Genomic DNA, 57671 nt, shown 5'->3' on the forward strand with positions numbered 1-57671 from the left:
TGGTTGGGGGCGCGATAGTCGCCCTGTGATCAATATCAGTTGGTACGATGCCAAGGCTTATACTGCATGGCTATCTGAGCAAACGGGGGCGGAATATCGCCTACCCACAGAAATCGAATGGGAATATTCAGCTCGCGCGGGTTCAACTACCGCCTACTGGTATGGCAATGAAGTTAAGCCTGGTTACAGTGTTTGTGAAAGCTGTGGCAGCCAATGGGATGGTGTTTCAACCGCACCTGTCGGCTCTCAAGCCAGCAATCCGTTGGGCATATTCGACATGCACGGTAATGTCGCCGAATGGGTCGAGGATTGCTATCACGAGAATTATCAGGGTGCCCCCACTTCCAATCAGGTGTGGTTATCGGATCAATGCGATGGCCGTGTATTACGCGGCGGCTCTTGGTTTGATGTGCCCGCTGTAGGTCGAAGCGCTACGCGTTATAGGGCCGAGCCAACCTTACGCGCAAGCAACTGGGGCTTCCGTGTCGTACGTCTAGTATCACCGTAACTTTGTTATGCCTGCACAATAAATAAGCAGCATAAATACCCCCTATTATCCATTTAAATAGCTAACGGCACTCCAAAGTGCCGTTTTTTATATACAATGATTGCAGTGTTCAATTTGCCAGCGCCTCACTCTGCTTGCATGAGACTCATATGCAATCTGTGTAGTGGAGGCTTAAATAACATCGATTCACAAAATTGATGTCAAATGTAAGGGGAACAATGATGTTACAAGCGTACCGTAAACACGTCGAAGAGCGTGCCTCTCAGGGTATTCCAGCGACACCGTTAGATGCAGAGCAAACCGCTGCTCTTGTTGAACTGCTTAAAAACCCACCCTCCGGCGAAGAAGAATTTATTCTTGACCTACTAAAAAATCGCATCCCAGCAGGGGTAGACGAAGCGGCCTACGTTAAAGCTGGCTTCCTTGCTGCCATCACTAAAGGCGAAGTGTCTTCACCTCTGATTGACAAAAAACTTGCTACCGAACTACTCGGGACAATGCTGGGTGGTTACAACATCCAACCATTGATCGATTGTCTTGATGATGCCGAGGTTGCCCCTATCGCAGTGAAAGCACTGTCTCATACGCTGCTTATATTTGATGCCTTCCATGATATTGAAGAGAAATCAAAAGCCGGTAACGAGTTCGCTAAACAAATCATTCAGTCTTGGGCTGATGGCGAATGGTTTACGTCTAAGCCTAAGTTAGCTGATAAAATCACCGTTACCGTATTTAAAGTACCCGGAGAAACCAACACAGACGACCTATCGCCTGCGCCAGATGCCTGGTCTCGCCCGGACATCCCGCTGCACGCCAATGCCATGCTTAAGATGGCACGTGACGGCATTATACCGGATGTGGATGGCGAAGTTGGCCCTATTACTAAGATCAACGAACTCAAACAGAAAGGCTTCCCATTAGTGTATGTGGGCGACGTTGTCGGCACGGGCTCTAGCCGCAAGTCAGCAACCAACTCGGTACTTTGGCACATGGGGGAAGACATCCCATTTATCCCAAATAAACGTGCTGGCGGAGTCTGTATCGGCGGTAAAATCGCGCCAATCTTCTTCAACACCATGGAAGATGCAGGTGCCTTACCGATCGAGATGGATGTGGACGGCATTGAAATGGGCGATGTCATCGACATTTACCCTTACCAAGGCGTTATTAAAAAACACGGCAATGACGAGGTTATCACTAACTTCGCCCTAAAAACGCAAGTCGTCCTTGATGAAGTGCGTGCTGGTGGCCGCATTCCATTGATCATCGGTCGCGGCCTAACAAATAAAGCCCGCGAGTCCCTTGGTTTAGGTAACTCAGACCTATTCCTAAAAGCGGGCGACATAGCGGATTCTGGAAAAGGTTATACCCTAGCACAGAAAATGGTGGGCAAAGCTTGCGGTCTTGAAGGCGTTCGTCCTGGAGCCTACTGCGAGCCAAAAATGACCACCGTAGGTTCTCAAGATACCACCGGCCCAATGACCCGTGACGAACTGAAAGACCTTGCGTGCTTAGGCTTCAGTTCTGATTTAGTGATGCAGTCTTTCTGTCATACTGCGGCCTACCCTAAGCCAGTTGACGTTGTTACGCACCACACACTGCCGGATTTCATTATGAACCGAGGCGGTGTCTCACTACGCCCTGGTGACGGCATTATTCACTCTTGGCTAAACCGCATGCTGCTACCGGATACAGTCGGTACTGGCGGCGACTCTCACACACGCTTCCCATTGGGTATTTCTTTCCCTGCAGGTTCTGGTTTGGTGGCCTTCGCTGCGGCAACAGGTGTCATGCCATTGGATATGCCGGAATCGGTATTGGTGCGCTTTAAAGGGACTATGCAGCCTGGCATTACCTTACGTGACTTGGTGCACGCTATTCCGTATCAAGCCATCAAAGACGGACACTTAACGGTAGAGAAGAAGGGCAAGAAAAACGTCTTTTCTGGCCGCATTCTAGAAATCGAAGGTCTTGAACATCTTACCGCGGAACAAGCGTTTGAATTGTCTGATGCCTCCGCTGAACGTTCGGCTGCGGGTTGTACGATCAATTTATCGGAAGAGTCTGTCGCAGAATACCTAAAATCTAACATCGTTATGCTGCGCTGGATGATTGCAGAAGGTTACGGTGACCCTCGCACCTTAGAGCGTCGCGCCAAAGCCATGGAAGCTTGGTTAGCCAAGCCAAGCCTAATGCGTGCTGATGCAGATGCCGAATACGCGGCCATTATCGAAATCGATCTAGACAGCTTAAAAGAACCTGTGCTTTGTGCACCTAACGATCCAGATGACGCACGCCTGCTGTCAGAGGTTCAAGGCGCCAGCATTGATGAGGTCTTTATCGGTTCTTGTATGACCAACATCGGTCACTTCCGTGCTGCAGGTAAACTTCTAGAAGCCGCTGGCAAAGTGGTGCCTGGGCGCCTATGGATTGTTCCACCAACTAAGATGGATCAGCAACAACTTACTGCTGAAGGCTATTACAGCATTTTCGGTAAAGCAGGTGCACGGGTGGAGATGCCAGGATGTTCTTTGTGTATGGGTAATCAAGCCCGTGTGGCCGATAAAGCAACCGTTGTTTCGACCTCAACCCGCAACTTCCCTAACCGTCTAGGTAATGGTGCGGATGTTTATCTAGCCTCTGCTGAATTGGCGGCGGTCTCGTCTCTATTAGGAAGACTGCCTACGCCTGACGAGTACCTAGAGTACGCCAGCAAGATCGACAGCATGTCTGCTGAAGTTTATAACTACTTGAACTTCGATAAGATGGGGGAGTACGTGAAGAAAGCGTCTTCTGTGATCGCGACTGATGCGCCCGCGTAATGGCTTCAAATAGCTTTAAAAGCCGCTTAGGCAACTAAGCGGTTTTTTATTGCAGCACAGGCACAAAAAAGGGCGCTATCAGCGCCCTTCTCTATTTGTACCGATTTATCAATTAGATCGCATCACGACGCTCTAGTTCGTTAAATTCTTCCTGCTCTTCACGCTCTTCCAGAGATTCTACATCGCGTGCATCTGGATGATGTTTACGGCCTTCGTGTTTCGCTTTGTGTTTTAAAAGCTGCTTCTCCAACTTCTCAACCAGTGTATCCACCGCTGCGCCAAGCTGTTTGTCCGTAGTCACTGAAGCAAACAAGTCATGACCAGGGATATGCACTCGCGCTTCTAGGATTAACTCACTTTTGTTTTGGTGGTTTTCAGAATTAACAATCACTTTAATTGAAGTGATGTGACTGTTGATGTCAGCAAGCTGATCCATTCCCTCTTTAATCGTTGCCTGAACTTCTTCAGTAGTGTGAACATGGTGACCGCTGATATCTAATGTGTACATAATTTTTATTCCTTATTCCTATCCCCTTTGCTCAGGGACGTTTAGCGTTTCATTGTCACACTTAATAAACTAAGGCCGTCTGAAATGTTTTTCAACACCCTTTATGTAAAAAGGGTAAGAAATAATGACAAATAACAAGGCCGGCAAAATATCATTTAAGTTAAATAAATCAGTTAGTTAGAATTTTTTGACTGCTTTTTGATCAAAATTAATTTTTAATCACACCCTCTAAAAGTGACTATTAACCCCATTCATCAAGCCCTACAGGCACGTTTCACTCCAACTACAAAGAACATACAGAGGTCGGCTGGGAGTGTCAGTTTGATGACCTGACGCATAGCGATCAAAACTAAAGTACGACAAGCTAACTAACACAACTCATAAGCCTGCCTAAATTGCTTTTACATAAAGAAGATAACAATGATTCTCTTTAAGGTAGGGAAACGACAGCACAAAGATCTTTAGGGAAGTAATTTGGACAAACAAATATATGTCGTTTTTGTGTTTTATTTTTGGCGCTTTTAGATTAGCTTTAATTAATGTTTTTTTATAGACAAAAATAATATCTTATGAATTTTAATATTTTTTAAACAAAATTTTTGGTCGATTTCTGTACGCATGCTGTCGTTTTTTGAATATTTATTTACTAAAAGATTTCGGCCTATTTCTTTAGAGCACCAATCGCTAAAGATTTAAATTAAATCATTAATTTCAATGAGTTACGCAACAACCTCTAAGCAATTCGAAATATCTTATTAAGTAACCCCCCTCTTCAAAACGTAATTACGACATGCCAAACCTTCATCATAAAAATCACATTTAAATTAAAATTTCCTTAAATTGACGTTGTCGTGCACAATTTAGTCATGATATGTTGTTTACGAAATTGTTAACTACCTCAGTAAGAAATGAGGAAGTAACAAGAAGTCGCTGAATAGCAAATAAATGAAAGGAACAAATTTATGATCATGACTAAAAAATTTTTGACAGTAAGCGTACTAGCTGGCTTAGCTGGCCTATCTCAATCAGCTCTTGCATTCAACGTTGATGCTGGCGATGTACAAGCAAGTGTTTACGGTTACGCTCAACTAAATGCTGCTTACGACATTAACGAAAACATCGGCACATCTACACAAGCAGGTTCTTTTGCTGGTCTGACTGATTCTGACAACGTGGCTGAAGGTCACTTTGATGCTGATGCTCTACAATCACGCATTGGTATCTCTGCTCAACATAAAGATGGCGCAAAAGTAGTTGTTGAAGGTGACTTCCGTCCGGGCACTTTCCGTCTTCGCCACGCTTACGGCTCTTACGGCAACTGGCTTGTTGGTAAAACATGGTCTAACTACAACAGCTGGACTGGCTGGACACCAACTCTAGACTTCGACTCAACTGCAGGTAGCCCAGGTGTACAAGACCGTGTTGAACAGGTTCGTTACACTGACGGCGGCCTATCTTTCGCCCTAGAAAAAGACTACTGGCCAAACCTTAACAACGGTTCTGGTGACTGGAGCGCTGACACTAAAACAAGCCTACCAACATTCACAGCACGTTACGAAGGTTCTGCAGCGGATGGCGTGAACTTTGTTGTAGCTGGTTTGGGTCGTATGCTTTCACTTGATAACGGCACAACTGACGAAACAGCACTAGGCTTTGGTGCTTTCACTGGTGTTGATGTAAACCTAGGTGCAGTAACACTTCACGCAGTTGTTAACTACTCTGACGGTGCTAACTCTTACCTATACCGTTCTGGCCCTGACTTCACTGGTACAGACGCTTACCTAAACAACGGTGACCTAGAAACAATCTCTGCTTGGGGCGGCTCTATCGGTCTATCTACTAAGATCGGTGAAGGTGACTTCAACATCGTTTACGGTAAAGTGAAAATGGACCTAGACGACATGAACAACGATCTAGGCAACGTGGGTGGCAACAACGAGTCTAACTCTAACGCTTTTGTTAACTACATGTGGTACCCAGTTGACAACGTAATGATGGGCGTTGAAGTTGCTTACTTCAAGAGCGATTACTACAACGGCAGCGATGCTGACGCGACTCGCGTAATGTACTCAGCTCAATACAGCTTCTAATATTTAGTTCGATCTCAACGAATACCTCCTCCTCCCTCCCCTGGAGGGGGACATTCAAAATCGACCTTTCTTTGATATCGGGTACGTTGCTGTAGGCGTTACCCGATTTTTTTATGTCTTTATCTGCAAATAACTATCACATCACTAATGCCATTCTTTATCTTCTCGGCCTCTAATGATGCTTATTGGGACCAACCTTAAAAGCCTGCTAAAGCTATGTTTGAACATCTTTAAGACGCACCAAGACTCCCTAATATAACTTTGCCTGAAACGCTTTATTGCCCAACACCAAGTCTATTCAAGTAACCCATACACATGATTCACCATCATCGGTACTCAAATGCTTGATACAAAAAAGCCAGCTTCATACGAGGCTGGCTTTTAAGAAGCAATGATAGTGGCGCTTAGAAAGCGCTTAGAGCTTTCTTGAATGCAAGCAATCATCTTCAAGAATGCTATGCAGCTCTTGTTGCGGCTCGGCACCGTATTTAAAGGAATCAAATTTTAAGTAGGTATCGAATAGAAGCTTTGAGTAAGTCGACGAATCTTTCCCAACCTTAGAGTCGGCGGTACGCAAACAATTTATCATGGCTGTGGCATAGGGCTTGGTTGCTTCAAACATACGTAAATAGAAGTACACCCGATACACCATATCCATGATATAAATCTTGTAGCTAAACGACAGCTTATCGCATAACAAAATATCTCGAACGATTTTCGCCAGCGCCAACATGCTGCTTTTAGGGATATTGCCATTTTCACTGATCGGAGATGTCGACTCTAGCGCCACATTCTCTTGCTTGATTGGAATATGATCGACTGACTCAATCCAGTTACACAACACCGATACTATCTCTGAAATGACGTAATGATACTTGGTTGGCCATTTTGACTTATCGTCTACCAGCTTTTCATTAGGCGACAGATTCCTAATCATTCGATCCACAAAATAGGTGTAGTAATAAAGCCACATATTCCACTTCACATTTTGGTACAAGGCGCTGGACACCATCACATCGAAGAACCTGACACCGATAAAGAGTTCAGACTTCCACTTGCCTTCTTCGTGATAATCCCCCATTGGCTCATTGTAGGGATCGGCATATTTTTGAATGTAAAGTCGATCCAAATAAGCAATCACGCATTCGCCTACTGGCTTGTACACCGCATGCTCCCTCGCAACGGTGCAGTCTGCAAAAAGAAAGTGAACCAGCTTGTTTCTTGGTGGAAGCAGATAATTACAGCGGTTGGATAAGTTTTGATTGTTTCTTAGTTCACGATAGAGAATGCTATTTTTATTCTCCATCAAATGCTGAAAGAACAAATCGATAAACTCGTGATTCTCTTCAAAGCCTTCATTGATTAATCGAATGGCAAAATAAGGCCGCATCTCCGTGATGGAATGAACACTAACTTTGCTAGATAGCAGCTCATGGACGATTTCTTTAGAGGCTTCTGCCTGCCGTTCATAGCTTGGCAATATCGAACAAAGCAGACTAGCCAGCTTTTGATTCGAGGTTGTTGCAGGCTTTGAACGCCGCCTCTGCATTAAATCCTGCTCAGTGAACTGATTAAGGACAGCATTTAAATCGGTTTTAGGTTTGCTATAGGAGTCGAGCCGTTGTTTAAGATTGGATAGCAAGTAGTTAGCGTGATAAATGCGAGCCAGCTGGTTGATATTAGACTCGATCAAAGTAAACAGCTCATGGTATTTCCGTTCTCGTGACAACTCAAAAACGTATTCTTTGAAATCAAAAATGTTTGATCGAGAAAGTCTCTTAATTTTTAAACGTAGATATAGGACTAGAGCCCCTACCATCAGCACAACAAAAGACGCTTTGGATTCCGTTAACGCCCATTTTTCGAGGTTTAATTTAGGTATAAAAGCCAGCAATTCTAAGCTCTTATGATAATGTAAGTAGAGAATCAACATTCCCGAGAGCGTCAAAATAAGCCAGCCGAGCCTCCCGATTCTGATCAAGATTTCAAGCCGTCTAACCCTTGGTATTACTGCATAGACAGCCACAAACAACCCTGCCACTATCACCAAACTATTTAGATCCACGACTTACCTCTACTGGTAGACTTCGTATTACTAGATTTACCCTAGTTATCTATACATTAATAAAATTAAGAGCAGAACATTAATAGATTTTCCTTATCTTTAGTAATCCTTTATTACCAACTTTCAGCATACTAGATATTCATGCATTTACCATACAGAGCATCCCAGATGCCAACTTATAACGTACAGAATATGTGGATGTCCTACTATTAGCTCAAACCCAATTGCTGAGCTGGAACCTTATCCTCTGACTGCAAACAGTTAAACGTTAAAAAAAACTGGTCAAAACCGTAAGCCTGCTATTCTTAAGTCGTCAGACATTAAATTCTTGAGAGGCTAATATGACCATCGCAGAGGATTTCCATAACTATTACGAAAAGCTATTGTTTGAACACCTAGAAGCAAACGGACTATTGGATAGAGATCCTGACTATCTGGCAGATCTTTGTTGCATCACACTTAACCACTTGCCAACGAAATATGTGCGTCACGATGTCGATACGGCTTTTTTCCTAACTAGGGCAGAACGAGCCCGAATGGACATCAAGGTCAATAAAGCCCTACAGGACGCCATCGAATACCTAGATCAGGAAAATGCCAATAGTTAACGAGCACAACAACTAAAGCCTTGCAGCTTTGTAGGGCTTTAGCTAACGATTGGACTGTGTTATTAAGTGAATTTCGTATCTTCTGAAGTCAATGTGTAGGGATAGCATGAACGAAAATAAAGCAGCACTTACCGAAGTCGTGAACGTAGAAGAAAAAGATTGGTTTTTACAAGATCTAATTGAGATCGCCAACAGTGGCAAAATGAGCTTTGATATCACCCTTACTGTGGGCGGATTTCTGGTATCAGGCACCTTAATTGGCGGTAAAGAATACTTTGAGGGATTTGGCGAAGAGTTTTCTTTTGGTCTAAAAGGTGAAGCCGCTGAGAAAGTCAAAGCCGCCTTTGCCAAAAATGGTGAGGTCTACAACACCCCAGCTAGTAGCCCTTCTATGCTACCAAGCTATATTCATCTGAAAAACGCGCACTTCTTTCATACCTCTGGCTCACCTATTCCGGAGAATCGAGGCGTTTGGTGGCGCGGCCGTGTCTCTGAGGTATCAGGTTTCTCGTTAGGGGCTTTGATCGCTGACAATGACTAATTCAGTTATCATAGGGGAAGGCTCTCTTCCCCTCTTTAATGCGATCAAGTTACAAACTTAAGCAGGATGCTTAAGATCTGCTGTCTAAACGGCTTCAGCGTATTCAAAGCAGTCAGATTGAGAGCCCCCTAGATCATAAACCAACTGGCTCAAATCAGACTTAAGTGCATTTAAGATCTCATGCTTAGCCTGGTAAACACGCTCTGAGATAGACAAGCGCCAAGACATAGCCCCATTCCCTTGGTAATGAGCTGTGACACTCCATGGCAAGTTCAGTGCTGAATAGTCATCGCGATTTTGGCTTACTAATTGACTGAGCTGGCTGGCCCATAAAGGGTCGGCATCAAATGCAATAAATGGCAATGTCCAGTCAGGTTTAGACAGCGTTTTAGATGGGTCTTGGAACCCTAACACCACATCGTCGTAACCTACCACAGTCATTCGCTCAATTAAGCTCTCAAAGTGATTAAGAACTTGAGTCTGTAAATCGCTCATAACACCACCATCCAATAAATAACATTTACCCAACACTATAAGTGTGCATAACAATTGATGGGGTATTTTGCACCACTACGCGTATTCATAGTGCGTAAATACATTGATTATTAGTGTATTAAAATCTATCAAGTGAGCCCAACTGAAGACTGTATAAATAGACAAATATCGGCTCATCAGACATGGTCAAAGCGTCTCAGATAAGGAGTAGATTCCCCAAATTAAATCGTTTACACATCAAAAACCAACCCCAACAGAATGTCGCTAAAAGTAGTGGTAACTGTCGCTATCAGGATAGAGTTAAATACTTAACAAAGAACAAGATTTTTTATTAAATGTTTTTTTAATAAAAAAATTTGTCGCTTTTCACCAAGTCTGTCGTTTTTAATCCATTCATAAATCGCTGAAAAAAGCTTACTTTGCAATCTGTCCGATTGCAGGAAACACTTAAAAAATCATTAATATTCAGAATCTTAATAAAACATAATCTGTACTTATGGGAGCAAATTCGCACCCTAAGAATATAACGCCAATCACACTCCTCAAACCGCCTTAAACCTCATTATTTTAACCGCCTCCACCTTTTGGACACATTGTCGTGCATATTTTGCGCATGTTATGTTGTTTTACGAATTTGTTACATTACAAAAAAATAAAAAGTGAAAGCATTCAATAATTCATTAAAGACACATACACAAAAGGAACATAGGAATGATCAAAACCAAGAAGTTTTTGGCGCTAAGCGTTTTGTCTGGCATGGGTGCACTGGGATTATCCCAATCAGCTCTTGCATTCGATATCAACGCAGGTGATGTACAGGCCAGTGTATATGGCTTCGCTCAACTCAATACGGTTTACGATTTTAATGAAGACATCGGTGTTGCTACACAATCTGGTTCATTTGCAAAACTGACTGACTCCGACAATGTTGCCGAAGGTGTTTTCGATGCCGATCAGCAATCAGTGATTGGTATTACCGCAAACCACAAAGATGGTGTTAGTGTAAACGTTGAAGGCCATTTCCGTGGTGGCACCTTTAATATTCGTAAAGCCTACGGTACATATAAAAACTGGACGGTTGGTCGTACTTGGTCAAACTACAACAGCTGGACAGGCTGGACACCTACCGTCGACATCGACTCCTCTGCTGGTATTGCCGGTGTCCAAGATCGTATTGAGCAGGTCCGCTATACGGATGGCGGTTTATCTTTGGCACTGGAAAAAGATTACTTCCCAAATGTTAACGATGGCTCATCGGACTGGAGCGCAAACACCAAAACTAGCCTACCGGTTTTCACTGCACGCTACGAAGGCTCAGCAACGGATGATGTTAACTTTGTCGTTGCAGGTATGGGGCGCATGCTCTCACTTGATGATGGCATGACGAATGAAACGGCTATTGGCCTTGGTGCCTTTACTGGTGTGGATGTGAACATGGGCGTCGTAACACTGCATGCCGTTCTGAACTACTCTGATGGTGTAAATAGCTACCTATATCGCTCAGGTTCTGACTACACAGGTACGGATGCCTACCTACACAACGGTGACCTAGAAACCGTATCCGCCTGGGGCGGCTCAATCGGCCTATCTACTAAGATCGGTGAAGGCGACTTCAACATCGTTTACGGTAAAGTCAAAATGGACCTAGACGATATGAACAGCGACCTAGGCAATGTTGGTGGCAACCACGAGGCCAACTCTAACGCATTCGTGAACTACATCTGGTATCCAGTAGATAACGTCACTATGGGCGTTGAGCTTGGTTACTTCAAAAGCGATTACTACGATGGTAGCGATGCCGATGCAACACGCCTAATGTACACAGCTAAGTTCAGTTTCTAAAACAAAAGTCGTTTTTAGAATGAATACTTCCTTTCACTCCCCTAAAGGGAGATATTTTTAAAAATCGACTTTCTTTATAGACCGAGAATGCCGTCTCAAGCATTCTCGGTTTTTAGTTAGTATCAAGCCTTAATCTGCATATGTTCATCAAAATTCCATTTAATTAAATTAATCACTTTGTAGAGAGTCGTTTTAACGATTTGTATAAGCCAAAAAGCCGAAACTTGCGCAACATTTTAAGCGCCAAATTTTACACCTTCCTTACACATCCGGTGTATGCAGTTAGACTATAAACTGATAGAAATCAGCACAAATGACACACTGATTGAATAGCGCTACGAGAGCAGTAGAAAGCAGCCCTACCACAGCACGTAAGATATCCGTCAATTTGAAATATCTCCTCAATTTAGTCCCTTTCATGTATCGGTTCTCGCGTAAAATCCGCCAAATTTCTAGAGTTGATGAAATGTATCTAACTAAAAAAGAGTTCTTTGAAGCCATTCATATGGCTAGGCCATTACTGATCATTTTTATCTGTATTGCCCATATACCTGACATGAAAGGATACGCTTCTGCCTCAGACCAATGGTTCAATGTCGGCAGTTTGGTGCCGGTGTTTATTTTGGATTTCTTAGTGCGGGGAGCTGTGCCTATCTTGACCGCCGTGTCTGGCTATCTCGCCTATCACTCTTATCAGAAACGGACTTATGCAAAACTAGTCGGCGAAAAATCTATCCGTCTATTGTTGCCATTTGTCGTATGGAACTTTATTGCGATCTTTGTCTATTGGCTGGTGTTTTATCAATTTGGACATAGCATCGCTGGCATCTCGCGTATGGATAACGTTAATGCGTTTTTAACGTCGCTGTTGGGCTTACACTTGAATATGCCCATTAACGTTTCAACCTACTTTGTACGCGATCTATTTGTCATCATTTTGTTTATTCCATTAATCGACATTGTGACCCGCCATTGGAGCTTAACCGCTGTGACCTTGCTGTCGGTTGTGGCCGTACTATGGCAAGTACCTAGCATCGTGATCCATCTAGGCGAGTTCAAAGAAACGATTCTGTTTCGAGTGGACATGATTTTCTTTTTTACCTTAGGCTACTTTCTCTCTAGAAATAAAATACTGCCCAAGAATCCATCCGCTCAGTATGTTGTCTTATCGACAGGAATCATCGCAACCTTCGGTTTGCTAATCAGCATGTACTTGTCTTACTTTGAGCCATCAGCCGCTGTCTTCAACCGTTTAAGACTGTTTATGGGCTTGTTTTTTGTACTGATGATTCCGGCAATCTTCAAGCTATTATTATTGAGTAAAAAAATCAAAGTTGGCGCGCTTTTAAGCTTCTTATCACCTTACGCTTTCACGCTATTTCTATCTCATATCGTTGTCACCCAACTATTCCAGTATGTGTTCTGGCATATGCTTGGTTGGAAGGAAACAGAAAACGCACCTTTACTGCTGTTCTTAAGCTATATGATCAGCTATGTGGGCTTTCTGGTGCTCGCTGCGATCTTGATTCGCAATAGCTGGCTCTGGGCTCTGTCGATACCGACTAAGATTCAGCAAGTAGCTTTAAAAATCGGACAACCGAAGGCTTAAATCGGGACTCTTAAATCGAGACTTAGCGCGTATTCGATATTGATACAGTTACGCGCTAAGCCTTTTCCATGTTCTCACACGGGTATTATCGAGATTAACTTAAATCGGCAGCTCAGCTCTTGCGAGGCAAAACGGACAGAACCCGAACATAGAAGTCATGTAACTCATTCATATAATTTTGCAGGAACTGACGCGTTCTCTCATTGCTGACGTTGCCCTCTTCATCAATCAAGTTCTCCGTGTAATGTACATAGGCTTCAACATTGTTCATTAATGGCGAGTTGCAAAAGCACAGCACACTTCGTAATTGACTCTGCGCCACGGCAGTACCGATTGCCCCAGGCGATGTACCAATGACACCCGATGGCTTTTGAGCAAAAGCATTCTGCCCCCAAGGGCGGCTAGCCCAGTCAATGGCATTCTTTAAACCACCAGGGATGGAACGGTTGAATTCAGGCGTCACAAATAGAAGCGCATCGCAATCTGCGATGCTCTTTTTGAAGGCGCACGCGACCGGAGGAAAATCTGCATCATAATCCTGACTGTAAAGAGGCAGATCCTTGATCGGGATTTCGACCATCTCCATATCCGCTGGTGCTAGCAGCGTTAGCGCTTTAGCAAGCCGGCGATTGATTGAAGTGGATGACAAGCTTCCTACGAAATATCCCACTTTATAATTTGGCATTTGAAATCCCTCAAATTGTTTAAAAGATAACAGCCACTAAAGTGTAGGAGGCGACTCAGCACTCAGCAAACCAGTACTTTACATAGAAACACGATAAGCCGGATGCACTACGCAAATGAGCTGAGCATCACATAGTGTTTTTACTGTGACGGGCTTATCTGTTAGCCTCTTGCAAAACTATTTCAAATCAATCGTTAATACCTGTGACTCAAGGACTTAGCATGCAAAACACCGCTAGAAAATGGGTGTATCGCGTTGGCCGTCGCTTCGACAAACTTAAGCATCGTTATAAACGCTGGCGTGGCTACTCCCCCGTCATTGTCCAACCTTATATGACCTACGGCACGCCAGATGAGCTATGGATTGCAGGAAGGCTTTTAGAAGCCAAGGGCATAGAGGGTAAAATCGAAGACAGTAGCTGGAAAAAGCTGGTGCACATGATTCGTCGCTATCAAAGTGAGGAAATCCCTTTCACCGATATTAACCTGATTCTGGGAACTGAAGTGCGTTCGGTGACCACCGATGCCCATGGCTATTTTCACTACCGCTGGCGCACTCCTGCTAACCAACATATACATCAGCCTTGGACCAAACTCATTTTACAACCGAAGGATCCAAAGCTGCCAAAGGCGGAAAAGCACAGTGTTGCCGAGATATCTATGCCTGGCCATCATACTGAGTTTGGTGTGGTGAGTGACGTTGACGACACCATCATGCATACGGGGGCTACGAACCTCTTTCGCCATACTCAAACCGTACTGCTCAATAACGCCCATACCCGAGAACTCATGCCGGGGACATCTGAATTTTATAACGCCCTACATAAAGGCACGTCTGGCAAAGCCAATAACCCCTTCTTCTATGTCTCCAGTAGCCCTTGGAATATTTATGACTTAATCGCCGATTTTATTCATATCCATCATTTACCAAAGGGGCCGGTGCTATTAAAAGACTTTGGCTTGCGTGAAGATCGTTGGTTTAAGAGTGGTCACGAGCATTATAAAACGGGCCGTATTGAGGCCATTCTAAAGACTTACCCAGAGTTAAAGCTGGTTTTAATTGGCGACTCAGGACAGAAAGATGTTTACGCCTACTTAAAAGTTGCCAAAGACTTTCCCGATCGAATCTTAGCGGTTTACATTCGTGATCTAAAACCCGATGCACGTTCTGAGAAAATGATGTCTGCCGTCGCAGAGTTTAAACACTGCAAAGTGCCCTTTGCATTTATAAGAGATGCCGGAGACGCTGTCGAGCACGCTCAGTCAATTAACTTGGTGACCCATGACGCTGCTGAAAAAGTGAAGCATGATGCTGAATCAACACAATCTGATCACTAGGCTGAAGATGATGCAAGTGCTACAATATTTGTTGCAAATGAAACATGTGCAACGAGGTATGTATGTCAATTAGAAGCTTCAAACCAAGCGGCAAAGCAAGAGACGGGTTGATGGCAACCTTATCGTTATCGAGTGATCCAATCAGCGCTTCAATGCAGCTAGAAGAAGGCTTTGATGCTTCGTTCTTGGATAAACTCGTCAAAAACTCAAAGTTGGCGCAAGCCACTGTGGTCAAAGTGGTCGGTATCGACCGAGCAACCTTAAGCCGCCATAAAAAATCACATTCCAAATGGCAAGGGGCCACCGCCACCAAAGTCTATAATGGCGCGCGTGTTTTGGATGCCGCGTTGGACTTATTTAACCAAGATCCGCAAAAAGCTGAGCAATGGCTGAATACGCCGGCGATTGCTTTAGGCAACGTTTCCCCTTCTGACTATGCAAAGAATCCTTTAGGACAAGAAGCCGTGCTCGATCTTATCGGTCGCATTAAACATGGTGTAATGAGCTAATGAAGCTGTTTCGTTTATGCAGAACGGAATTTGCTAGCAATGCATTTGATGGTTACGGGGCGCGGACTTATGGCGGTCGATGGAACCCAAAGGGCACCAGCTGCGTTTATTTAGGCGAATCAAAATCTGTTTGCTTGCTTGAGACGGTCGTTCATTTGCATGATGCCAGCGCACTTGATCAATTTTCTATGCTTTCTATTGAAGTGCCCGACGATTTGATTCTGAAATTTCCAGAAGATGCTCTACCAAATAATTGGCAAGCTTACCCTGCCCCTCAAGCACTAGCTGATTTAGGTGCTGAGTGGCTAGACAGCCAAGCGAGTCTTATCTTATTAGTACCCAGCGTCATTTCTGGTGACTACTGCGCCCTATTAAATCCCAATCATCCCCGCTGCAAAGAATTCACTTCGATCGCGCAAAGAGAAACCTTTCGCATCGATCAACGTTTAGTACAAAAAGTCTAATCGTTCACAACTGGATATTTACACAGCCACAAACTTCCGCAGAAGTCGATTAGTATCCAGTTGTGGATGTAGCAATAACTAACGACTTCAGCTAAGTTAACCCACTTGCGTTTGCTGATCTAACAATTTGGACACGACCGGATCATTAACATCTGACCAGTCCAAATCCTTCAATGCACCAGTCTGCTTTAAAAACTCATAGGCCGCTGTTTGATCGTGCTGGCCGCCTAACTCTCTGCCAAACACATAATAGGCAATCATTTTAGCCACGACACGGAACGCTTCGGGCTCATCCAGTCGTAGCTTTAGTTCTTCTACCAACAAAGTAGATTGTTTCCAGCCATAGGCCTTCACAATAGCGTGGCAGGCCCCCTGCTTGATTGAGGCACCCTGCTCGACCGCTAACTCATGCATGACATAGCCCAGGTAACCAGCCGTCTTCCAGTTATTTAAAAAACCCAAAACATTGACCTAAATTAAATATGAATGTAGCTGCAATTCTATCGTATTTGACAAGCTTCACCTATTCACATACTCGGCGGCAAACAGCCTTTTTGCGTCAATTATCGAATAGTGTTCATATGGCAAGCTAACAACACAACAAGCTGTATATTTATACAGTTAAATGCAAACTTACCCAGCCACCTTTAATTTCCCGGTCAATAAACATAAAAAAGCCAGTTTCGATTGAAACTGGCTAGTGACCACTTTTAACTGTGGGACCTCAATTAACGTTACGTAAGCCCTTAAAACTCTTTGCCGATCTTACGATCAATGGAGTATGGCCCGCCTCCGAACACTGCAATCAATGCCGCACCCGCAGACCAAAACAGCGAATCGTACTCAGCTTTAGTCTGTACAAGATGTAAGAATTTCTCGCCGCCGTCTGCTAACAAGCGTGCTTGTCCCTGAGCTGTCAGGTATTGCATGTTTTCCTGAAGAAAAGCGAGCCCTTCAGGTGTCAAAAACGCATCACCAAAAGGGTTGACCATGTGATACCAAAGTGTGAACAGCAACATCACCGTATTGGCAGCAGCAATTGGGCGAGTTAAAACACCCAAAACAATCATACCACCACCGAAAAATTGCATAACCGCTAACACCGGTGAAAAAAACCAGCCAGCAGGCAAGCCAACCACATTCTCGATAAAACCAACTTGAGCCATCGGTTCAATAATTTTTGGCCAACCTTCGACTATTAACATACCCCCAATAATCACCCGAAAGAGCAACCAACCCATGGGTTGGGCAAAACAGCGATAAAACGGTTCCAAGAATGGAAGAAATAGTCGCGTGCGCGGTTCAGATGTCATTTCCTGCATAATACACTCCATATAAAGTTCGAGTTTAAAATCTCAAGCATCACTGCCTACATGTAAATACGGATCACATTTAGGCTCCCTAATCTGCAAAGGAACAATATCCCCACAATAAGTCAGTTGTTAGGCCCTCACTCAACACATTACAAAAAACACAAGGCTTAGCTGATTTGAATCAAATATAGGCTGGAGCCTTATATGTCTTTTAGAAAAGGCCTGAGTCATTCTTCTTCAAGTGGATAACCACAAAAAGTAAGCAATCACACAAGCTGTATATTTATACAGTTATGATCTAAACTCACTCAACCACCTCAAGGACAGAGGATTTGAGTATGCCTAAACCCAGAAAACAACTGATCAGCATTGCTGATACACCCTACTACCACTGCGTATCTCGCTGTGTACGTAGAGCGTTTTTGTGTGGCGAAGACCCTTTAACTGGGCAGAGCTATGAACATCGAAGGGATTGGTTTTGTAGTGGTCAATTAATTCCGGACAGTAAATTAGGTTGATTCTCTGCCTGAGCAGGTGGCATCCCATTGTTAAATTGATGCGGCCTGCGCCAGTTATAATAATGCATAAGATAAAAACTGAGATCTCGTCTTGCTTCACTTTGAGTCATGTATCCAGTTGCTGGTACCCACTCCGTCTTTAAGCTTCTGAAGACTCATGCTCTGTTTCATGCGATAGCGATATAATCGTTGTCTGAATTTACGGCTTGAATATTGGCTACCTTGGTCAGCAATAAAAAGGCAGCCAATTGGCTGCCTTTTCAGTTCTTATTCAGAACAACAAGATCACAGAGTTAGACGACGTACGTCGCTTAGCAATGCATTCAAGTAAGTCATGAAGCGACCAGCATCAGCGCCGTTCACAGCACGGTGGTCGTAAGACAAGCACAATGGCAACATTGTACGTGGCTCAAACTCTTTACCGTTCCAACGAGGCTCAACGTCCGCTTTAGATACACCAAGGATACCCACTTCTGGAGTGTTAACGATTGGTGTAAAGCCAGTACCACCCATAGCACCAAGGCTAGAGATAGTGAAACAGCCACCTTGCATATCTGCAGGTTTAAGCTGCTTAGCCAGCGCTTTCTTGATTAGCTCGCCTGCTTCGATTGCGATTTGTACAACCGATTTCTTATCTGCATCACGTAGCACAGGAACGACTAGGCCGACTGGAGAGTCAACCGCGATACCGATGTGAACGTATTTCTTCTGCACAACACTTTCGCCGTCAGCATGTAGAGATACGTTGAACGCTGGGTTCTTAACCAGTGCTTGCGCAACCGCTTTGATCATGAATGGAAGCGGTGTTAGTTTCACACCTTGTTTTTCCATTTCTGGTTTCAGCACTTTACGGAATTCTTCTAGATCCGTAATGTCCGCTTTGTCGAACTGAGTTACATGAGGAACATTCAACCAAGAACGCGTCATGTTGAATGACGTGATCTTCTGGATCTTGCTCATCTTAATCACTTCAACTTCGCCGAACTGGCTGAAATCGATCTCAGGTACGCGAGGAATACCCGCGCCTTCTGCAACCGCTGCACTTGCCGCTGGAGCAGATGCTGCTTTCTGCACTGCAGCTTTAACGTAAGCGTGTAGGTCTTCTTTCGTGATACGACCACGTGGGCCAGTCGCACGAACCAAAGACAGATCAACACCTAGTTCACGAGCCAGCAAACGCACTGCTGGGCCAGCATGGACTTTCTTGTTTGGCGTAGCAAGTACCGCACCTTGATCCACTGCCGGAGCAGCTGCTTTAGGTGCTTCTTGCTTCGCTGGTGCTGGAGCCGCTGCTTTAGGCGCTTCTTGTTGAACTGGCGTCGCTGCCGGAGCAGAACCTTCCACCTCAAGCTCGAGAATTAGTGCACCTTCAGAAACCTTATCACCTACCTTAACCGATACAGATTTCACCGTACCTGATTTTGGTGCAGGAATGTCCATAGAGGCTTTATCAGTTTCTAGAACGATGATGGAATCACCTTCAGACACTTTGTCGCCTACTGCAACAGACACTTCGATTACGTCAACATCTGTTGCGCCACCGATATCTGGAACGTTAACTATCTCAACGCCGCCTGCAACAGGAGCTGCTGCTGGCGCTGGAGCCGCTTGTGGTGCAGGCGCTGCGGTTTCTGCAACAGGTGCCGCTGCTTGAGCAGGTGCTGAACCTTCAGCCAACACAACAAGAATGGCATCGCCTTCTGAAACAGTATCGCCTACCTTGATCAGCAGCTTAGCAATTTTGCCGCTTACAGGAGACGGAATGTCCATAGAAGCTTTGTCAGTTTCAAGAACGATGATGGAATCACCTTCAGAAACTTCGTCGCCTTCTGCTACGCAGACTTCGATAACGTCAACACCTGTTGCGCCGCCGATATCTGGTACAGAAACCGTTTGCTCCGCTGCTGCAACAGGAGCCGCAGTTTTTTCTGCCGCTGGTGCCGCTGCCGGAGCAGGCGCTGCTTCCGCTTTAACTTCTTCTTTAGCCGGTACTTCAGCTGATGCTGCGCCTTCTACTTCGATAGTAAGAACTTCACTACCTTCAGAAACCGTATCACCCTCTTTTACAGAGATCGCTGTTACTTTACCTGCTACTGGAGACGGAACGTCCATAGACGCTTTATCTGTCTCTAATACGATAATTGATTGGTCAACTTCGATAATGTCGCCAACTTTGACGCTAACTTCGATTACATCGACGTCAGTCGCGCCACCAATATCCGGTACTCGAATGATTTCAGTACTCACGGAAATCTCCTTTGTCGTAAAGACGCATCAAACTTTTACAAACTGAGCCGACCTCAGGTCGACTCAGTCCCGATTAATCCGCTAATTAGCAGGTAACTGGGTTTGGCTTGTTAGGATCAAGACCAAATTTGCTGATTGCCTCAGCAACGACTTCAGCTTTCACTTTGCCGTCTTTTGCTAGAGCACTCAGTGCAGAAACCACTACCCAGTAACGGTTCACTTCGAAGAAGTGACGTAGTTTGGCACGGGTATCGCTTCGACCAAAGCCATCAGTACCTAGTACATTGTAGGTACTGTTAACGAATGGGCGAATTTGATCTGCGTAAAGTTTGATGTGGTCAGTAGAGGCAACCACTGGACCTTTATCACCTAGACACTGCTCTACGTAAGATAGACGTGGCTCATCAGTTGGGTGAAGCATGTTCCAACGCGCTGCATCTAGACCTTCACGACGCAATTCGTTGAAAGATGTTACGCTCCAAACATCAGCATTTACGCCGAACTCTTCGCTTAGGATTTCTGCGGCAGCTTCTACTTCACGTAGAATCACACCAGCACCTAGTAGCTGAACAGTTTGTTTGTTGCCTTTCTTCTCAACAGACTTGAACTTGTACATACCTTTCAGGATGCCTTCTTCGACACCTTCTGGCATATCAGGGTGTTCGTAGTTTTCGTTCATTACCGTTAGGTAGTAGAAAACACTCTCACGCTCTTGGTACATGCGACGTAGACCGTCTTGTACGATAACCGCTACTTCGTATGAGTACGTTGGATCGTAAGACACACAGTTCGGGATAGTGCCCGCAAGAATGTGCGAGTGACCATCTTCGTGCTGTAGACCTTCACCGTTTAGGGTAGTACGACCAGCCGTTGCACCTAGTAGGAAACCACGAGCTTGTGAGTCACCTGCCGCCCATGCCAAGTCACCAATACGTTGGAAACCAAACATTGAGTAGTAGATGTACACAGGGATCATTGGGAAGTTGTTGTTACTGTAAGAAGTCGCCAACGCCAACCAAGCAGACATAGCACCCGCTTCGTTGATACCTTCCTGAAGAATCTGACCGCTTTGAGATTCTTTGTAGAACATTACCTGCTGGTGGTCATGTGGCGTGTAACGCTGACCTTCAGATGAGTAAATGCCCAATTGACGGAACATACCTTCCATACCGAAAGTACGTGCTTCGTCGGCAACGATAGGCACAACGCGCTCACCGATACCTTTATGCTTAACCATGTTGTTCAAGCAGCGAACGAAGGCCATTGTCGAAGAAATTTCACGACCGGCTGTGCCTTTGATCTGAGCTTTAAAGTCTTCCAGTGTAGGAACGTCTAGCGCCTCACAGTCTTTACGACGTACTGGGAAGTCACCATGAAGCACTTCACGACGTGCGCGTAGGTACTTCATCTCTGGGCTGTCTTCAGCAGGACGGTAGTAAGGAAGATCTTTTAGTTCTTCATCGCTGATTGGGATACCGAACTTGTCACGGAATTGAGCCAAAGACTCTTCATCCAGTTTCTTAGTTTGGTGAGCAGTGTTTTGCGCTTCTGCTGCCTTGAACATACCGTAACCTTTAACGGTTTGAGCAAGGATAACAGTAGGTTGACCTTTATGAGAGGTCGCCGCTGCGTACGCTGCATAAACTTTGTAAGGGTCGTGACCACCACGGTTAAGGTTCATGATGTCATCGTCAGACATGTCCTTAACCATTTCTAGCAATTCAGGGTATTTGCCGAAGAAATGCTCACGAGTGTAGGCGCCGCCGTTTGCTTTGTAGTTTTGCAATTCGCCGTCACATACTTCGTCCATACGTTTTTGAAGCAGACCTTTCTCGTCTTTTTCAAACAATGGGTCCCAATGACGACCCCATAGACATTTCACTACATTCCAGCCTGCGCCGCGGAATACGCCTTCAAGCTCTTGAACGATTTTGCTGTTACCACGCACAGGGCCGTCAAGACGCTGTAGGTTACAGTTGATAACGAAGATTAGGTTATCTAGTTTCTCACGGCCCGCAAGCGCGATCGCACCTAGTGATTCTGGCTCGTCACACTCACCGTCACCTAGGAATGCCCATACTTTACGGTCACCTTGGTTAACAAGGCCGCGGCTATTTTGGTACTTCATTACGTGTGCTTGGTAGATCGCTTGCAGCGGACCAAGACCCATAGATACCGTTGGGAATTGCCAGTAATCAGGCATCAACCAAGGGTGTGGGTAAGAAGATAGACCTTTGCCATCTACTTCACGGCGGAAGTTATCTAGCTGTTCGTCAGTCAAACGACCTTCTACGTAAGAACGTGCGTAGATACCTGGTGCGATGTGACCTTGGAAGAAAACCATGTCGGCTTCTTGAGTTTCGCTAGCACCACGGAAGAAGTGGTTGAACGCGATATCGTACAAAGTTGCTGCAGAAGAGAAACTTGTAATGTGGCCACCCAAAGTAGAGTCTTCGCGGTTTGCCTTCATTACCATCGCCAATGCGTTCCAACGAATGATAGAACGAATGCGACGCTCCATGAACAAGTCACCTGGAAGTGGCTTCTCGTTTTGTGGCGCAATCGTATTACGGTATGGCGTAGTAATAGAAGCAGGCATTGGAGTGCCTGATTTAACAGCCTCTTTACTTAGGCGATCCAGAATATACTGGGCACGTTCAGGACCTTCTTCTCGAAGGACAGACTCGAGCGCATCGACCCACTCTTTGGTTTCAATTGGATCGATATCTTCGAGGATATGCTGCTCCGTCATAGTGTTTATAACCCCCGCTATTAGAACAGTTCTTCAAACCCTTAGGCGCATTTTGGTTGTTTCGCAAACCTAAGAGCAGTTTAAACAGACTGCACGAACTCACCTGTGATCTTGAGTTCAGCCGATACTTACATACAGTAAGACTAACCTATCTATGGTGCCTTATTGTATGTAGGCTTGATTGTGAACATGCTTTTTATTCTAGTTAGATGCCTGTCGCCATCATTACCGACCACCCGTTTATTTGGGTTAGTCTGTTTCCGTTTATAAGTTTGATTAACAAACTTTCGCCGCCCTAACTCTCTGCACACTGTTTTGCAGTGCAGAAAGCTAAAACCGACATTAACTGGTGCCACTTAAACAGCTTTAGAGACGTACAACGTCACTAATATTACTGCTTCCTTTACGCTGTTTGCATGCAATTTACTGCATTGCCGCGGCCGTTATTCCCGTGAGTTGGTACAAAAAACGCGGCCTAGATTACCATCTAATGCCTGCAAGGAATAGATACAGAGCGAAATATAGCGCTTTATAAACGCGCAAATCACGACCAAAGTGATTGTTTTTTGTGCAAAAAGAGACTTTCACCATACTTTAAACGCATGATTTTACTCGCCATCACGCTAATCATTTTCACTGCGAATATCAACCATAAAGATTATTTATTCTGATAAAGCACATGGTGTATTTAACAATTGCTACAAAACCTATTTCTCAACTGACTAACGCTTTGATACTGGTTACAATTGGCAACATATAAAAAAGCCTAATTAATTGGACAGACGTAATGACTACCCTTTCAGAGCAACTTCAAGCACATATTCAACAGCACGTTTCACTCGCCCTAGAAGAAGACATTGGCTCTGGCGACATCACCGCTCAATTGATTCCTGAAGAGAACACTCTTGAAGCCTTGGTGGTGAGTCGTGAACCTGCTGTACTTTGTGGTCAAGCCTGGGCCAATGAAGTGTTTCAGCAATTGGACCCAAGCGTTCAATTAGAGTGGCTAGCGAACGAAGGCGATGACTTACAACCAAACACCCCTTTCCTGAAATTGTCGGGGAATGCGCGCAGCATTCTTACTGGTGAGCGTACCGCACTAAACTACATTCAAATGTTGTCCTACACCGCAACGATTTCACGCCGCTATGCAAAATTAGTTGAAGGCCAAGCACTGACCATCCTAGATACTCGTAAAACGATCCCGAGTTTTCGTTTAGCACAGAAGTACGCAATTAAAGTAGGCGGTGCTTCTAACCATCGTGTTGGCCTATATGATGCATTTCTGATTAAAGAAAACCACATTATGGCGGCAGGCTCCATTGAGGCAGCGGTCAAACAAGCGCAAGTGGTCGCACCAGGTAAGCCCATTGAAGTGGAAACTGAAAACTTAGATGAAGTCGCACAAGCGGTGAATGCCGGCGCTGATATCATCATGCTGGATAACTTTACCCTAGAAGAAATGGCCTCAGCGGTGACGAAATACAAAGGCCAGGTGAAATTTGAGGCGTCAGGTAATATGACCGATGCTCACATTAAAGACGTTGCAACAACTGGCGTTGATTTTATTTCTGTTGGCGCACTGACCAAACACGTACAAGCGATCGATCTATCATTGCGTGTGATCAAGGAGTCCTAGGACTAATGGAACAAATCCTCGTTGTAAACTGTGGCAGCTCTTCATTGAAGTTTGCCATCATGGATGGCACTGACAATCCTCCTTTAATGGAAGGTATCGCCGAACGCTTAGGCTCTGAACACAGCATTATTACCTTTAAACACTTGGGTAAAAAAGTTGAACAGCCGTTACATGATCACGATCACCGCGGGGCTGTCAGCGCTATTAAACACTGGATCGATAAGCATATTGAGCTAAACATTAAGCTTGTAGGTATTGGTCATCGTGTCGTTCACGGCGGGGAAATGTTCAGCAAGTCAGTATTAATTGATCAAGACGTTCTACAGGGCATTGAAGAATGCTCGCAGTTCGCTCCGCTTCACAACCCTGCTCATGTAAAAGGCATCAAGGAATCGCAGGCTTTATTTGGGGATTTACCTCAAGTGGCGGTATTCGACACCGCCTTTCACCAAACCCTAGCGGCTGATCAATACCTTTACCCGATTCCCATGCGCTTGTATCGCGACCACCATTTTCGCAAGTATGGTTTTCACGGCACCAGCTACCGCTTTATTGAGCATAAACTCGCGTCACTAGATGCTGAGTTTGGTCAACAAAACACCTTGGTGGCCCATCTAGGTAATGGTGCCAGCGTCTGTGCCATTAAAGCGGGTAAATCGGTAGACACCAGTATGGGCATCACGCCTTTAGAAGGTTTGATGATGGGCACCCGTAGCGGCAGCTTAGACCCAAGTTTACTGGCGTTTATTAGTGATGCCGAAAACATCACCATGAAACAAGCGTTGGATATTCTGAACAAAGAAAGTGGACTAAAAGGCGTATCGGAAATTTCTAACGATTGCCGTTCAATTGAAGCCGCACAAGCGGCTGGCGACGATCGTGCAGAATTAGCACTGAATATGTTTGCTTCAAAAGCAGCTAAGCATCTCGCCTCGGTAGCCACTAACTTAGACAATGTCGATCACCTTGTTTTCACTGGCGGTATTGGTGAGAACTCCCCTGTTATACGCAGCAAGATTTGTGATCGTTTGCGCATGATGGGCATTAAATTGGATCAGCATGCGAACCAAATGTGTCCGCGTGGTGAAATTTCAAAGATTTCTAAGGCAACGTCTTCAGCAAATGTTTGGGTCATCCCAACCAATGAAGAGTTACTCATTGCACAGGACACGCTTGCTTTGATTCACAATTCATTCACTGAGCAGCGTCACTAAGGAAACCACTAAGCATATGTCAACAAATGTCTTAATGACTGTACCTACTGGCCCCGGCGTCGGCTTGACATCGGTTTCTGTAGGCTTGGTTCGAGCATTGGAACAACAAGGCTTAAAAGCCAGTTTTTTCAAACCCATTGCTCAACCTCACCCAGAAGATACTGGACCAGATCGTTCTACGGCGATGGTTGCTCAAGGCTCCACCTTACGCCCAGCCGACCCCATCCCATTACATGAAGCAGAACGCTACCTGTATAACGATGCCATTGATGAGTTGATGGAAGAAGTAGTCGGACGCTTCCAAGCCAGTATAGAACCTGACTCAACGGTGATTGTAGAAGGTCTAGCGCAAATTCCTGGCCATCCTTATGCGACGCGCTTGAACAAGGCCATTGCTCGCACCCTTGACGCCAATATTGTGCTAGTAACAGCACCGAATAAAATGCGTGTCACTGAGCTGGAGCATCATGTGGAAATTGCCGCTGGTTCCTACGGCGGTATCAAAGCGGATGATGTCATCGGCTGCATTCTAAATAAGACACAACCTGGCTCCTTAGGGATGAAATCCTACGGGGACTCGTTTGCGCAGCGCCCTATTTTCAAACGTAACTTCAGTTTGCTTGGCCAGATTCCTGTCTCCGAAGAGCTTACTTACCCACGCGTTAAAGATGTAGCGGATTTCATGAATGCTACCATCATCAATGCAGGGGAAATGGAACAGCGCCGCATCCAGTCTTACACCCTTTGTGCTCGTGGTGTAGAAAACATGCTGGAAGCCCTACGCCCAGGAGTATTGGTCTTTACTCCAGGGGATCGTACAGATGTGATCATGGCGACGGCGATTGCCGCGTTAAACGATACCAAAATCGCTGCGTTGGTTTTAACCGGTGGCTATCAGCCAAGTGATGCCCTAATGACGCTCTGCGGTAAGGCCATGGCCAAAGGCTTACCGATTCTTTCGGTTGAGTCTAATAGCTGGGACACAGCGATTAAAATGCAATCCTTCAACCAAGAGATTCCATTGGATGACAAAGAGCGCATTTTAACGGTAAAAGAGCACATCGCCCGTTGTATCGATCATGACTGGATCAACACCTTTGCCTTACATGATGAAGAGCGCAAGCTGTCTCCGCCGGCCTTCCGTTACCGCTTAATCGAACAGGCGCGCGCTCTGAACAAACGCATAGTCCTGCCTGAAGGCGAAGAAATTCGTACCATCCAAGCTGCATCTATTTGTGCTGAACGTGGCATCGCTCGTTGTACGCTTCTTGGTAATCCAGAAGAAATTCAACGCATCGCTCATAACAACGGCATTGACCTAAATTATGGCGTTGAGATCATTGATCCAGACACCATCCGTGATAAGTACGTTGCCCCTATGGTGGACATTCGTAAACACCGCGGTTTAACGGATATCGTTGCACGCGAGCAATTAGAAGATAACGTGGTATTGGGCACCATGATGCTGGAACAGCATGATGTGGATGGTCTAGTGTCTGGTGCCATGCACACCACCGCCAACACCATTCGTCCAGCGTTGCAGCTTATTAAAACGTCACCTGAATCCAGCTTAGTCTCGTCGGTATTCTTTATGTGCTTACCGGATCAGGTGCTGGTCTACGGTGACTGTGCCATTAACCCAGACCCAACTGCTGAACAATTGGCTGAAATTGCCATTGAAAGTGCCATGTCAGCCAAAGCTTTTGGTATCACGCCTCGTGTTGCTATGATCAGCTACAGCACCGGTGGTTCAGGCTCTGGCAATGACGTTGATAAAGTACGTGAAGCCACCCGCATCGCACAGCAACGTCGCCCTGATCTTTTAATCGACGGCCCACTGCAGTACGATGCCGCTATTATGGAAAAAGTAGCCATCCAGAAAGCTCCGGACAGTAAGGTAGCGGGTAAAGCCACGGTATTTATTTTCCCAGATCTAAATACTGGCAACACTACCTACAAAGCGGTTCAACGTAGCGCTGAAGTAGTGAGCATCGGTCCAATGCTTCAGGGCATTCGCAAACCGGTTAACGATTTGTCCCGTGGTGCACTGGTGGATGACATTGTTTACACCATCGCGATTACCGCTATTCAAGCGGGTCAATTGGATTAATCGAGTTTTATTGATCACAATCTAGACAAAAAACGGTCATTTGTTTAAATTTAACCAATTACAACAAATGGCCTTTTTTATGTCTGGAAGTATTCCCCACGCTATTGAAGCGCACCGCTTCAACAACGAACGCTTGTTCACTAGCGGGAATATTTACGCTCAAAATTCTTCCAGCAACCTTGAAACGACCAATCAAGCAACTTCAGCTCGTGCCACCTCCGATTACACCATCAGCCTTTCAGAAGACGCACAAAGCATTCTGGCACAAGAACAGCAAGCAGACGATTCAAGTAACATCGAAGAGCAATCAGAGCAATCTGAACTGGATGAAGACTCTCAAGATTCCGACAGCGATAATGAGCAAGGTCTAACCGAAGAAGAGCAAAGTGAAGTGGATGATTTAAAAGCACGGGACGAAGAAGTGCGCATCCATGAACAAGCGCATGCGGCGGCCGGTGGCCAACACGCTGGCTCACCTTCTTATAGCTATGAACAAGGACCTGACGGTAAGCGCTACATCACGGACGGTGAAGTGCAAATAGACGTCAGTACCATTCCGGGTGATCCACAAGCAACGATCGACAAGATGAAGCAAGTTTACCGCGCCGCAATGGCGCCGGTAGAGCCCTCTTCTGCAGATCGTTCAGTCGCCAATGAAGCACAACAGAATATTGCGGAAGCCATGTCAGAATTAGCACAGCAGATGTCAGGCAGTGATCAAGAAACCATTAGCAAACAGCAAACTACCAACTTAAATCGCTCTACCCTTGAGTCCGCTTATACTAGTGAGAACTCGAAACAGACTGCAGGCAATCAAATAGACTTGGTCGCCTAAGTAGATAAGGTTTACAGGACGTAAACCAGCCCAAATACCATCATCATTCATGGAGGAATATATGATGCTATTTCGTTACGCGCGCCAATCAGGTTTTACCTTAATCGAACTGATGGTAGTGATTGCCATCATCTCAATTCTGGCTTCATTTACGGCACCATCCTTTGAACGGCACATCGCCAAAGCCAATCTGGTGGATATTCAGCTGTATGGCAATACGCTAACCAGTGATATTGATGAATACATACTGACGCATTCGGAATTTCCTGACAGTACGACTTTTGCAGCGTTCAAAGCCGACCATTCAAACATCGACATGATTAAAGCCGTCACCTTAAGCAAAGTAGATAGCCTACAAGGAACGGTATCAATCAGCCTTAACGATGATATCGGCGTCGATGAAGATCAATACATTCGCTTCGCACGGGCGAATACCGGTCAATGGTCTTGTGATTCAACTCTAGACTCACGACTGCTACCTGAGCATTGCTCCCCTGTTGCCCAGCAACCATAGGAGAGCTCTATGAACCTTGATCAATTGCTACTTAAAACCATTGAACTTGGCGCCAGTGATCTACATCTTCATATTGAACAAGAGATGGTACAGGCTCGTTGGCGTGTGGCTGGTGAATTGACTCACCCTACCTCCTATGACAGCGGCCACACTTTGGCAAACCGGATAAAGATTATTGCCAAGCTTAATATTGCGGAAATGCGCCGCATTCAAGAGGGACAATTCGATTTTCATCATAACGGACAGTCTTTCTGTATCCGTGTAAGCATTATGTGCTCAGATAAGGGTGAAAAGTTCGCGCTGCGTATTTTGACGTCGTCGATTAAGAAACATCTTAATGATCTTGGCATCAATCCTATAGCGCTAGAAACGTTAAAGCAGATAATTAAGCAACCTAATGGGCTGATATTAGTGTGTGGTGCCACAGGGTCTGGTAAAACCACCACCTTATACTCCTGTCTTGAAGAGATAAATGATGGATCACGTGCGATTTTTACCATCGAAGACCCAGTTGAGATCCCCACTCCTTCGCTATATCAGTTTGAACCCAACCCTAACTTAGACATTTCCACCCACGATTTACTCAAAGCATTTATGCGCCAAGATCCCGATGTGATCATGGTGGGAGAAATTCGTGATGCAAGAACAGCGGATTTGGCCATTGCTGCTGCGCTGACAGGACATTTAGTGTTTGCAACCTTGCATACGAATAGCGCATTAAACGTTATCCATCGCTGCAAAAATTGGAACGTTGATTACTTTGCTTTTGCCAGCACCCTCAAACTCATCATCCATCAAAGCATGAACTACCAAGAGGGCAAACAGAGGCCAACGTTTACCACATTGAAACCACAATGGGGCGAAAGGCTCCCCAACAACTACGATGAATTAATTCAGAATTCTGAGCTGTGGCAACGGATCGATGAGGTGCTTAAATGAAGTGGTTTAAAATAACACCAAATTTGACATTACCGTTTTCAAGTAAAACACAAGCTTATCGTTACGCCATTGAACGACGCCTTCCAGTTAAGGCTATCCAACCCATTAAGCTAAAACCCTTGTCTCCCAGAGCCTGTTTAAAGCTATTTGAACTGATTCTGCATCACTTAGACACGGGCAGCACACTACAAGACGCCTTAATGAAACCCAACTCACTGCAATTTGGTGCAGACTTGAAACAACATATTTTGGCAATACAGAGCTTATTGGCAGAAGGCCATCATGTGGCCAAGGTGTTAACCGTGTTTATGCCCGATAACATTAAACAGTTGGCAGGCAGTATCCCCTTAGATGGAACTGAAGAAACCAAAGTCGCTGCGCTAAAAGTGGCCAAAGAAATTCTCTCATCACAGCAAACATTAAGTCGTCAGCTATTAAAAAGCCTAACCTACCCATTTCTCGTGATCCAATCCTCTTTATTACTGGCATTTATGAATACTTTCATTAGCAAACAACCAGTGCTTTCATTGCTCGCGGGCTGGTTAACCATCAGTCTCTTGCAAATATGCATTGCTATATGGATTCAACATGGTCACGCCTACCCTGCTATTTGTCGCATAATACGTAGCTTTAGAATTTACAACACACTGATTATTCTGATTGCTCTTCTGCAAAGCGGTGAGACGCTGCAAAAGGCTATACAAACATTAATACCCAGCTCTGCAAAGCAGGACAAGCTACACTTACATAGATGCTATTTGTTACTGCAAGCGGGGCAAACCATAGAGCAAGCGCTTCCTTCTCATTGGTTCAATCAACACATTAAAACGCAACTTGAGCAGATTCATATGACGGGGGACTTAGTTACGCCTTTAACCATCGCAGCCACCACTTGGCAAAAATGCAATGATCGAATACTTAGCTTCGTCTCCAAAGCCTTCCCAATCTTAGGTATAGTGATAGCGGCTGTATTCGTTACTCAAACATTAATGGCGCTTTACGCCCCTCTTATGGATGCCAACGCTCTTGGATTTTGACTTTGATTTAATTCTGTATGTGCTGCTTTTACTCTGCATTGGCAGCACTCTTTCAGCGATCACTTATCGTTGGCAATTACGCGCTGAGTACGAATGGCGTAAAGATGCTCACGAATTTCTAGAATTACCCTATTATGAGCCAGAGCCTTTAAAGTTCAGCCAAGGTCGTTCCCTTTGCAGTCGCTGTAAACACTCCCTAAGCCCATTGGAATTAATCCCATTGTTTAGCTATGTGTTTCAAAAAGGGCGTTGCCGTCATTGTCATAAGGCTATTTCACTTCGTTATCCAGTCATTGAACTAGCAACTGTCGGACTGCTTGTTCCGCTATATTGGTTGAACTTACACCTTCAAGAATGGGTTCTTCTTGGCGTTCTAATATCGTCTTTAATATGCGCAATGATCATCGATGCAGAGCGCTATTGGTTGCCTGATGAATGCAGTTTTGTCGTATTATGCTGTGCTACCTTATTGTTTCATACCTCTGAGCAACATCAGATCTTAGCGAATGTCAGCATAGGTTTATTCGCCTACTTCTTTATTTACTTTATGCGTTATGTCTTTCTAAAACTGAAGGATGTAGAAGTTATTGGCTTAGGCGATGCGAAACTACTCGCTGTTCTGGTCTACTGGCTTGGCGCCCCATCTTTCACTTCAATCATGTTACTGGCGTCTTTATTAGGTATTGTCGGTGCGCTACTAACCGGTAAAATTAAGGACAGTAAGATTCCCTTTGGTCCTTACCTCATTGTTGCAGCACTGAGTTATTTTTATTCAGGATATTTTCTTTGATGGAATCTATAACACATAACACCAAGTTGGTTGGTTTGACCGGCGGCATTGGCTCGGGAAAAAGTACCGCAGCAAAGTTATTTCACGCACTTGATATTCAGTACGTCGATGCAGACGATGTCGCCCGTGAGGTAGTTCAACCAGGTGAAGACTGTTTACAGCAAATCGTTAGCCATTTTGGACAGCAAGTGCTACTAACAAACGGCGAATTAAACCGTAGCGCATTACGAGAACTCGTATTTGCAGACCCAGAGCAGCGCAAGACACTTGAATCCATCACACACCCTGCCATTCGCCAACGCTTGGCAGAACACATCAGCAGAATGACTGGACCTTATGCTCTACTAGTGCACCCTTTATTGTTTGAAACGGGGCAAAACACTCTGTGCGATTACACTATTGCGGTAAGCGTGCCGAGGGAATTGCAAATTGAGCGGGTGACCCAACGCGATCACAATAGCCGCGAACAGGTTGAACGCATTTTAGACGCCCAATTAAGCAACGAAGAGCGTTGTAGTAAGGCAGATTTTATATTGGAAAACACTAGTAACAGTGCGGATTTGAGTGTTAAAGTCGTACAGATTCACAATAAATTACAAAGCTTACTATCCTAGAATCAATGGAAAATAAAACACTGATTGCCTGCCCTACTTGTGGCACAAAGACTCCTTGGTCTACCGAAAACAAAGATCGCCCATTTTGTAGCGCTCGTTGCAAACTGATTGACTTAGGTGAATGGGCAAACGAAAGCTATAGCATTCCACAACAAACCTCAGATGAGGATGAAATTTTCTCTGAAGACCTTGTTGCGAACCCTAATAAGTCGTTCCTTTAGTATAAGAGAGATGGAACCTGGATGAATAAGCCAAACTTTTCAGATAAAAAGGCATTACTGATAGAAGACATGGCTGAAGCTCGAATCATGCAAAAGAAAATGCTGAATGATTTTGGCTTTAAATCCATAGAAATTGCCATGAAAGCAGAAAGTGCTATTGAGCTACTGCGTTCTCATTCTTATGACGTCATCCTATCTGATTACAACTTAGGTAACGGCAAAGATGGGCAACAGCTTTTGGAAGAAGTACGACATTCTCATCTTATACCGAACACGTCTACTTACTTGATGGTTACCGCTGAAACCTCCACTGAAATGGTAATGGGAGCCATTGAATACGCGCCAGATGGCTACATCACCAAGCCTTTTTCGCAGGCGATGCTTGAACGCCGCTTGCTGAAGTTAATGGAAAATAAACAGCTGCTTATCAAAGTCAATAAAGCCCTTGATGCCAACGACTATGAAAAGGCCATCGCTGAAGCCAAGATTGTTTCCCAAGAGCAGCCCTCTTTATCAAGCCGTTGTCATCGAATTATCGGTGATGCTTTGATTAGCCTAGAGCGCTATGAAGAAGCGCTGGAAGTATTCATTGATAGCCGCAAAGACTCAAAAATGCCATGGGCAGTGTTCGGTGAGGCCAAGTGCTATTATTTCTTAAATAATATTGAGAAAGCTGAAACCAAATTTCGCCAATTAACGCTCGATAATAAGTTCTTTGTCAGTGCTTACGATTGGCTAGCTAAAACCCTAGTCAAGAAGGGAGAGCTTGATGCCGCCCAAGCCGTGCTCGTGGATGCTGTGAGCCGTTCACCCAAAAATATGCTAAGACAAATTGAACTTGGTAAATTGAGCATGGAAGTTCACGACAACCTTATGGCAGAAATGTCATTTCGTCGCGCGGTATTTTTGGCTAAACACTCTTGTTTTAATGAGGCCGAGGTGTATTTACAACATATGACCTCAATCGTTGCATTGGCTCGAGAAGGCGACATTCCATCACGACAAGTGGACAATTTCCAAAGCACACTGGGGAAAGTTCACCAAAGTTTCTTCCATTCACCAGAGGTACGTAGTGAAGCCTATTTATTAGAAATGGAGCTATACTCTGCTTTAGGTGACAAGAAAACTATGAATCAGATTGAAGAAGTTCTTAATCACGACATAGAATCAGGTCAAGCGGCACCACTATCCGCAACATCGCAAAGACGAATAGACCAGATCAAAAGCTTGAAGTAATCCTATGCAGAAAATTGAGTTAACCACTATTCTTGCCAGTGCTATCCACGAGAGCAAAAACCAACTAGGCTCCTTGCTTTATCAGTTAGAAACGCTGAAGCGACTTGAATTAGGCAATGAAGGTAAAAAGGCCCTTACCAAGATCGAAGAAGGTATGAAGCAACTCAATGATGAATGGGTTGAGTACCTGTATCTATACCGCTTAGCCTCCGATGGTTACGATGTGAACTATGACTCTCATTCTTTAGAAGAGTTTTTAGACGATCAAGTTTTCGCTTTGAAACCTTCTGCCATGGCTAAAAACCTAGACCTCAGTTACAGCTCAGACGAAATGCTTACCGCAGTGTTTGATGAGCGTTTAATGACCGCAGTGGTGAGTACGGCAGTTTATAATGCCCTACGCTTTGCCAAATCTAAGATCGAGATTAATGCTGCACTTGAGGACTCTTACTTAATCATCTCCGTAGAGGACGATGGTAAAGGCTTCAATGAAAGCAGTGAAAAAGAAGACGATATGCTGTTTACCACGAATACCGGTTTAGGTTTATATTTTGCGGAGCTTTCTGCTGAAGCTCACGCCGTTGACGACCGAAAAGGTGTCATCAAAAAGCTGAAGTCCGAATCTCTAGGCGGTGCCAAACTCGCGATTTACATACCGCAATAGAACAGCGTTAAAGAATATAAAGCCCCATCAAGCATGGCTTATGGGGCATTTTTATTACGGAATAAACAGGTCGATACGCCCCCCACCAGTGGTTTCATCATTCCCCAATCGCGTAAATCCAATTTTGCCTTGGTTTTTATGCTGCTGTGCAATTTTCTCGCAATATAGCCAACCGGCATTCTGACTGGAGACATTAGACACCGTTTCTCCCGATACCAGAGCATTAAAACTCTCTAATACGGAGTCAGGATACCCCTCACCATTGTCTATCACCGAGATCATCAATCCTTGATCCTGCTGACTAAGACTAATCTGAATTTGATCATGGGTATAACGGATCGCATTTAACAGCGTAATCTGCAAAATCGAGCTGATTAAACGAGGATCCATATACCAGCTTAGATCCTGCCCAGAGACCACCACATCAATTTGCTTGTTTTCTAGTAAGGCCTCAAAACCCGCTAAGGTATCTTCCAGCAATTCAAAAACATAAGAGTCCTGCATCTGTACCGTTAACGAATCGGTTTCAATTAAATACAAGCCATGCAGCTGATTGATCACATTCTGCATACGCACCATTTCGTACTGTGCATCTACGAGGTCGTATTTATCCTCATCCTTAAGGTGATGTGCCATTAATGTATCTAATTTATACAGCACCTGCCCCAGTGAATTGCGCATATCTTTGACCGACGCGCTGATAACACTTTTAAATAGCAGTTGAGTTTCCTTAGGCATACTACTGTGCTCCTAGAATGTAACGTTGTAGTGCTTCACTAGATATTCTTTCAACGAAATCAGTCGCTTATGTTGTTTGTGAACGGGAGAGACGTGACGTAGGCGCTTAAACGCATCCACACATTCCGTCACTAAGCGAGCCTCTTCCCCATTTGCTTCCATGAGTTTCAGACAGGTTTGCACCAAGTTAAGATTTAACCCTGGGTGCCTTGGGGAATAGTTCAGCGCTGTTTTAAATTGCTCAATCGCTTCTAAATACTCCTTCTTCGCATAGCTTGCCAGACCATCCTTATTCAGCGCTTTCGCTTGAGCTTTCGCCCCAGAGCTGACAGGCTCATCCAAGAAATCCGCTGCCTGCTGCTTCAAAAGAGCACTACTATTCTGGTCATTAACAAGAGAGGCTAAAATCGCTTCGGCCTGCTCATGTTCACCTGCGTTGTACAGCGTTTTACCGTACTCAACCACCAGATCAGGAGGCAAACCGCCCTCTAACTCAGAAGCAATCTCTTTAGCATTTTTAAGGGCTTGCTGGGCTTCTTTTGCTTGACCTTGCGCGGCATGAAAACGACTTTCCGCTAGGGTTTTACGCAAACGCACTGAATCATCATCCGCGTAACGTTTACCGACGATAGTTAACGCTTGGCTCGCTTCGTTAAGCAAGCGCTTGCGATCAGCACTGTTCTCAACAGAATCCGCAGACTCAGCAACAATATCCACTAATTGAATATAGTCATCAGGGTTTTCATGAATCGAATTAATGCCTAAACGGACGGTTTGCTGACTAGCCTTAAGGGCGGATTGTGTATCACCATTGGCCATACTCACCGTTGCCATTTGCTTTTGGCGCTTATGAATACGTGGGGAAATTTTAATAGCATCATCAAGAACCGCTTGCGCTTCTTCTAAGCGGCCAGTCTCTTCTAGACATTTCGCCAGCAAATCGTATGCACTGATGGTCTGAGGAAAAAGGCGCAAAAGTTTTTCTAGAATTGTGATGGCAGCGTCATTATTAGCTTGAGCCGCTTCTTTTTTAGCAAGGCCCAACAATGCCCAATCTAGATCACGAGCATTCAATTCCGCCTGACACAATTGCTCAACTTGATCGTATTGTCGTGTTGCTAGATAGGCATCTACCAGAGTGCGTTTACACCAAGGTGAGTAACGCCCTTCTTCCTGTATATGCGCTAAGCAGGCAGGAATTAATTCAGCATAATTTCCTTTAGCTAAGTACTCTTTCATTTTGGCAAGCGCTTGAGTCTGTAAGAATTGTCGTTCTAAGCGACGCGCTAGCACGGCCTGAGTAAAAGGTTTTGAAAGATATTCATCCGGCTGAGACTCCATAATCCCCATGACTACGTCACGGCTAGTCTCAGCGGAAACAATAATGAAAATATTGGTCGGCTTAAGCAGCTTTAGCTCACGTAATTCTTCCAGCACCTGCTGGCCATTCTTACCGCCAGTTAAACGAAAGTCACATAAAATGATGTCATAACGGCGCGCACGACAAGATTCCAATACGCCCTTACCACTAGAGGTTTGTTCAACGGTTTGAACACCTAACCCCTGTAGCATTTGGCGTATGGATACCCGTGAGTTTTCAAACTCATCCGCTACCAAGGCTGTTAAGCCAGCATAAATCGTAGAGTTCTGTGAGGCGTTTCTGTGAAAAAGTGCTTTATCCACTTAGCTTGACCTACGTTGATCGAATTAACTCGTTACTTTTAAATAGGACACTAGTTTTTTACCGGCTTCATCTATATGACGATATAACAAATCCAGCGCCTGTTCAGAATCCCCAGTCGTTAGATAATTAAGCAACTGTTCGTGTTCGTTTTGACTGATATCTCGATAATTTAAAGGGCCATATTGAAAACCCATATATCGACGCACCTGTTCATTGAGGATGGCCACCACGTTAAAGAGAGTGGCTCTGTTGGCTACTTTATACAAACTAGCATGCAAATCCCAGTTTAATTGACCGCGCTCAACCAAACTCAATGAAGGACTATTTAGCTTTAGGTTTATATCACGTGCTTTACCAATCACTTCATTAGTAATATTAGGTATAGCATATTCTAATAACTGACACTCTAAAAGTGCACGCATTTGATATAAGTCTTCTGCTTCGCACCAGTTTAATTCAGGTATCATCACACCTGCTTTACCATGTGCGACCAACCAGCCTTGATTTTTAAGCACGGCTATTGCATCGCGAATCGGTATTCTACTTACCCCGTAGCGCTCAGAGAGCTCTTGCTGCCTTAATGGGCAACCACGCGCCAACTGACCATTTAAAATATCCGCTTTCAATTGATCGAGTAATTCTGTCATTTTTTGATTCGCGAAATCATCAGTACTAATAAACCAAAACAAATGCCCCAAAATGCTGAAGCAACACCAAAGAATGACACCCCTGAAACCGTAGTCAGAAAGGTAATTAACGCAGGCTCACGGTAAGCATCAGAATCAAATGCCGCTTTCAAATTCGCGCCAATGGTTCCCAATAACGCGATACCTGCTAGGGCTGCAATCATTGCCGCCGGAAATACAGCAAACAAACCGACAACTGAAGCACCTGCTAAGCCAGCCACAGCGTAAAACACCCCTGCTGACATGCCTGCGATATAACGTTTACTTGGTTCTTTATGACATTCATCACCACTACAAATAGCTGCGGTGATCGCCGCCAGATTAAATGCAAAGCCGCCCAAAGGCGCTAATAGCACAGTGCTGATTCCGGTCCACGAAATAATATTCGATACTGGCGTTTGATAATGGCTAGCACGCATTACCGCCACACCTGGGATATTTTGCGAGGTCAGTGTGACAATAAATAATGGCACCCCCACCCCTAAAATCAGTGAGGTATTCCACTCTGGCATCACCCAATGTAATGAGCCAACAGAAAGTGGAATCGAAGAAAAATTCGCATGCGACTCTGATAAAACCATTAGCACGCCCGCTAGTAACACTAGAATGACGGCATAACGTGGCAAGATCAGTTTACTAAATAGGTAGGCTAATAGCATGGTTAGCACCACCCAAGGACTGGCTTCTAAAGAGGTAAAAATGGCCACGCCAAAATTAAACAGCACGCCGACCAGCATGGCACAAGCAATCGGCAGAGGAATCCAGCGCATCAGACGATCAAACAGTCCTGTCACGCCGAGCAATAACGCCAATGCGCCAGCAAACATAAATACTGCAATGGATTCTGCGTAACTCGCCCCATTCAGACTGGTCGCCAACAGGGCTGCTCCAGGAGTGGACCAAGCAGTGATAACAGGTGCTTTATACCACCAAGACAGAAAGAAACAGGTCGCCCCCATCCCCAATCCAAGTGCCATAATCCATGACACCTTCATAGCGTCATCGGCTCCAGCAGCATCAGCCGCTTGAAATACGATGGCCACTGAACTGGCAAAACCGATCAGCACCGCAACAAAACCCGCTACTACAGCACTTAAACTCATATCCGATAAGATTTTACTCATTGTCACTCTCCTTTAATGAGCAAATCCTAGCAGATTATAAAAATGTATACATTTTTATTTTTGTATCGTTTTAATGGGTTAGCATAAAACCCATTAACCCCAGCACAAATCCCATGACTGCTCCTAGAGGGGGGGCCCAATGCCTCTCAAGTTTGACCTGCGGAGCGATATCCTGAAATACGGCATATAAAATTCCGCCTGCCGCCACCAACATAATGCCAGATACAAAGGCCTCTAAATGCGCCAACCAATAATAAGCCACCAGACCTGCGACAGGCCCACTTAAGGCTAATAAGCTAAACAGCAACAGAATCTTTCGATCGGTCAGACGCCCTGACTCCTTTAGTTCACGAAATGCATTAAAGCCCTCTGGCAAGTTTTGCATGGCAATCAGACAAGCTAGCAACAAAGAGGAGCCCTTACCAAGGGCTAAAGACGCTCCTAGCGCGATTGATTCCGGAATAAAATCCGACAGCATGGCGATTAATTGCCCCGCCGCACTTTTATGCTTATACAGATAAATATCAATCAGCATAAACAACACGCCACCAAGCAAAAATAAAAAAGCGCTAGTGATGACTGAAAAAGGTTCAATGCCCTCAGGCACCAACACTAAAGCAATCGCAGACAGCAAGGCACCACCGCCAAAAGCAGTGATGCTGTGACGTAGCTCTTCATCCAACCAATTGGGACGGATTGAATCAATCGTTGCTAACCAGCCACCTAAAGGCATGGCTAAACCTGCCATTAAGGTCAGCACTAGGATGTAAATCCATTCCGGCAAAACTTACTCCTTGTATGAAATACAAACACCGCCCTAAGGCGGTGTTATTTATATTGAGTCTTGTTGTCGAGGAAAGCGAATTTGTACGATAAGACCAGACGGCCGATTGCTTAAAAAGGATAATTCAGCGCCATAATACTTAGTCAAGGTCGCGACAATTGACAACCCCAATCCAGCACCCGACTGGTCGCTACCTCGATAAAAGCGTTCGGTTAAGCGCTCCATTTCAGCTTCTTCAAGTCCTGATCCTGTATCCTTAAATTCAAACAGCACTCCGTCATCTTCCACTCGCCAATCAATAAATATTTCACCCTTTTCGGGTGTAAATTTGACCGCATTGGAGATTAGGTTCTGTAGAATCACTTCAAAATGGTTTTCTTCGATGGCAAGCATCAAACCGTCCTGATCCTCATTGATCTCCATGCTGATTTGTTTTTCCCAAACTACGGGAAATAAGTCCGCTACAATTCGACGGGTGGTTTTCATGACATCAATAGGAGCATGCTCAATCACTTGCAATTGGCTTTCAACACGGGCATAGGAAAGCAATTGCGCCACAATCCGAGTGCTGCGATCTACCCCACTTTGCAACTGCTCAAGCGCATGCTGTCGTTCTTCATCGGTTTCTGCTGATTCTGCGTTTTGCGCATGTAAGCGCAACACGGCCAACGGCGTGCGTAATTCATGGGCCGCATCAGCAATCCATCTTTTCTCTCGTGCCATTAATTGATCAATCGATAACAACAAACTGTTAATTGCTTGTTGCACTGGCGCTAATTCTTGGGGAACATTTTCCACACTCACTGGCTTCAATTGCGACGGCTCAATCAACTTAATGCGGCTGGTTAATTGTTTCAGGGGCTCAAGACCAACACTGACCGCAATCCACACCAACACAGCAATCAATGGCCAACCAATCACTTCGGGAAGCACTGAGTTAAGGACGATCTCGGTGACCATCTCACCACGTACATCGGAGCGTTCGGCGACAACAATACGAGACACATTGCCACTTTCAGAGGTGGCATTTAGCTCGAAGGTACGCCATTCGTAAGCACCACTTTCGGTATAACCAAAGCCTTTACCGTCATCGATTTCAGGCTCGATAGTTAGATCTTCCGAAGCGACGACGACTTCTCCATTACGCCAGATACGAAAATACACCTTACTTTCATAATGATGACCCACCTCGGAAAGATGGTATTCCTCTAAATCCGTTACCTCTTTGGGATACACAAACGTTGGCGTAGATTTGCCAGCATCGATCTCATCATTAGTAAGATGCAATAACAAACGGGCCTGCTGCGCGAGTCGAGCATCAAATAACTCTTCGACCTCATGATTGGCGGCAATAACCCCGACAATTCCCAATAAAATGCTGGTAAAAGCAAACACTGACATCACCATGATCAGAGTTCGCTGCCTAATTGAGTTAGGCAATTTTTTTTGCAAGAACTGCAACAAGCGTTATTCTCCTGCTACTTTTTCAATGACGTAACCCACGCCTCGGATGGTTCGAATCAGTTCGGTATAGAACTTTTTACGTAAGTGATGTACATGCACTTCTAAGGCGTTACTTTCAACTTCTTCCCCCCAGCCATACAAAGACTGCACTAGTGCATCGCGGGTATAAACATGACCAGGGCGCGACATGAGTTCAGATAATAAAGCAAACTCACGACGAGTCAGCTGCACTTCCTGCCCTTTATATTTGACCTGCATGCTGTCTGGATGAAGTTCCACATCACCGTGATTAATCACTGATACCGCACGGCCTTTAGAACGACGCACAATGGCACGAATGCGTGCAATGATTTCCACTAAATCAAACGGTTTAACCACGTAGTCATCAGCGCCCGCATCTAAACCACCAACACGGTCTTCGATACCATCACGAGCCGTTAGCACCAAGACAGGAATATCAATCGACTTTTCACGGATTTTAGTTAGCACCGTAATACCGTCCATACGTGGCAGGCCTAAATCCAGAATGACCAGATCAAATTGCTCTTGTTCCACCGCCTGCAGAGCTTGAACGCCGTCCGTCAGCCAATCTGTTGTAAAACCTTCTCGACGCAATGCAACACAAAGACCATCTCCTAGGGACAAATCATCTTCCACTAACAAAATTCTCATAATGCGACTACCTTAACGCGTTAATTTAGAGGAGCTGTTCGAGTATATAAGTAAAACCAAGTTATGTATCAAATACTGAAGCAGCGACGGTACATTTAAGTCTAATCCAAGCAAATTAAGTTTAGATTAAGTCATCGTTTTATAACGCTATCTTTGAATACATCAAACACAATCACAGAGGTCAAAATGCATACAAAAATCCTAAAAATATTGCTTTGTAAATTGCTCAACTGGTCTTATTATCGCGCCGTGTTCCATACCGAGGCTGACTGCCGTGAAAATTGTTTCTTTTGATGCGTTAAGAACGCTTCACCTACCTAATGTGCACTACATCAAACCTGAAAATATGTATGCCCATTTGGATATCATTCGTGAAGCAGATTGGGTGTTATTTCCTGAGTATTGGCAACTTAACGCATTGGTCCACGGACTTAAGAAACGTATTTTTCCAAGCCTAGCCTCCTATATGATTGGTCATGACAAAGTTGAAATGACGCGTACCTTTATGACGATCATTCCAATGAACCATCCCTATACTGAGATCTGTGCCAATACACCTTATGAAGCGGATCGCATTTGGGACATGATGCCAACCCCTTTTGTCGCCAAAATCCCTCGCAGCAGCATGGGCAACGGTGTGTTTTTGATCGACAACCCAGTTCAGTGGCGTGAATACACGGAAAAATCGCCCGTTATTTATGCACAAGAGTATTTACCAATTGACCGAGACCTTCGCATCGTCTGGGTCGGTAACGAAGTGGTTGGCGGCTACTGGCGTTTACAAGCTGAACAAGGCTTCTATAACAATGTTAGCCAAGGCGGTAAAGTTGAAGTCGCGCTGATTCCAAAGGAAGCGTTGGATTTGGTGGAATATGTAGCAAAGAGCCTTGGCATTGACCATGGCGGCTTTGATGTGGCCATGGTTGGCTCCATTCCTTATTTAATTGAGTTCAACCGAATCTTTGGTAACCAAGGTGTACGTGATCTGCAGCAAAGCGCAGACATTGGTATCATGAAATACCTCACGGAAAACATGCCCAACGATTTCTATGAGGATCAAGCTATCTGAGCTTAGTAATCAGATTACTCTAGATATAAATTAATACTTTCCAAGTTCCAAAACGCTTGGCGAATTTTGTCGGGCGTTTTATATTTTAAGGCCACAGGTTGCCGCCCCTTATTATAGCTTTCGTTTTAAGCACTCAAATCCTCTCTTTTGATGAATTTTCCAGTTCTGCTTGGAAATAATGAATGCTATACAAGCAGTTGAAGCCGGAACATAAGAAAATTACTAGCACACAGCAGTTTAGCTCCACTTGCTTGTATCTGATCTTCAGCGTCTTTAAGAAAGTATCACTTAGAGGAATTTCGCCCTTCGCCCTTCTCTCTTACCATGAAGCTGATAATGCTCCCAACCTGATCGGCATAGACCTTTAGACACTGCATTTTTTACATCAGGATACATTTCTAAATACCAAGTATCATCAAAAACCTTGGTTATGTTTGATTCAGCTGAGGGGTGTTTAGAAAATTCTTGTAAATCATCATCTACGTTAGATAGATCAATCTTCTCTTCATCACAAAAAACTTGCGATACAGACTCAATTTCCTTTCTTATACTTTTCTGTAGCATTGTTGATCGACTTATATCTATGGTGGTGAAATGCTTAAGGAAAGTTTGCATTACGTGATCAACACCTGCATTCGTTATTTGTCGCAAGTCCTTATTATCATAATAATGACCTTCATTGCTTGGGGAAGTAATGATTTCATATGAAGGAAAATAGTAAACATGCGAGTTTTCCTTGCAAATAATGTCTGCAGCAACTCGCAAGCGTGACTTGGATAGGGTATTAGAAACTAATACATGTTCTGGTTCATAGGTGGCAATAAGTGGAACTGGAGACACTGTTATAATCACTTTACACTTTGGATTGATGCTATGCAGCAACTTAATAAATGCTTGCATATCCGCAACAACATCAGCCACTGTCAAATTAAGAAAGCGGCAAAGATCATCAGCTTCTGGATGCGCTACAACTCCAGGAGGTAGTGGATAAACAGCACCATCTGCAACTGACTCCCAACATTCCGTTAACCCTAATGTGAAGATAAATGTGTCTACTTTACTAAACATATTTCTTACAGCGGTTAAATGCTCTTGAGCAGAACGAATCACATCTTCCTGAGACGCGAAACCATCAGGTTCTAGTTCAGGTCTAAATGCGTCAACCCAACGACCATCAGGTCGGCGCCAAGCATACTTGTCAGCTACCCAGTCCCCTGAGGCTCTTTTAAGCAGTTGATACAACTGTCTTGCTGTATAGATATTCCCATACCTAGCCGAGTAAACTCCATACTGACGTTTTGCCGCTTCATAAGGCTGCATGCCTATAGGAGCAGGCTCAGCATCAACACACTGCATACCATGTTGTTTTAAGACACGAGAAATATGTTGAGCAAAACAACTACCAGCAGTTCCCACTAAATCACGAAGACCAATTTTAAAACTTCTGCTAGCCACAGGATCAAGTTCGGAAGCACTCACATTTGCTACTGAGCGACGCCAAAAGGATGAGTCCGGTAAATTCTTGTAGGGATTTCTCGACACAAGGTTTGATGCAATTTCTTCCAGCGATGAATTATTAGGAGTTTTTTCTAATACTTCCTTACAGTTTACTTTAGCAGACTGATGATTCATTGCACCCAAGCTGCAACCTATAGAAATCTCTACATTTTTAGAAAGTAAATCACGATATGAAGCTACGCGCTCGTGCGTTAAAAACTTTGGATCATGTTTTTCATATTCTGCATAACTAAGCCGAATCATCTTTTGAAAACCAAAATACTTGGGGACTTTCAATCTTTTAGCTACATGTTCACTTATCTTGAATAAGTCGCTTGCATGATGATGCAACCTGTCTGAAATGCCAGGATATACTGGCCATATAATATCAGACTTGAGTTCATCATTAAGATAATCCACAGCACTAACGTTCCGAGTAAGCTTTTTTAGTCCAGCCAACTCAAGCATTCTTCGAGCAATTGAATCCAATACAAAAAGTTTGGGATGATTAATGGAATACATGAAACACTCGTTTTTATTCCATTCCGAAAGCAAATCATCCATATGGAAACCGTAGGCCTTTGCTTTATCTAATAAGACATTACGACTAGTATCAAAATACTGTTCAAACCCAAGTTTTTGGTAAACAGTCGAGGAAAATAATTCAAATGTTTTCTCCTCAGACCAGCCTTCAAGGTAGCCATAAAGTGCTAAGGATGAGTTATAGTCGCCGAAGGGCTGAATCCTACGACCAGCTTCCCCAAGATAAATGATATCCGGATGGTAACCAGTAAATTCAATACTAGGGAGCCATATTACTTGCTTGCCGCTTGCTAACAGTGAAGGCTTTGTAAAAGGCTCAAAATCTTGACTCATGAAAGGCAAAGTAAAAATAAGATCCGCACTTTTAAAAAGCGAATCCCTTCTAACTCTATCCCAAGACTCATATTCAGGTATTGTTAGTTCAAGGATTTCTTCATCAGGCAGATATAAACGCAAACAAGCCGCAATCCCACGAACTTGGCAGTTACCCAGTATGACAATAAACAAACACCCTTCTCCTTAACATTTATCAAATCATGCAACTATCAAATTTAAATCTGGTACATTAAAAAAAATGATTTGACCTGTAATCCATTTGAAAAATTGTTTCTACCTTTTGCAATTCAAGGCAAGCATTGCTACCCATTTCGTCTTGCATATTGTTTACTCAGTAACGTGGCAGTTCAATCCCTTCAAACAAGGCTTCAACATCTTGACGAGAAGGCGCTTCCATTGCCTGCATCACCAAGTCTTGAGTCAAATGCGGCGCGAAAGACTGAATAAACTTGTACATGTAACCGCGAATAAAGGTATTGGAGCGAATACCGATCTTAGTTGTGCTATCGGCAAATAAATGTGAAGCATCCAAGGCCACCAAATCACTGTCAGCCTCTTGGTCATAAGCCATGGTCGCAACAATACCCACACCTAAACCTAAACGTACGTAGGTTTTAATGACATCTGAGTCCGCCGCAGTGAACACCACGTTCGGTTCAAGCTCTGCAGATTGGAAGGCATCATCTAGTTGTGAACGACCGGTAAAGCCGAATACGTAGGTAACAATTGGGTATTGAGCCAGCTCCTGCAGCGTCAACTTGCCGACTTTTGCTAGCGGATGTTCTTTTGGCACTACTACCGAACGGTTCCATGTGTAGCAAGGCAACATCACCAAGTTACCAAACATTTCCAGCGCTTCAGTGGCAATGGCAAAATCCACTACACCGTCATTCGCCATTTCAGCGATTTGCATCGGTGTACCTTGATGCATATGCAGTGTCACATCTGGGTAACCAGCGATAAAGTCATGGATGATCTTTGGCAATGCATAGCGGGCTTGAGTGTGAGTGGTAGCGATATCCAATGAGCCTTTGCGCTCATCACTAAACTCTTTAGCCACTTTTTTAATGTTTTGTGTCTGATTTAGGATTTCACCTGCTAATTCAATTATTTTTTCACCAGCAGGTGTAATGTGCGTTAAATGCTTACCACTACGAGCAAACACCTCGATTCCTAACTCATCTTCTAACAGGCGAATCTGCTTACTGACACCCGGCTGAGAAGTGTAAAGGCTTTGAGCAGTTGCCGAGACATTTAAGTCATGACGGGCAACTTCCCAGATGTATCTTAGCTGCTGTAACTTCATGGGCCGGTTATCCTTATTCTAAAAAGAGTTAAAAACATAAAAAAATATTACTTTATAGAATAGTAAAAAAGCTCTATGGTTGCCAACATTAATCTCATAAAGATGAAAAACAATGGATTTTATTTGGTACATCATGGCCGGCTTAGGTGTTGGCCTGGCAGTAGGTATTACGGGTGTTGGCGGCGGCTCATTAATGACGCCCCTACTATTAATGTTTGGTTTTCCTGCGCACATCGCAATCGGAACAGACTTACTTTATGCAGGCATTGCCAAAAGCACTGGCGTTGCCATGCATGCCAAACGTGGCAATGTTAACTGGCGAATTATGGGAGCTATGGCTGCCGGAAGTATTCCTGCCTCGTTTGCAACGGTCTGGGCATTGTCAAATTTTGAGCATCCTGAACACTATCAAAGCCTACTAACTGGCACGCTTGGATTGATGCTGATTGTTACCGCTGTGGTGATCATCTTCCGTAAAAGTTTGCATGGTTTATTAAAGCCAAACTTGTCAGAGAAACAAGGCAGAATGGCCATCTTTCTCTGCGGCTTGGTCTTAGGCGTATTTGTAACCCTAACCTCTGTTGGCGCAGGTGCACTGGGTACCGCCATGATGATGTTGCTGTTCCCTGCGATGCAGGCCAGAAACGTCGTAGGTACCGACCTTGCGCATGCCGTCCCTTTAACCTTAGTCGCAGGTATCGGCCACGTCTTTCTAGGTAACGTTGATTACAATCTACTGGCAGGCCTGTTAATTGGCTCTATTCCAGCAATTTATGTGGGTACTAAGATTGCCTCCTTCGTACCCAACAAGGTCTTACAACCTGTTTTAGCGACTGCGTTAGCAAGCTTTGGTGTGAAATATTTGTTCTTCTAGAGCCGCAAGTTTCCGCTTTACTAATGAAGGCACTCACTCTGAGTGCCTTTTTTATTTCTACCGTTCACATCAAAGCATTTTTTTAGCATTTTTCTTTCTAAAGCCTCTTCAAACTTTTAGAAAAACCCTGTACTGTTGCTCTCACATAAAAAAACAAGCAACCACATTGCACAAAAAGTTATATTAGGAATTTAGAGAGATGAGTGATTCACGTTTAGAGGACTTAAATATTGCCTCCTTCAGTTCTTTGGTAACCCCTCAAGAACTAAAACAAGAACTTCCTTTGAACAACGAGATTCGTGAGCAGATTGCACGCTCACGCGATGTGATCAAAAACATCATGGACGGTAAAGACCACCGTTTAGCGATCGTTATTGGTCCTTGTTCAATTCATGATCCAGAAGCCGCTTTGGACTACGCACGTCGTCTAAAAGCTCTGTCTGAAAAAGTGAGCGACTCTCTATACATTGTGATGCGTGCCTACTTTGAAAAACCACGTACAACGGTTGGTTGGAAAGGTCTGATCAACGATCCAAATCTAGATGGCACTTTTGATATCAACAAAGGCATGCGTATTGCTCGTAAGCTATTGGTTGATCTATCTGAACTAGGTCTACCGCTAGCGACCGAAGCATTGGATCCGATTTCACCACAATACTACCAAGACCTCATTAGCTGGTCGGCGATCGGTGCTCGTACAACAGAATCACAAACTCACCGTGAAATGGCATCTGGACTTTCTGGCCCAGTAGGCTTCAAAAACGGTACTGATGGATCTATGACGGTTGCGGTTAACGCAATGCAGTCTGTATCGCACCCACACTCTTTCCTAGGCATTAACGAAGGCGGTCAAGTCACCATCGTTAACACCAAAGGTAACGAGTATGGTCACCTAGTATTGCGCGGCGGCAACGGTCTTCCAAACTACAGTGCGGAACATGTAGCAGCAAGTGAAGCAGAACTGACCAAAGCCGGTCTTAAGCACAACATCATGGTGGACTGCTCGCACGAGAACTCGGCTAAGAAACCTGAGCGTCAACCAGAAGTGGCTTTGGATGCAACACGCCAAATCCTTGATGGCAACAACTCGATCATGGGTCTAATGATTGAAAGTAACATCGGCTGGGGCAACCAAAAAGTTCCTGCAAACATTGCAGACCTGCAATACGGCGTTTCCATCACGGATGCGTGTATTGATTGGGAAACCACTGAGAAGACACTGCTAGAAATGGCAGAAACGCTAAAAGACGTACTTCCAAAACGCCCTCGCTCTTAATACAAAATCGTTAGAAATAAAAATGGAGCCTATTGGCTCCATTTTTTATATGTCATTTTTGCTCAATGCAAAATTACATAAAGGCGTTATCTGTCACCGTGTGGTCAGTGGCATCTTTCACCGCTGTTAGGCCAGGAACCTTCTCAACTAGCGTTTTCTCAACACCTTCTTTCAGAGTTAGGTCGACCGCACTACAACCTTGGCAGCCACCACCGAATTGCAATACCGCAACACCGCCTTCAAGTACTTCCACCAACTTCACTTCACCACCGTGAGCAGCAAGACCTGGGTTGATATCAGAGTACAGTACGTAGTTGATTTGATCTTCAATTGGACTATCAGCGCTCACTTTTGGCATTTTAGCGTTCGGCGCTTTGATCGTTAGCTGACCACCCATTTTTTCCGTCGCGTAATCAACAAACGCTTCATCAAGGAATGGAACAGAGTTCGCTTCCATGTAAACACGTAGCTTTGGAAGGTCTAATACTTCGTCCGTTAACACAACTTCTTCTGGACGACAGTACGCCAGACATGTTTCTGCGTACGGTGTACCAGGTTGTTGAATAAAGATACGCACGGCCATGCCTTCAACACCTTGCTTATCTAGCAAGCCAGACAAATATTCTTGCGCACTATCTGTAATCGTAATGTTCATACTCACCCTTAATAAAACGTGTGATGTGTCTATTTGGGTATGTTACCGCACTCTCACCGCAAAACAGAAGACCTAGTAAAAAACTAAGGTATTTTTTCGTATTTGAAATTTTCTGATGAAATTGGTTAGTCGATTTATTTTTAAAGATATAGATAAATATTCATTTTAGGAATAAAGGAATTTTGGTAGATTTAGTCTACCTAAGAATTTATACAACAACGGTTCAGTCTTTTATGTATCAATACGACGCAATTGACCAGCAGCTAGTGGAAGAGCGTGTTGCGCAATTTCGCGACCAAACTCGCCGCTACCTGAATAAAGAGCTTAAAGAAGAAGAGTTTCTTCCTTTACGCTTACAAAATGGCCTATACATCCAGCGCTACGCTCCAATGCTACGTGTTGCGATCCCTTACGGCATGGTTTCAAGCACGCAACTACGTACGCTTGCTGACATCAGCCGCCGTTACGACCGCGGCTACGGCCACTTTAGTACGCGCCAAAACCTTCAGTTGAACTGGCCTAAGCTTGAGGATGTGCCAGACATCCTAGCTGAGCTAGCTGAAGTACAAATGCACGCGGTACAAACCAGTGGTAACTGTATCCGTAACACGACAACTGACCAGTACTCTGGTGTGATCTCTGACGAAGTTGCAGATCCACGCCCATACTGTGAGTTGATCCGTCAGTGGTCTACTTTCCACCCAGAATTCGCGTTCCTACCACGCAAATTCAAAATCGCCGTGTGTGCAACAGAGTCTGCGGACCGCGCTGCCACACAAGTACACGACATCGGTCTTCACCTGAAGAAAAACGATGCCGGTGAAATCGGCTTTAAAGTCATCGTTGGTGGCGGTCTAGGTCGTACACCGATGGTGGGTGAAACCATTTCTGAATTTATTCCTCGCGCTGACCTACTAACGTACCTAGACGCCATCATCCGCGTTTACAACCAACAAGGTCGTCGTGATAACAAGTACAAAGCACGTATCAAGATCCTAGTAAAAGCACTAGGTATCGATGAGTTCCGTAAGCGTGTTGACGCTGAATGGGAACACCTACGTGGTACGGAAAGCACTGTTCCAATGAGTGAATTCGATCGTCTAGCAAGCTTCTTCACTGAGCCTGCATACGAAGCACTTGAAGATCAGCCTGCTGTATTGACAGCCAAAATTGCTGAAAGCAATGGTTTCGCACGTTGGTACGAGCGCAACACGTTCGAGCATAAGAAACCAGGCTACCGTATTGTGACGCTATCGCTTAAGAAACCAGGTCAAGCGCCAGGTGATGCGACGGCAGATCAAATGGAAAAAGCCGCTAACCTTGCTGACCAATACAGCTTCGGCGAACTACGTGTGAGCCACGAGCAGAACTTGGTACTGGCAGATGTTCGTCAGGATCAATTGATCGAACTTTGGGAAGCCGCTAAAGAAAACGGTTTTGCTACCCCTACTCTAGGTCTACTGACAGACATGATCTGTTGTCCTGGTGGTGACTACTGTGGTCTTGCAAACGCGAAATCGATTCCGATCGCTGAGCAAATCCAAGAGTCATTCGACAACCTAGATTTCCTATACGACATCGGTGAAGTTGACCTAAACATTTCTGGCTGTATGAACGCATGTGGTCACCACCACGTGGGTAACATCGGTATCCTAGGTGTTGATAAGAAAGGCGAAGAGTTCTACCAAGTATCACTTGGTGGTGCGTCTGGTCACGATGCGTCAATCGGTAAGATCCTTGGCCCATCTTTCGCACAAGAGCAAATTGCTGACGTGATCCAGAAGATCATCGGCGTGTACATTTCTGCTCGTACTGACGAAGAACGCTTTATTGATACATTCCGCCGTATTGGAATGGCACCGTTTAAAGAGGCCGCATATGCCAAAGCTAATTAAGAACGGCGAAATCGTCGAAAACACTTACGTATGGCAACAAGACGCTGAAGCGACAGCGACTGAAAATGCTATCGTGCCAATGCAGAAGTGGTTAGACAACCAAGACAGCATCGGCAAAGTTGCTGGTATCTGGATCGATGCAGGCGAAGGCGTTGAGCCGCTAGCGGGCGTTGACCTGAGCCAATTCGATATCATCGGTGTGAACTTTCCAACGTTTATGGATGGCCGTGGTTTCAGCTACGCTCGCCTACTACGTGAACGCTTGAACTACCAAGGTGAAGTTCGTGCACTAGGCGGCTTCATGGCTGACCAACAAGGCTACCTGATCCGTTGTGGCTTCAACAGCTTTGAGTTTGCAGCAGACGTTAACCTTGATATCGCCCTAACACTGAACAAACCATTCAGCGTTGCTTACCAAGGTGATGTGGCAGACCCACGCCCAATCTTCCTACGCCGCGGTTAATCCGAGCGTCAGCAAGAATCAAAAAAGCCGAGCTTCAAGCTCGGCTTTTTTTTGGGCTTGTACGACCCGATTCCATCAGGAGATGGCTCGTACGGAAGCGCCTGAAAGGCGATTAATCGCCCTTCATATGCTCACTGTTGACCACATGGTAAATCGGGTACAACACATCCGCACCGAGAATCTTAGAACGCTCAGGCGACCAGCCTACCACTTCATCAGGTAAGTTCTGATTGTCCTTAAATGGCATTTCCAGTGTAAGCGATAGGCAACGGTAGGTATTTCCTACCCACTTCGAGGCCAGCGTAAGGGTCTCTTCACCGTAACGCACTTTCTCATAGCCAATTTCGTTCTGAAAATCAGGGCTCACTGCGGTAAAGATTTCTTCAAAGATCGCTTCCATATCTGCCATGCGCTGATCGAAGTTCGGCACCCCTTCACAACCATCAACGAAGTTTACCGGCAAGGTTTCATCGCCATGGATATCGAGGAACAGGTCGACACCAGTTTCAGACATTTTCTTCTGCACCGCCAACACTTCAGGACTACGGTCCTGCGTCGCACGCTTCCATTCACGGTTAAGGTTCACCCCTTTGCTATTGACACGCAGGTTACCGTGCACGCCACCATCAGGATTCATGTTTGGCACTATGTAAAATCGACATTGCTCTAGTAGCGCACGCGCCACCGGATGGGACTCATCGAACAGACGCTCAAGTAAACCTTCCATAAACCATTCGGCCATGGTTTCCCCTGGATGCTGACGCGCAATGATCCAGATATTCTTAGCTAGACCTTGGGTTTTACTTATTTCCAACATGGTGATATCACGACCTTCCGCAGTTTCACCAATATGATGGGTAATACAGTCCTCATTGCTCGCAGACCAAGCCAGCATATCCAGATGACGTTCGTAGCTGTAGGGCGCAAAGTAAGCATAGTAAACACTGTCTTGCTCTGGCGTATGAGTTACGACCAACACACCATCGACGTATTCCGTTGGTACACGGAACCAATGCTCACGATCATAAGAGGCCACCGCTTGGTAGCCCTCCCAACCTTCAGCAAAAGCCGCATCGGCTGCGTTTTCAAAACGGATGACACACTGCTCGCCCATACCGCCTTGTAAACGGAAATAGAACCATTGGAAGAAATCAGAGTTTGTATCTTTAGGTATATTTACTCTAATATTGTCCGGCTCTGTGGCGTCGATCACTTCGATATTACCGCCATCAAAGAAACTGCTGATTTTGAGTCGGCTAGTCATTCACTCTTCCTTAACGCTAGGCTGTTAAATTTCATTATGGCAAGTTTACCCATATTCATTAGCGCTGTCGCTAACTCTACGGACGAACCGCACTTTCCGCTGCTATTTACTTGGTCCACACACGACGGTCAGGTCAAAGAAGTCTTGGTAACGCCAGACGACGACTGGCTACACGAGCACTCGATTGAGCCCAATCTACAAAATCTAGACGAGCAACAACTTTACGAATTTGGCTACGAAGCTCAGGACATTCTTAATGAATGGGCTGCTGAGCTTGATACGGATACCTTTTACGCAGTCGATGCAGAAACCGTAGAAACACTAGTAGAAGCATTATACGACACCAAAGGGCTAGATCCTGCCTTTGAAGTGCTTTCCATCGAGCAATGGTTCAGTGAGCGTGACATCAACCTGCATCGCGCCCGTGAAGAACAAGGCGACAGCACGCCTCTACACCTATTAAGCCCCGATGAGCAAATTATGAGCCTGCTGCAGTTGGCAGCCACTCACGACCTACTCGATCTCAGTGATTTAGAAACAGAATAGTTTCAAAAGTCACCTTAAATATCGAACATAAACGGGGCGCTATAGCGCCTCGTTTCATATGCCTCTAAATTGATTGTCATAGCCAACTAGTACGACCCGACTCCGTTCGGGGACGCGATGCTTTAATCGCGGGATACAACCCGCTCGTACGACCGATTCGATCGGGGGAAGCTGAACTTAAATCGCCATCAGGAGATGGCTCGTACAAACAAATTTCGATCAGGAACAGTCATTTTCATCACTTTGGAATTCACTATGAAAGATATTCTGCCAGACCTATGCGATCTCTATCCTAATCATGTCCAAGTTGCTGACCCCATTTTTCAAGATTTTGGCGGCCGTGATCACTTTCATGGCGAAGTCGTCACTGTCTACTGTTTTGAAGACAATAGCCGTGTACGAGAATTAGTACAGACACCGGGTAAAGGCAAGGTTCTAGTCGTCGACGGTGGCGGCAGCAGACGTCGCGCTCTGCTTGGCGACATGCTAGCCGAAAAAGCCGCTGAAAATGGCTGGGAAGGCGTCATCATTCACGGTGCCGTACGTGATGTTGCCGCACAAGCAAAAGTCAATCTTGGTTTGAAGGCTCTGTGCGCCTACCCAATGCCAACAGAAAAGAAGGGGCTTGGCGAAATCGGCAAAACCCTTCATTTTGCAGGAATCACCATTGAGAATGGCGATCATATTTACTGCGACTGCAATGGCATTCTCGTCGCTAAACAGCCGCTCGCACTACCCTGATCACTACCGCACTTAATCCACTAAGTAATAGGTCACAGTAGAGACAACTCGTATATTTTTAATATGCGGGTTGTTTTGATCTCGATCCGAGATAGAAAATTGACCTTGCGAAGCCTGCTTAATTTTACCTAAGCGGCTATTCGAGTCGGCCGCAAATTTCTCAGCCACTTCTCGCGCATTCTGGGTCGCCTGCTCAACCATTTTCGGTTTGATCGTATTAAGATCTGTATAGAGATACTCTGTACGCGCTTGATACATATCGCCCGATAACACAACGCCCTGCTTACCTAGATCCGAGAGCCTAGTTTGCGCCTCTCTAACGGTATCAATTTGTCCGCTGTAGACCGTCACTCTTTGATTGGCATTGAAACGAAACTCAACCGGTCCATTGCCACCGTATTGCTGCGCTAACTTATCGACAATGGCTGGAGGACTGATGGTGACTTCGTCTTCTTGAATACCATTTTTTGTTAGAAAAGCTGTTATCTTTTGCGTATTGCTATCAGCGTCAGCGTATAGCTGCTCTAGATCATTGGACGCAACAGTAAACTGAATCGGCCAAATGGCCACATTGGCCGTCACTTCTTGCTCAGCAAGCCCCTTTACCGTCACATTACGCTCATAGGCTTTGAGTTCATTAGCGGTCGTATTTGCCATCCAGCTCATGCCTAGCAGGCCAGCTAAAATACATCCCCCTAAAATGGTCGCCGCTCCGGTCACATTATGCATCGTGCTTACTCCTAAACATCCGTTTTAAAACACCAATAAAAAAGGGAAAGCGCCTTGCTTTCCCTTTTGGGTTCACTCTGGGTGAATAAGTTCTGCTTAACAGCAGACTTAATTTAAAGATAGACCAAGTGGTAAGGTTTCGCCAACCAGTTTTGATAGCTCAATATCACTAAATTCGGCGCTTTCGGACTCTAAACGCTGTAGCCACTGGGCTGGGCATTTGTCCTTCTTCAGCTTGTCGACAACCTTTTTACGTAACCCTTTCAATTCCTTGCTATCTTCGTCTTTACCAAGCTGCACCATCAGCACGGCAGCAAGACCTGCTTGCTTACGTTTCTTCCAATCTTCTTTAAGACTTTCTTGCACCAGTTTGATCGCTATGGACTCGTCTAGCTTATTCTGCTCTTCATCTAATAACAGACGGCGAGAGGCCAAACGTCCCACTGACCACCAAGCGGTATCTGGTTCAGAAGACTTTTGCAAACGCTTTGACAGCCAATCAATAGTTTCCAACTTACGCTGTTTCGGTAATCGCTCTAAAGCCCCTACCATACGAATCATGTCATCGCTGGATTTGGTGGTAAGTTCCTTTTGTTTCTCGCGAGAACGCTGACCAGCGGGAGAGTAATATTGCGCAAATTGCTTATACATATTCTCTTGCATGGTTTCAGATAAACCGCCCGCAATACGGCGATACAGAGTCCAATGCTGGCCCCAAACCGGCGCCTGATCGTGCTTTGGCCCTTGCTTAGTGGCATTCATGGTTTGCTCGACACGGGCTTCGTCACCCAAAGCACCAAAGCCTGGACGTAAACAGAAACCAATCAATTGCAGCCATTGGCGCTCATGTTGCGCAGATTTAGTACGACCACCTTTTACCGCTAAGAGCTTGTCAGCTAAGCGACGAGACGTAGCCAGATTCCATTCTTCACGATCGCCAAGCAAACGATCCAAATCCTGCTTTAAGGATTTCACTAAGTCAGGATATTCTTTCTGACCAGCGGCTGAGAAACATTTCACCAAGTGCTCTTCCGCCTGCCCCATATTGCTATGTAGAGGACCATCTTGATCCGTAGAAGACTGCTCTTGCGTGGCTTTAGCTACACCGAAATGCAGTGTCCATTGATCATTTAAAGTCTCTGCACGAAGCTCGACTTTTAGAATGCCCACTTCAGTCATGGTCGCACTCAGTACAACCTCAACCGTATCACTGACAGAGTTGCCATCTAATTCGGTCACTAGATTAGAAACAAAGTGTAAACCTGCATCAGACGCTTTAAGTTCACCCACCTCACAGTTTAAATGGTCATCGCAGCGATATAGTGGAAATTGAACCTGCTCACCCATTTTCACTTTAAAGGTTTGCGACAGCTTAACCTGCTCTTCTTTTGGTGTACCTTTTGGCAACAACCCAAGGAACTGTCCGTCCGCTAATTTCAGCAGAAGACTGTGTGCCACACCACTTTCAATACGCTCAGACTCACCCGCCAATGAACGCAAATACTGAGCCGCACCTTTGGCCACGGCATCGTTTGGCTCAGAAGAATCACAAACGATGATTGGCTTGTCTGACCAGTTATTTAACTGATCTAACACACGGCCTTTTAAGAGATCACTATTAAACAAACCACCGTTAAACAACACCACATCAGGCATGCTTGAACCAGTAGCCGCTTGAATATCCGCTGTGTGAGAACGTAAAAATGCGGCTAAATGGCGGGTAAAGGCGGCATCATGCTCGTAAGGTAGACCTAAGGTATGAACGGCGTAATCGCTCTTTTGTACCGCGGCATCAAATGACTCAATTGGTAAAAAGCCAGTTTCCACCTGCTCTACTAATTGCGAGCGCTCAACCGTGAATTTCTGCGAACCACCAATCAAACGACTGCCACCACCCAACACCGTTAAAGTCACGGATTCAGGAGCATCTTGCCCTAAAAGTGACTCTTTGGCTTTGCGCGTTTGCTGAACTAATGCGGCTAAACGTGATGCGCTTAGGGCTGAAATCTGACGTGGATCGAGCTGATAGGCTAACGCTTGATCTAGGTTATCACCACCCAGCAACAGATGATCACCCACTGCCACACGCTTAAGGCTGGTTTTACCTTGGTTTGTGGTATCGATACGTACCAAACTAAAGTCTGTGGTACCGCCACCAATATCGACCACTAAGAGCATCTTGCCTTGGGCAAGCACATCAAGATTATCTTGGTTACGAATAAAGTGGTAACAGGCAGCCTGCGGTTCCTCTAAGAGATAGAGCTCACCAAAGCCCGCTTGTTGTGCTGCTTCCAGAGTCAGCGCACGCGCTTCTTCGTCAAACGAAGCCGGTAATGTTAGGGCAACGTCTTGCTGTTCAATCGGGGCCGTTGCAAAGGCATGATTCCAGGCTGCACGAATATGCGCCAAGATAAAAGCACTGGCTTGTAAGGGGCTGATTTTACGCGCTGCTTCACTGCCCCAAGGCAAAATAGATTCACGTCGATCCACTTGACGATGGCTAAGCCAGCTCTTAGCACTTTGCACCAATTGCCCGGAGCGACGTTGACCAAGCTCTAGAGCACCATGGCCCACGATTAAATCGGTTGCTTGACCACGC

The 57671-nt window shown here is 45.0% G+C and carries 50 protein-coding genes and 1 pseudogene (2 of these 51 cut by a window edge); 29 read left to right on the top strand and 22 right to left on the bottom strand.

Annotated elements, in window-relative coordinates; translation table 11 throughout:
• Both ACOSVP_RS07070 and acnB read left to right on the top strand, forming a co-directional pair.
• On the top strand, positions 1 to 508 hold the 3' end of the coding sequence (locus tag ACOSVP_RS07070; protein WP_487346794.1) for an SUMF1/EgtB/PvdO family nonheme iron enzyme. It extends 1214 nt beyond the left edge of the window; the window shows 508 of its 1722 coding nt (coding positions 1215–1722); its start codon lies off the left edge, out of view; its stop codon occupies positions 506 to 508.
• Between the two features lie 221 nt (positions 509 to 729).
• The gene (gene acnB / locus ACOSVP_RS07075; RefSeq protein WP_487347093.1) at positions 730 to 3330 is read left to right on the top strand and encodes a bifunctional aconitate hydratase 2/2-methylisocitrate dehydratase; all 2601 of its coding nucleotides are present in this window, start codon (positions 730 to 732) and stop codon (positions 3328 to 3330) included.
• Between the two features lie 112 nt (positions 3331 to 3442).
• Here the strand turns inward: acnB and hpf are convergent, their stop codons facing one another.
• Positions 3443 to 3838: a ribosome hibernation-promoting factor, HPF/YfiA family gene (gene hpf / locus ACOSVP_RS07080; protein WP_487346795.1), complete on the bottom strand. Its 396-nt coding sequence runs from the start codon at positions 3836 to 3838 to the stop codon at positions 3443 to 3445.
• 968 nt (positions 3839 to 4806) lie between these two features.
• Between hpf and ACOSVP_RS07085 the strand changes: the two genes are divergently transcribed.
• Entirely contained in the window at positions 4807 to 5928 is a 1122-nt protein-coding gene (locus tag ACOSVP_RS07085; protein WP_487346796.1) for a DcaP family trimeric outer membrane transporter, read from the top strand.
• Positions 5929 to 6343: 415 nt separating this feature from the next.
• Here ACOSVP_RS07085 and ACOSVP_RS07090 read toward each other — a convergent pair whose 3' ends face one another.
• The gene (locus tag ACOSVP_RS07090) at positions 6344 to 7993 is read right to left on the bottom strand and encodes a hypothetical protein (protein WP_487346797.1); all 1650 of its coding nucleotides are present in this window, start codon (positions 7991 to 7993) and stop codon (positions 6344 to 6346) included.
• A 341-nt stretch (positions 7994 to 8334) separates the two neighbouring features.
• Here ACOSVP_RS07090 and ACOSVP_RS07095 point away from each other — a divergent pair, with 341 nt between their 5' ends.
• Together ACOSVP_RS07095 and gvpU are read left to right on the top strand one after the other, a co-directional pair.
• Positions 8335 to 8601: a late competence development ComFB family protein gene (locus ACOSVP_RS07095; protein WP_487346798.1), complete on the top strand. Its 267-nt coding sequence runs from the start codon at positions 8335 to 8337 to the stop codon at positions 8599 to 8601.
• A 106-nt stretch (positions 8602 to 8707) separates the two neighbouring features.
• A complete protein-coding gene (gene gvpU, locus ACOSVP_RS07100) occupies positions 8708 to 9142 on the top strand; it encodes a gas vesicle accessory protein GvpU (protein WP_487346799.1) in 435 nt (144 codons plus the stop codon).
• 84 nt (positions 9143 to 9226) lie between these two features.
• On the opposite strand, the gene ACOSVP_RS07105 is transcribed toward gvpU, so the two are convergent.
• Positions 9227 to 9637, bottom strand: coding sequence for a hypothetical protein (locus ACOSVP_RS07105; protein ID WP_487346800.1), 411 nt, complete (start codon positions 9635 to 9637; stop codon positions 9227 to 9229).
• 711 nt (positions 9638 to 10348) lie between these two features.
• On the opposite strand from ACOSVP_RS07105, the gene ACOSVP_RS07110 reads away from it, so the two are divergent.
• Positions 10349 to 11479 (top strand): hypothetical protein, encoded by a 1131-nt coding sequence (locus ACOSVP_RS07110; protein ID WP_487346801.1) that lies wholly within the window; start codon positions 10349 to 10351, stop codon positions 11477 to 11479.
• Positions 11480 to 11945: 466 nt separating this feature from the next.
• Positions 11946 to 13088, top strand: a complete 1143-nt coding sequence (locus ACOSVP_RS07115; RefSeq protein ID WP_487346802.1) for an acyltransferase family protein — start codon at positions 11946 to 11948, stop codon at positions 13086 to 13088.
• 112 nt (positions 13089 to 13200) lie between these two features.
• Here the strand turns inward: ACOSVP_RS07115 and ACOSVP_RS07120 are convergent, their stop codons facing one another.
• Positions 13201 to 13773 carry an NADPH-dependent FMN reductase gene (locus ACOSVP_RS07120; protein WP_487346803.1) on the bottom strand — a complete coding sequence of 191 codons (573 nt, stop codon included), beginning with the start codon at positions 13771 to 13773 and terminating at the stop codon, positions 13201 to 13203.
• Between the two features lie 221 nt (positions 13774 to 13994).
• On the opposite strand from ACOSVP_RS07120, the gene ACOSVP_RS07125 reads away from it, so the two are divergent.
• The 3 genes from ACOSVP_RS07125 (at position 13995) to ACOSVP_RS07135 (ending at position 16083) form a co-directional block, all read left to right on the top strand.
• Positions 13995 to 15110 carry an App1 family protein phosphatidate phosphatase gene (locus ACOSVP_RS07125; RefSeq protein WP_487346804.1) on the top strand — a complete coding sequence of 372 codons (1116 nt, stop codon included), beginning with the start codon at positions 13995 to 13997 and terminating at the stop codon, positions 15108 to 15110.
• Between the two features lie 62 nt (positions 15111 to 15172).
• Complete coding sequence (parS, locus tag ACOSVP_RS07130; RefSeq protein WP_487346805.1) at positions 15173 to 15619, top strand: type II RES/Xre toxin-antitoxin system antitoxin; 447 nt, start codon at positions 15173 to 15175, stop codon at positions 15617 to 15619.
• A complete protein-coding gene (locus ACOSVP_RS07135; RefSeq protein WP_487346806.1) occupies positions 15619 to 16083 on the top strand; it encodes an RES family NAD+ phosphorylase in 465 nt (154 codons plus the stop codon). The genes parS and ACOSVP_RS07135 overlap by 1 nt, the downstream gene beginning before the upstream one ends.
• Before the next feature lie 96 nt (positions 16084 to 16179).
• Here the strand turns inward: ACOSVP_RS07135 and ACOSVP_RS07140 are convergent, their stop codons facing one another.
• The 5 genes and pseudogenes from ACOSVP_RS07140 to aceE form a co-directional block, all read right to left on the bottom strand.
• On the bottom strand, positions 16180 to 16545 hold the full coding sequence (locus ACOSVP_RS07140) for a hypothetical protein (protein WP_487346807.1): 366 nt from the start codon (positions 16543 to 16545) through the stop codon (positions 16180 to 16182).
• A 284-nt stretch (positions 16546 to 16829) separates the two neighbouring features.
• Positions 16830 to 17405, bottom strand: coding sequence for a DoxX family protein (locus ACOSVP_RS07145; RefSeq protein ID WP_487346808.1), 576 nt, complete (start codon positions 17403 to 17405; stop codon positions 16830 to 16832).
• Between the two features lie 478 nt (positions 17406 to 17883).
• Positions 17884 to 18166 (bottom strand): annotated as a pseudogene (locus ACOSVP_RS07150) (IS3 family transposase); the annotation flags it as partial.
• Positions 18167 to 18199: 33 nt separating this feature from the next.
• On the bottom strand, positions 18200 to 20161 hold the full coding sequence (gene aceF, locus ACOSVP_RS07155; RefSeq protein ID WP_487346809.1) for a dihydrolipoyllysine-residue acetyltransferase: 1962 nt from the start codon (positions 20159 to 20161) through the stop codon (positions 18200 to 18202).
• 85 nt (positions 20162 to 20246) lie between these two features.
• Positions 20247 to 22913, bottom strand: coding sequence for a pyruvate dehydrogenase (acetyl-transferring), homodimeric type (gene aceE / locus ACOSVP_RS07160; RefSeq protein WP_487346810.1), 2667 nt, complete (start codon positions 22911 to 22913; stop codon positions 20247 to 20249).
• 787 nt (positions 22914 to 23700) lie between these two features.
• Between aceE and nadC the strand changes: the two genes are divergently transcribed.
• The 12 genes from nadC to ACOSVP_RS07220 all read left to right on the top strand — a co-directional run bounded on the left by nadC (position 23701) and on the right by ACOSVP_RS07220 (position 34726).
• Positions 23701 to 24552, top strand: a complete 852-nt coding sequence (nadC, locus tag ACOSVP_RS07165; protein ID WP_487346811.1) for a carboxylating nicotinate-nucleotide diphosphorylase — start codon at positions 23701 to 23703, stop codon at positions 24550 to 24552.
• 5 nt (positions 24553 to 24557) lie between these two features.
• Entirely contained in the window at positions 24558 to 25766 is a 1209-nt protein-coding gene (locus ACOSVP_RS07170; RefSeq protein ID WP_487346812.1) for an acetate/propionate family kinase, read from the top strand.
• Between the two features lie 16 nt (positions 25767 to 25782).
• On the top strand, positions 25783 to 27876 hold the full coding sequence (gene pta / locus ACOSVP_RS07175) for a phosphate acetyltransferase (RefSeq protein ID WP_487346813.1): 2094 nt from the start codon (positions 25783 to 25785) through the stop codon (positions 27874 to 27876).
• A gap of 79 nt (positions 27877 to 27955) precedes the next feature.
• Entirely contained in the window at positions 27956 to 28711 is a 756-nt protein-coding gene (locus ACOSVP_RS07180; protein ID WP_487346814.1) for a putative metalloprotease CJM1_0395 family protein, read from the top strand.
• Positions 28712 to 28772: 61 nt separating this feature from the next.
• Complete coding sequence (locus ACOSVP_RS07185; RefSeq protein ID WP_487346815.1) at positions 28773 to 29225, top strand: pilin; 453 nt, start codon at positions 28773 to 28775, stop codon at positions 29223 to 29225.
• A 9-nt stretch (positions 29226 to 29234) separates the two neighbouring features.
• A complete protein-coding gene (locus tag ACOSVP_RS07190; protein ID WP_487346816.1) occupies positions 29235 to 30164 on the top strand; it encodes a GspE/PulE family protein in 930 nt (309 codons plus the stop codon).
• A complete protein-coding gene (locus ACOSVP_RS07195) occupies positions 30161 to 31201 on the top strand; it encodes a hypothetical protein (protein WP_487346817.1) in 1041 nt (346 codons plus the stop codon). Before ACOSVP_RS07190 ends, ACOSVP_RS07195 begins: the two co-directional genes overlap by 4 nt.
• Positions 31191 to 31991, top strand: a complete 801-nt coding sequence (locus tag ACOSVP_RS07200) for a prepilin peptidase (RefSeq protein ID WP_487346818.1) — start codon at positions 31191 to 31193, stop codon at positions 31989 to 31991. Before ACOSVP_RS07195 ends, ACOSVP_RS07200 begins: the two co-directional genes overlap by 11 nt.
• Positions 31991 to 32605 (top strand): dephospho-CoA kinase, encoded by a 615-nt coding sequence (coaE, locus tag ACOSVP_RS07205; RefSeq protein ID WP_487346819.1) that lies wholly within the window; start codon positions 31991 to 31993, stop codon positions 32603 to 32605. The genes ACOSVP_RS07200 and coaE overlap by 1 nt, the downstream gene beginning before the upstream one ends.
• Before the next feature lie 5 nt (positions 32606 to 32610).
• Complete coding sequence (gene yacG, locus ACOSVP_RS07210; protein ID WP_487346820.1) at positions 32611 to 32826, top strand: DNA gyrase inhibitor YacG; 216 nt, start codon at positions 32611 to 32613, stop codon at positions 32824 to 32826.
• Positions 32827 to 32847: 21 nt separating this feature from the next.
• Positions 32848 to 34062 (top strand): response regulator, encoded by a 1215-nt coding sequence (locus ACOSVP_RS07215; RefSeq protein ID WP_487346821.1) that lies wholly within the window; start codon positions 32848 to 32850, stop codon positions 34060 to 34062.
• A 4-nt stretch (positions 34063 to 34066) separates the two neighbouring features.
• Positions 34067 to 34726, top strand: a complete 660-nt coding sequence (locus ACOSVP_RS07220; protein WP_487346822.1) for a sensor histidine kinase — start codon at positions 34067 to 34069, stop codon at positions 34724 to 34726.
• Positions 34727 to 34780: 54 nt separating this feature from the next.
• Here ACOSVP_RS07220 and ACOSVP_RS07225 read toward each other — a convergent pair whose 3' ends face one another.
• The 7 genes from ACOSVP_RS07225 to ACOSVP_RS07255 form a co-directional block, all read right to left on the bottom strand.
• On the bottom strand, positions 34781 to 35464 hold the full coding sequence (locus ACOSVP_RS07225; RefSeq protein WP_487346823.1) for a sensor histidine kinase: 684 nt from the start codon (positions 35462 to 35464) through the stop codon (positions 34781 to 34783).
• Between the two features lie 12 nt (positions 35465 to 35476).
• Positions 35477 to 37147 (bottom strand): tetratricopeptide repeat protein, encoded by a 1671-nt coding sequence (locus ACOSVP_RS07230; RefSeq protein ID WP_487346824.1) that lies wholly within the window; start codon positions 37145 to 37147, stop codon positions 35477 to 35479.
• 24 nt (positions 37148 to 37171) lie between these two features.
• Complete coding sequence (locus tag ACOSVP_RS07235) at positions 37172 to 37795, bottom strand: GntR family transcriptional regulator (RefSeq protein ID WP_487346825.1); 624 nt, start codon at positions 37793 to 37795, stop codon at positions 37172 to 37174.
• Positions 37792 to 38958 carry a benzoate/H(+) symporter BenE family transporter gene (locus ACOSVP_RS07240; RefSeq protein WP_487346826.1) on the bottom strand — a complete coding sequence of 389 codons (1167 nt, stop codon included), beginning with the start codon at positions 38956 to 38958 and terminating at the stop codon, positions 37792 to 37794. The genes ACOSVP_RS07235 and ACOSVP_RS07240 overlap by 4 nt, the downstream gene beginning before the upstream one ends.
• A gap of 70 nt (positions 38959 to 39028) precedes the next feature.
• Positions 39029 to 39742 (bottom strand): ZIP family metal transporter, encoded by a 714-nt coding sequence (locus tag ACOSVP_RS07245; RefSeq protein WP_487346827.1) that lies wholly within the window; start codon positions 39740 to 39742, stop codon positions 39029 to 39031.
• A 48-nt stretch (positions 39743 to 39790) separates the two neighbouring features.
• Entirely contained in the window at positions 39791 to 41137 is a 1347-nt protein-coding gene (locus ACOSVP_RS07250) for an ATP-binding protein (RefSeq protein ID WP_487346828.1), read from the bottom strand.
• Between the two features lie 72 nt (positions 41138 to 41209).
• Positions 41210 to 41878 (bottom strand): response regulator, encoded by a 669-nt coding sequence (locus ACOSVP_RS07255; RefSeq protein ID WP_487346829.1) that lies wholly within the window; start codon positions 41876 to 41878, stop codon positions 41210 to 41212.
• Positions 41879 to 42152: 274 nt separating this feature from the next.
• Here ACOSVP_RS07255 and ACOSVP_RS07260 point away from each other — a divergent pair, with 274 nt between their 5' ends.
• Entirely contained in the window at positions 42153 to 42947 is a 795-nt protein-coding gene (locus tag ACOSVP_RS07260) for an ATP-grasp domain-containing protein (protein ID WP_487346830.1), read from the top strand.
• A 288-nt stretch (positions 42948 to 43235) separates the two neighbouring features.
• On the opposite strand, the gene ACOSVP_RS07265 is transcribed toward ACOSVP_RS07260, so the two are convergent.
• Both ACOSVP_RS07265 and cysB read right to left on the bottom strand, forming a co-directional pair.
• Complete coding sequence (locus tag ACOSVP_RS07265; RefSeq protein WP_487346831.1) at positions 43236 to 45494, bottom strand: GSCFA domain-containing protein; 2259 nt, start codon at positions 45492 to 45494, stop codon at positions 43236 to 43238.
• 160 nt (positions 45495 to 45654) lie between these two features.
• Positions 45655 to 46629 (bottom strand): HTH-type transcriptional regulator CysB, encoded by a 975-nt coding sequence (gene cysB / locus ACOSVP_RS07270; protein WP_487346832.1) that lies wholly within the window; start codon positions 46627 to 46629, stop codon positions 45655 to 45657.
• Positions 46630 to 46741: 112 nt separating this feature from the next.
• Between cysB and ACOSVP_RS07275 the strand changes: the two genes are divergently transcribed.
• Together ACOSVP_RS07275 and ACOSVP_RS07280 are read left to right on the top strand one after the other, a co-directional pair.
• Positions 46742 to 47503 carry a sulfite exporter TauE/SafE family protein gene (locus ACOSVP_RS07275; RefSeq protein ID WP_487346833.1) on the top strand — a complete coding sequence of 254 codons (762 nt, stop codon included), beginning with the start codon at positions 46742 to 46744 and terminating at the stop codon, positions 47501 to 47503.
• A 199-nt stretch (positions 47504 to 47702) separates the two neighbouring features.
• Positions 47703 to 48779, top strand: a complete 1077-nt coding sequence (locus tag ACOSVP_RS07280; RefSeq protein ID WP_487346834.1) for a 3-deoxy-7-phosphoheptulonate synthase — start codon at positions 47703 to 47705, stop codon at positions 48777 to 48779.
• Positions 48780 to 48852: 73 nt separating this feature from the next.
• Here ACOSVP_RS07280 and nfuA read toward each other — a convergent pair whose 3' ends face one another.
• Entirely contained in the window at positions 48853 to 49434 is a 582-nt protein-coding gene (gene nfuA, locus ACOSVP_RS07285) for a Fe-S biogenesis protein NfuA (RefSeq protein WP_487346835.1), read from the bottom strand.
• A gap of 233 nt (positions 49435 to 49667) precedes the next feature.
• Between nfuA and ACOSVP_RS07290 the strand changes: the two genes are divergently transcribed.
• Entirely contained in the window at positions 49668 to 51329 is a 1662-nt protein-coding gene (locus tag ACOSVP_RS07290) for a nitrite/sulfite reductase (protein WP_487347094.1), read from the top strand.
• The gene (locus ACOSVP_RS07295) at positions 51313 to 51792 is read left to right on the top strand and encodes a DUF934 domain-containing protein (protein ID WP_487346836.1); all 480 of its coding nucleotides are present in this window, start codon (positions 51313 to 51315) and stop codon (positions 51790 to 51792) included. Before ACOSVP_RS07290 ends, ACOSVP_RS07295 begins: the two co-directional genes overlap by 17 nt.
• A gap of 112 nt (positions 51793 to 51904) precedes the next feature.
• On the opposite strand, the gene ACOSVP_RS07300 is transcribed toward ACOSVP_RS07295, so the two are convergent.
• Complete coding sequence (locus ACOSVP_RS07300) at positions 51905 to 53056, bottom strand: M14 family metallopeptidase (protein WP_487346837.1); 1152 nt, start codon at positions 53054 to 53056, stop codon at positions 51905 to 51907.
• A 36-nt stretch (positions 53057 to 53092) separates the two neighbouring features.
• Between ACOSVP_RS07300 and ACOSVP_RS07305 the strand changes: the two genes are divergently transcribed.
• Both ACOSVP_RS07305 and ACOSVP_RS07310 read left to right on the top strand, forming a co-directional pair.
• The gene (locus tag ACOSVP_RS07305; protein WP_487346838.1) at positions 53093 to 53602 is read left to right on the top strand and encodes a hypothetical protein; all 510 of its coding nucleotides are present in this window, start codon (positions 53093 to 53095) and stop codon (positions 53600 to 53602) included.
• A 255-nt stretch (positions 53603 to 53857) separates the two neighbouring features.
• Entirely contained in the window at positions 53858 to 54343 is a 486-nt protein-coding gene (locus ACOSVP_RS07310) for a putative 4-hydroxy-4-methyl-2-oxoglutarate aldolase (RefSeq protein WP_487346839.1), read from the top strand.
• Positions 54344 to 54355: 12 nt separating this feature from the next.
• Here ACOSVP_RS07310 and ACOSVP_RS07315 read toward each other — a convergent pair whose 3' ends face one another.
• A complete protein-coding gene (locus tag ACOSVP_RS07315) occupies positions 54356 to 55072 on the bottom strand; it encodes an SIMPL domain-containing protein (RefSeq protein WP_487346840.1) in 717 nt (238 codons plus the stop codon).
• 108 nt (positions 55073 to 55180) lie between these two features.
• Positions 55181 to 57671, bottom strand: partial view of an Hsp70 family protein gene (locus ACOSVP_RS07320; RefSeq protein ID WP_487346841.1) — the 3' portion only. It continues 209 nt past the right edge of the window; 2491 of the gene's 2700 nt are visible here — the last part of the coding sequence; the start codon falls outside the window, past its right edge; the stop codon is at positions 55181 to 55183.

This window comes from Marinomonas sp. HM11-D (genome assembly GCF_057626615.1).

Excerpts from the sequence above, each read along its gene's own strand:
- acnB (WP_487347093.1), top strand. The coding sequence starts at position 730 with ATGTTACAAGCGTACCGTAAACACGTCGAAGAGCGTGCCTCTCAGGGT.
- hpf (WP_487346795.1), bottom strand. The coding sequence starts at position 3,838 with ATGTACACATTAGATATCAGCGGTCACCATGTTCACACTACTGAAGAA.
- ACOSVP_RS07085 (WP_487346796.1), top strand. The coding sequence starts at position 4,807 with ATGACTAAAAAATTTTTGACAGTAAGCGTACTAGCTGGCTTAGCTGGC.
- ACOSVP_RS07095 (WP_487346798.1), top strand. The coding sequence starts at position 8,335 with ATGACCATCGCAGAGGATTTCCATAACTATTACGAAAAGCTATTGTTT.
- gvpU (WP_487346799.1), top strand. The coding sequence starts at position 8,708 with ATGAACGAAAATAAAGCAGCACTTACCGAAGTCGTGAACGTAGAAGAA.
- ACOSVP_RS07105 (WP_487346800.1), bottom strand. The coding sequence starts at position 9,637 with ATGAGCGATTTACAGACTCAAGTTCTTAATCACTTTGAGAGCTTAATT.
- ACOSVP_RS07110 (WP_487346801.1), top strand. The coding sequence starts at position 10,349 with ATGATCAAAACCAAGAAGTTTTTGGCGCTAAGCGTTTTGTCTGGCATG.
- ACOSVP_RS07115 (WP_487346802.1), top strand. The coding sequence starts at position 11,946 with ATGTATCTAACTAAAAAAGAGTTCTTTGAAGCCATTCATATGGCTAGG.
- ACOSVP_RS07120 (WP_487346803.1), bottom strand. The coding sequence starts at position 13,773 with ATGCCAAATTATAAAGTGGGATATTTCGTAGGAAGCTTGTCATCCACT.
- ACOSVP_RS07125 (WP_487346804.1), top strand. The coding sequence starts at position 13,995 with ATGCAAAACACCGCTAGAAAATGGGTGTATCGCGTTGGCCGTCGCTTC.
- parS (WP_487346805.1), top strand. The coding sequence starts at position 15,173 with ATGTCAATTAGAAGCTTCAAACCAAGCGGCAAAGCAAGAGACGGGTTG.
- ACOSVP_RS07135 (WP_487346806.1), top strand. The coding sequence starts at position 15,619 with ATGAAGCTGTTTCGTTTATGCAGAACGGAATTTGCTAGCAATGCATTT.
- ACOSVP_RS07145 (WP_487346808.1), bottom strand. The coding sequence starts at position 17,405 with ATGCAGGAAATGACATCTGAACCGCGCACGCGACTATTTCTTCCATTC.
- aceE (WP_487346810.1), bottom strand. The coding sequence starts at position 22,913 with ATGACGGAGCAGCATATCCTCGAAGATATCGATCCAATTGAAACCAAA.
- nadC (WP_487346811.1), top strand. The coding sequence starts at position 23,701 with ATGACTACCCTTTCAGAGCAACTTCAAGCACATATTCAACAGCACGTT.
- ACOSVP_RS07170 (WP_487346812.1), top strand. The coding sequence starts at position 24,558 with ATGGAACAAATCCTCGTTGTAAACTGTGGCAGCTCTTCATTGAAGTTT.
- pta (WP_487346813.1), top strand. The coding sequence starts at position 25,783 with ATGTCAACAAATGTCTTAATGACTGTACCTACTGGCCCCGGCGTCGGC.
- ACOSVP_RS07180 (WP_487346814.1), top strand. The coding sequence starts at position 27,956 with ATGTCTGGAAGTATTCCCCACGCTATTGAAGCGCACCGCTTCAACAAC.
- ACOSVP_RS07185 (WP_487346815.1), top strand. The coding sequence starts at position 28,773 with ATGATGCTATTTCGTTACGCGCGCCAATCAGGTTTTACCTTAATCGAA.
- ACOSVP_RS07190 (WP_487346816.1), top strand. The coding sequence starts at position 29,235 with ATGAACCTTGATCAATTGCTACTTAAAACCATTGAACTTGGCGCCAGT.
- ACOSVP_RS07195 (WP_487346817.1), top strand. The coding sequence starts at position 30,161 with ATGAAGTGGTTTAAAATAACACCAAATTTGACATTACCGTTTTCAAGT.
- coaE (WP_487346819.1), top strand. The coding sequence starts at position 31,991 with ATGGAATCTATAACACATAACACCAAGTTGGTTGGTTTGACCGGCGGC.
- yacG (WP_487346820.1), top strand. The coding sequence starts at position 32,611 with ATGGAAAATAAAACACTGATTGCCTGCCCTACTTGTGGCACAAAGACT.
- ACOSVP_RS07215 (WP_487346821.1), top strand. The coding sequence starts at position 32,848 with ATGAATAAGCCAAACTTTTCAGATAAAAAGGCATTACTGATAGAAGAC.
- ACOSVP_RS07220 (WP_487346822.1), top strand. The coding sequence starts at position 34,067 with ATGCAGAAAATTGAGTTAACCACTATTCTTGCCAGTGCTATCCACGAG.
- ACOSVP_RS07225 (WP_487346823.1), bottom strand. The coding sequence starts at position 35,464 with ATGCCTAAGGAAACTCAACTGCTATTTAAAAGTGTTATCAGCGCGTCG.
- ACOSVP_RS07235 (WP_487346825.1), bottom strand. The coding sequence starts at position 37,795 with ATGACAGAATTACTCGATCAATTGAAAGCGGATATTTTAAATGGTCAG.
- ACOSVP_RS07240 (WP_487346826.1), bottom strand. The coding sequence starts at position 38,958 with ATGAGTAAAATCTTATCGGATATGAGTTTAAGTGCTGTAGTAGCGGGT.
- ACOSVP_RS07255 (WP_487346829.1), bottom strand. The coding sequence starts at position 41,878 with ATGAGAATTTTGTTAGTGGAAGATGATTTGTCCCTAGGAGATGGTCTT.
- cysB (WP_487346832.1), bottom strand. The coding sequence starts at position 46,629 with ATGAAGTTACAGCAGCTAAGATACATCTGGGAAGTTGCCCGTCATGAC.
- ACOSVP_RS07275 (WP_487346833.1), top strand. The coding sequence starts at position 46,742 with ATGGATTTTATTTGGTACATCATGGCCGGCTTAGGTGTTGGCCTGGCA.
- ACOSVP_RS07280 (WP_487346834.1), top strand. The coding sequence starts at position 47,703 with ATGAGTGATTCACGTTTAGAGGACTTAAATATTGCCTCCTTCAGTTCT.
- nfuA (WP_487346835.1), bottom strand. The coding sequence starts at position 49,434 with ATGAACATTACGATTACAGATAGTGCGCAAGAATATTTGTCTGGCTTG.
- ACOSVP_RS07290 (WP_487347094.1), top strand. The coding sequence starts at position 49,668 with ATGTATCAATACGACGCAATTGACCAGCAGCTAGTGGAAGAGCGTGTT.
- ACOSVP_RS07295 (WP_487346836.1), top strand. The coding sequence starts at position 51,313 with ATGCCAAAGCTAATTAAGAACGGCGAAATCGTCGAAAACACTTACGTA.
- ACOSVP_RS07300 (WP_487346837.1), bottom strand. The coding sequence starts at position 53,056 with ATGACTAGCCGACTCAAAATCAGCAGTTTCTTTGATGGCGGTAATATC.
- ACOSVP_RS07305 (WP_487346838.1), top strand. The coding sequence starts at position 53,093 with ATGGCAAGTTTACCCATATTCATTAGCGCTGTCGCTAACTCTACGGAC.
- ACOSVP_RS07310 (WP_487346839.1), top strand. The coding sequence starts at position 53,858 with ATGAAAGATATTCTGCCAGACCTATGCGATCTCTATCCTAATCATGTC.
- ACOSVP_RS07315 (WP_487346840.1), bottom strand. The coding sequence starts at position 55,072 with ATGCATAATGTGACCGGAGCGGCGACCATTTTAGGGGGATGTATTTTA.